Genomic DNA, 54,089 nt, shown 5'->3' with positions numbered 1-54,089 from the left:
CCGGTCACGCGTATCAGGGGAAACCTTGATCGTCGCATCAGCCATACCGCGATCGTACACCGCTGGTACACCAGTGGTGTACCGATCTGCCCGGCCTGGAAAAGCCGGGCTCGCACCGACGGCACGTTGGCGGCGTACCAGGCGGACTGCCGCTGCTCACAGCGGTAGCCGGCAGAGCATGACGGCGTAGCGGGGGCTGTCGGCGAAGGGTTGCCGGTAGCCGATCTGGTGGTAGCCCCAGGATTCGTCCAGGTTCTGCACGCGCGGGTGGCCGGGGTCCACCAGGAGGACGACCAGGTCCTCGCTGCGGTCCTCGAGGAGGGCGTTGTGCGGCTGCTGTGAGATGCCCTTCTTGCGCCGGGTCGGGCGGACCATCGGCTCGGACGGGGCGAAGGTCGCGTCGGCAGCCGGAGCGGAGTCCATGTGCTCGCGCCACCATTCGCGGCCGGCCGACAGCGGGCCCCCGTACGCGAAGCCGACCGGCTCGGCGCCGTCGGACAGGATCCGCCGCGAGTGTGAATCCCGCAGGTTGATCACAATCCGATACGCGCCCTAGGGCGCGTCCGGGGTCCGGATCCGGGTGGAGCCGGACGTTTCCCGTTCGGTCGGGGGGACCGCCTGTTAGCGTGCGCGGATGGAAGACCTGGGATCCGTGGCGTGGCCGCCCGAGCCGATCGGGACCGACAGGCTCGTGCTCCGTGAGCCCGGGGCCCGGGACCGTGCGGCGTTCATCGAGCTGCTGGCGTCGCCGCAGGTGCACGCCTACCTCGGCGGCCCCCGGCCGCGTGAGGAACTCGAGCGCGAGATGCCCGGCGTACCCGAGCGGTGGCCCGGGAGTTTCGTCGTCGATCTCGACGGGTCGATGATCGGCCAGGTCCTGCTCAGGAGGGCGAGCGGGCACCGGCGCCCCGCTGCCGCGGGGAAGGCCGAGCTCGGCTACCTGTTCCTGCCGCGGGCGTGGGGATTCGGGTACGCCGCCGAGGCGTGCGCGGCGGCACTCGGCTGGCTCGCCGGCGCGTTCCCCGGCGAGCCGGTGGTGCTCACCACCCAGAGCGCCAACGCCGGCTCGATGCGTCTCGCGGCGAAGCTGGGGTTCACCGAGGTGGAGCGGTTCGAGGCCTGGGGCGCCGAGCAGTGGCTCGGCACGCACTCCCCGGTCACCCCCTCCGGCTGAGTTCGCGCCGAAGTCGCCGGGGAGTGCCCGCCCCTCCACGCGTGAGCAGGGGGCGCGTGGGGCGTCGCAGTGGCCGACTCCCGGGGCTGCGGGGCGTGACGGCGGTAGAACGGCGCGACGAAGGACCGCAGCACCAGCGCGTAACCCCCGCCGCCGCCCGGGCGTTCGACGTCCACGCGGCGCATCCGCGAGGTCCACCCGCCCTTGAGCGGCGTCACCGCCGTGATCCGCTCACCGGGCCCGAGGACGCCCCCGACCCACCCGAGGGTCGCGGCCCACTCCCGCCCGCCCGTGTCCGTGCCCGTGCCCGTGTTCTCGATCACGGACCGGCAGCCTGCGCCCGCCCCCGGCCCGGCACCGGCGCCGATCCCATGACGCACCGTCAACTCCGTTCGAAACGAGGGGCGACGCCGGGCCACTACGGCGTCAGGTCGGGCGAGGCGGGGAAGTGTCCCGGACCTCCGCGTCGGCGGCGGCCACCACCGCCGACAACAGGCCCGGGAAACGGCGCTCCAGCTCCTCGCTGCGCAGCGCGTTCATCTTGGTCGTGCCCACGTAGTACTGGCGCAGCAGCCCGGCCTCGCGCAGCACGCTGAAGTGGTGGCTGGAGGTCGAACGCCCCACCGGCAAGTCGAAGGAACCGCAACTCAGGTCGGCCATCGAGTGCGCCAGTGTGCGCACCACCGACCTGCGGGCCGGATCAGAGAGCGCCTCCAGCACCTGCTGGACGCTCACGTCCTCCACGCCAGGGTGCTCGATCACCCGCGCCGCCACGCGTGCCCGTCCCACACCCACCACCCCTTCCCAACGCTCGACCCCCGTCCGTCCAATGGTCAAAAACCGCGCCGTGAGCGCGACTTCACGCCCCGACGCTACTACGACCGAACCGGCTGCCACCCCACCGCAACACCTCCGCAACACGCCCGCGGACACCGGCGGACGGAGCCGGGAAGCCGGGCGGCGGGGGAGGGGGAAAGGAGGGAGGGAAGGGAGGACGGGGGAGAGGGAAGGGGGAGGGGGCCACAGGGGTGAGGGCGGGTGGTTGCGGCGCCGGTGCGCCGCGCCGGGCGGCGGGGGAGGGGGAAAGGAGGGAGGGAAGGGAGGACGGGGCAGAAGGGAAGGGGGAGGGGGCCACAGGGGTGAGGGCGGGTGGTTGCGGCGCCGGTGCGCCGCGCCGGGCGGCGGGTCCCCGCGCCCCGGGCCCTCGGCGGGCGGGGGCACGGGACGCGGGGAACCGGCGCGGGGGACAGGGGCGGGACGCGGGCGAAGGGGACGCGCATCCCCCCGGCCGGGGCGCCGTGGGGTGCGCCGCGGACGGGCCGTGCGGGAACCGGCCGTGCGGGGACCGGCCGCGCGGGGCGGCCCCCCGTCAGGCCGCGCGCGCCGGCGACGGCGCCGGACGCGGCAGCCGGGTCAGCGCGAGCGGCTCGAAGATCCCCATCAGCACCGGATCCACCGGACGCACCGCCGCCGGCGCCGGCGGCGCCGGGGACGGAGTACGCAGCAGCGCGAGGTAGAGCTCCTGCGTCTCCGCGGCCGGGTCGATGCCCAACTCCTCCGCCAGCACCTGACGCAACTGCTGGTAACAACGCAGCGCCTCGGCCCGGTTGCCCGAGGAGGCCAGCGCCTCCATCCGGCACCGGTACGCACTCTCACGGAACGGCGCCCGGCGCACCGCCTCGTCCGCCCAGCGCAACGCGTGGTGCTCCTCACCCAGCGCGGACGCCGCCAGGCTCGCGGTCTCCAGCGCGCCGATCCGCAACTCCTCCACGTGTTCACGCACCCCCTGCGCCCACTCGCCCTCGTGGTCGGGCAGGAACGAACCCCGCAGGTTGGCCAGCGCCCCGGCGGCCAACTGCTGGGCGACCGCGTGACCCCCGCAGGCCAGCGCCTCGCCGGCCTCGCCGACCGCCGACGCGGCGGCCTCCAGGTCCACCGCCGCGTCCGCCGGCAGGCGCAGCACGTAACGGCCGCCCTGCGCGATCAGCGGCGTCGCACCCGGACCCTGCCCGGGATCGGTCACGAAGGCCCGCACCCGGCTCACCACGCTGCGCAGCGCCGAGGCCCAGGTGTCGGGCAGCCCGTCGGGCCAGATGGTGTCGGCCAGTTGGTCGCGGCTGGTGCCGCTGGAGCGCTCCAGCACCAGGCGGGCGAACGCCACCTGGGCCTGGGCGCTGGACAGGTGCTGCGGGGCACCGCCCTCGTGCTCGACCGTGACCAGACCGGTGAGGCGGATCAGCATCGCCGCGCCCCCGATCTGCCGGACGGTCTGTCTTCCCTGAAGCCGTTCAACGTTGCTCCAACCCCCTTGAGCCAAAGCGGAAGTGACGGCCCGTGCCGGCCGTCGGCATGGGAAACCCGGAACAGAACCACAATTTCTCACCGCCGATCGGTCGTTCGATTTTCGGCGGATTTCGACCATACATTCGCCGCGAGGCGCGGTGTCAACACTGGTTGCGAAAACATACCCACCGGCCGGTCGATGCGTCGTAGGCGCAAGGTTTCAGCACGTCAGAGCGTCACCGCAGGCCGGGGGAACGGCTATTGCGGACGCCTTGCGCATCCTGCCGTAGAAATGTAGCCATCCTTGAGCACCCCGCGTGAAGGCTTCGAGAAACACCCCCCGGAACCGCCCCGCACCGCCCCGCCGCCATCCTGCACCGGCACCCTACCGGAATACCGCCGGAATCCTGCCGGAGGAAAACCGGAGGAAAACCGGACGGAAACCCGGAACAAGCCGGACGGAAAACCGGCGGAATCCGGACGGAAGCCGGAAACCGGCCGGGCCGCCCCAAGGACCGCCGCCCCGCCAACACCGCACCACCCGCACCACCCGGGAACCCCGCCAACACCGCCCCGCCCCGTGAAGCCCTGGAAACCGTGAAGCCGTGAAGGAGAAACGCCCGTGAACGCCACCGGAGCATGGGACCGCCTGGAGCCGAAGCTCGCCGCAACGAACGCCCGCGTGGCCGCACTGGAGTCCGACCCCTCCCGGCGCAACAGCTTCGTCGCCTACACCATGGAACGCGACAGCGCCTACTGCGACCTCGACGGCGAGCGCCTGCTCATGATGTCCGGCTACAGCTACCTCGGCCTCGCCGGCGACGAACGCGTCGTCGCCGCCGCCAAAGCCGCCGTCGACGTCTACGGCACCGGCAACCACGGCGTCCGCGCCCTGGCCGGCACCATCCCCCTGCACGAGGAACTCGAAGCCGAGGTCGCCGCGTTCGCCCGCCGCGACCGCGCCATGGTCTTCGGCTCCGGCTACGCCGCCAACGTCGGCACCGTCGGCGCCCTCGTCGGCCAGGGCGACACCGTCCTGATCGACAAGTACGACCACGCCTCCATCGTCGACGGCTGCCGCCTGTCCGGAGCCACCGTCACCCGCTTCCGCCACAACGACGTCGACCACCTGGAACGCCGCCTCAAGGCCGCCTCCCCCACCGGCGTGCGCCTGGTCATCGTCGACAGCGTCTACTCCATGGACGGCGACATCGCCCCGCTGCCCGAACTGCGCGAGGTCTGCGACCGCTACGACGCCCTCCTCATGGTCGACGAGGCCCACGCCCTGGGCGTCATCGGCGCCACCGGCGGCGGCATCGAGGAACACTTCGACCACAAGATCCGCGTCGACGTCAAACTCGGCACCCTCTCCAAGGCCATCCCCTCCATGGGCGGCTGGGTCGCCGGCAGCCACGACCTCATCGGCCACCTGCGCTACGCCGCCCGCCCCTTCCTCTTCTCCGCCGCCCTGGGCCCCGCCCAGACCGGCGCCGCCCTGGAGTCCCTGCGCATCCTGCGCCGCGAACCCGAACGCGTCACCCACACCCAGACCCAGGCCCAGCGCCTGCGCGAGCGCCTGAACGACGCCGGCATCTCCACCATGGACTCCACCACCGCCGTCCTGCCCGTCATCGCCGGCAGCGACGACGCCGCCTACGACTACGCCACCGCCTGCCGCAAGGCCGGCGTCATCGGCCTGCCCGTCGTCACCCCCGCCGTGCCCAACGACCTGGCCCGCCTGCGCATCGCGGTCACCGCCCGCCACACCGCCGCCGACATCGACTTCGCCGCCGACGCGTTCCTGACCGCCGCCGCCCAGACCGGCCTGATCTGAGACCGGCCCACCCCCGGCCCGGAGAGGAGAGGAAGCCATGGCCCCGCACACCCGCCCGCCCATCGCCGTCACCGGCCTCGGCGTGGTCAGCCCCGCCGGCCACACCGTCCAGGAGTTCTGGCACACCGTCGCCTCCGGGCACTCCACCGCCACCACCCTGACCGACCCCGCCCTCGCCCGCCACCGGGTCCGCCTGGGCTGCCCCGTGGCACCCCTGCCCGCCGACGGCCCCGTCCCCGCCAAGGACGCCCGCCGCCTCGACCCGTTCGCCCACTACGGCACCCTCGCCGCCCTCGCCGCCCACCGCGACGCCGGCAGCCCCGACCCCGAGGCCGGACGCAGCGCCATCGTCGTCGGCAACGCGGTCGGCGGCCGCACCACCAGCGACCGCGAATCGGCCCTGTACACCGAACACGGCCCGCTGCGCGTCTCCCCGCTGATGCCCCTGGTCACCATGCCCAACGCCGCCGCCTCCCAGATCGCGATGCGCCTGCGGTGGAGCGGACCCGCCCTCACCATCGCCACCACCTGCGCCTCCAGCGCCGACGCCATCGGCCACGCCGCCCTGCTGCTGGAGACCGGACGCGCCGACGTCGTCATCGCCGGCGGCTGCGAGGCCACCCTCACCCCCGTCACCCTCGCCGCGTTCGGCAACCTCGGCGCGCACTCCCTGCGCAACGACGACCCCGCCCACGCCTCACGCCCCTTCGACACCGACCGCGACGGCTTCGTCATGGGCGAAGGCGCAGGCTTCCTCGTCCTCGAACGCCTGGACGACGCCCGCGCCCGCCACGCCACCCCCTACGCGCTGCTCGCCGGATACGGCTCCAGCTCGGACGCCTACCACCTGTCCAACCCGCGCCCCGACGGCGCCGGCGCCGTCGCCGCGATGCGCGCCGCCCTCACCGACGCCGGCCTCACCCCCGCCGACATCGCCCACGTCAACGCCCACGGCACCTCCACCGTGCACAACGACCGCGCCGAAGCCGCCGCCCTGGCCGCCGTCTTCGGCCCCCACGGCGTCCCGGTCACCTCCACCAAGGGCGCCATCGGCCACCTGATCGGCGCCGCCGGAGCCGTCGAGCTGATCGCCGCCATCGAGGCCATGAACACCCGCACCGTCCCTCCCACCGCCAACCACGAGAAGACCGAAGAGGGCCTGGACCTCGACGTCGTCCACACCACCGCCCGCCCCATCGCGAGCGGCGCGGCACTGTCCAACTCGTTCGGCTTCGGCGGCCACAACTCGACCCTGGTGGTGACCCCGCTATGACCACGACCTCCCCCTCCCTCCAGCGCACCCGGCTGACCGTCACCGAGGCCGACCTCGCCGCCTACCGCGCCGCCGCCCGCACCGGCCTCGCCCCCGCCACCGGGCACGCCGCCGGCCCCGCACACCCCTTCGTCGCCGCCCACGCCCTCGCCCAGCACACCGTCACCGCCCTGACCACCGGCGACGACGGCTTCACCGGCGTGGTCCACCTCGCCCAGGAGATCCACACCCACACCCCCCTGCGCCCCGGCGACCTCGACCTCACCGTCGAGGTCACCGCCGCCCGCCGCGAGGCCCGCGGCACCCGCCTGGCCCTCACCACCCGCCTCACCACCACCACCGCCACCCCCGTCGCCGACCTGCACACCTCCGCCCTCCTGGTCGGCGCCACCCGCACCGAACCGCACGGCACCCTCACCCCCGCCGCCCACCCCGGCACCACCCCCGACACCGACCCGCTCACCCTCACCCACACCCTCACCGCCGCCGACACCACCGCCTACGCCCACGCCTCCGGCGACCTCAACCCGATCCACCTCGACGACGACGCCGCCCGCGCGGCCGGCTTCCCCGGCACCATCGCCCACGGCATGCACCTGCTCGCCCTGGCCGCCGAGGAGATCACCGACCGCTTCGCCGACGGCGACCCCACCCGCGTCCACGCCCTCGGCGCCCGCTTCGCCGCCCCCACCCGCCCCGGCACCGAGCTGCGCCTGACCCTGCACAGCCACGACGCGGGCACGGTGGTGCGCTTCACCGTCGCCACCGACGCGGGCACCGCCGTCAAGGCCGGCTGGGCGCGGATCACCCCGGCGGGGGAGTGAAAGCGATGACCGCCACCCCCGCCACCCCCGCGCACGCCGCAGCCGCCCCGGCCGCCCGGGCCGAGGACGCCGCCACCCCCGCCGCCCCGGCGCCGCTGCCGCTGCCCGACGCGTTCACCGCCCACGCCCGCACCCGCCCGCACGCCCCCGCCCTGCTGTGGCACGAACGCACCGTCAGCTACGGCGAACTCGCCGCCCTCGCCGAGACCGAACGCGAGCGCCTGGCCGCCCTGGACCTGGCACCGGGGGAGCCGGTGGGCCTGCTCGCCGTCAAGTCGCCCGAGGCCATCGCCCTGGTCCTGGCCTGCCTGATGGAGCGCCGCCCCTTCCTGCTGCCCTCCCCGCAGCTCGCCCCGGCCCTGCTGGCCGCCCTGTTCGCCCAGGCCGGAGCCCGCCGCGTGCTCGCCCCCCGCGGCCAGGACACCCCCGCGCTGCCCGCCCTCGCCGAGCCCGCCCCCCTCCCGACGCTGGCGGCCGGCACCTCCTTCATGCTCACCACCTCCGGCTCCACCGACCTGCCCAAGATCGTCCCGCTCGCGCAGAGCGCCGTCGACCGCTTCACCGCCTGGGCCCACGACACCTTCGACCTCGGCCCCGGACGCACCGTCGCCAACTACGCGCCGCTGAACTTCGACCTCGCCCTGCTCGACGTGTGGTCCACCCTCGCCGCCGGCGGCACCTGCCTGCTCATCGACCCCGCCCACGCGCTCAACGCCCGCCACCTGCTCGCCCAGCTCACCCGCCACCGCCCGCACGTCCTGCAGGCCGTCCCGCTCGCCTACGCCCTGCTCGTCCAGGCCGCCGGCACCACCGTGCTGGACAGCGTCGAACACGCCGCGTTCACCGGCGACGCCATCGACGCCCGCACCCTGGCCGCGCTGCCCGCCCTGCTGCCCGCCGCCGCCCTCTACAACATCTACGGCTGCACCGAGACCAACGACAGCTTCCTGCACCGCCTGGACCGCCTGGACGCCGCCGCCGCGCTGCCCGTGCCCATCGGCCGGCCCCTGCCCGGCGTGCGCACCCTCATCGCCACCCCCGAGGGCGCCCCCGTCCACGGCCCGGGCAGCGGCGAACTCTACGTCTCCACCCCCTTCCAGGCCGCCGGCTACCTCGACCGCTCCCGCGACACGGGCCGCTTCACCACCCAGCCCGACGGCGCCGGCCCCGGACGGCGCTGGTTCCGCACCGGCGACCTCGTCACCCGCGACGAACACGGCCGCGTCCACCTCACCGGCCGCTCCGACTTCCAGGTCAAGGTCCGCGGCGTCGCCGTCAACACCGCCGAGATCGAACGCGTCCTGCTCGCCCACCCCGAGGTCCGCGAAGCCGCCGTCGCCGCCGCGAGCGACCCGCTGACCGGCAAACGCCTGCACGCCGCCGTCCAGCGCGCCCCCGGCTCCGCCCTCAACACCCTCACCCTGCGCGAACACCTGGCCCGCAACCTGCCCCGCGCCGCCGTCCCCGAGAAACTCGCCATCCACGACGAGCCCCTCGCCAAGACCGCCACCGGCAAGGTCGACCGCAAAGCCGTCCTGCCCGCCCCCTGACCCCCCGGGCCACCCCCGCCGAACCCCCCCCGCCGAACCCTCCCCGAACCTTCTATCCCGTACCGATCGCCCACTCACGCAAGGGAGTTGCCGCCATGAGCAACATCACCCAGATCAAGCGCTTCCTCATCGAGGAGTTCCTGCCCGACGTCACCCCCGAGCAGCTCGCCGACGACCACGACCTGCTCTCCGACGGCGTCATCGACAGCCTCGGCGTCCTCAAGCTCATCGCCTGGGTCGAGGACCACTTCTCCCTGCCCGTCGACGACACCGACCTGGACCCCAACAACTTCCGCTCCGTCGCCGCCATCGACGCCTTCATCACCGAGCGCCGCGCCGCGGCCGCCGCCACGGTCGGCGGCTGACCCATGCACCCGGCCCTCACCGCACTCCTCGCCGGCCGCCCGGTCCCCCTGGACGCCTGGCGCTCGTGGTGGGACCAGCTGGAACACCGCACCCTGGGCCCGGCCCGCGACAGCGACCGGGCCCAGGCGGCGGCCCTGCTGGCCAGCCTCACCACCCGCCTGCCCGAACCGGCCACCCTCGCCGCCCTCACCACCTCCCTCACCGAACGCGCCCCCGACCCCGGCCCCGCGCACCCCCACAGCGTCAACATCGTCGGCACCGGCGGCGGACCCGCCACCTTCAACCTCTCCACCGCCGCCGCCCTGACCGCCGCCGCCATCGGCATCCCCGTCGTCAAGACCGGCTCCCGCGCCTACACCAGCACCGCCGGCTCCGTCGACCTCCTCGAACGCCTCGGCATCACCCTCACCTCCGGCCACGGCGCCACCGCCGACCACCTCGCCCGCCACGGCATCGCCTTCGCCGGCCCCCACGTCTACCCCCCGGCCCTCACCCGCCTGGCCCGCGTCCTCTACCCGCTCACCCTCAAACCCTTCGGCGCCTTCCTCAACACCCTCGGCCCGCTGCTGGCCACCGTCCCCGTCACCGCCCAGCTCACCGGCACCTCCGCCACCGCCCCCCTGGACACCCTGCGCCACCTCGCCGCCCGGGTGGACGGACGCACCGTGTGGCTGGCCCACAACGACGCCGGCGCCGACGAACTCCTGCCCTTCGCCGACAACACCCTCCACACCCCCGACGGCGCGATCCACCTGCCCGCCGGCGCGATCGCCCCCGCCACCGGAAGCCTCGCCGACCTCGCCCCCCACCCCGACGACCTCACCGGCCACTTCCTGCGCACCCTCGCCGGCCAGGGCGGGCCCACCGCCACCCACACCATCGCGCTCAACGCCGCCGCCCTCGCCCTCGCCAGCGGCCGCCACACCCGCTGGGCCACCGCCTACACCACCGCCCTGGACGCCCTCGCCGACGGCGCCCCCCGCTCCCTCGCCGAACGCCTCGGCGCCCGCCCCCGGGAGGCAGCCGGTGTCTGACCCCCTCTTCCCCGCGGCCGGAGCCGGACTCGCGCTCTTCCTCAACGCCGGCGACCCCGCCGGGCGCCTGAGCGACCTCGCCCACCTCCTCGACACCCAGGGCGTGGACGTCCTCGAACTCGCCGTCCCCTTCCCCAACTCACCCACCGACGGCCCCCTCATCCGCCGCTCCGCCGCCCGCGCCCTCGACGCCGGCACCACCCTGGACACCGTCCTGGCCGAACTCGCCGACCTCACCCCGCGCCTGCACCACCTCAAGGTCGTCCTGCTCGCCGACTGGAGCCACAGCCTGCGCCACCGCGACCCCGCCACCACCGCGCGGGCCATCGCCGACGCCGGAGCCCGCGCCCTGCTCGTCCACGCCCTGCCCCCCCGCGTACGCCCCGCCTGGCAGCAGGCCCTGCGCGACGAAGGCCTCCCGCAGGTCACCACCTGCTACCCCACCTCCACCCCCGAGGTCCTCACCGCCGCCGCCCACGGCGCCACCGGTGCCTACGTCTACCTCGTCGCCCACTACGGCCGCTCCGGCACCACCCCCACCGCCGGCCACCGCGCCCTCGCCGACACCGTCACCGCCCTGCGCACGGCCGCCCCCGCGACCCCCGTCGCCGTCGGCTTCGGCGTGAAGACCGCCGCCGACCTGGCCGCCGTCGCCGACAGCGGCGCCGACGCCGCGATCGTCGGCTCCGCCGCCGTCGCCCGCCTCGACCACGCCCGCACCGAAGGCCTCGACCCCGTCGAGGAGTTGCGCGCCTTCCTCACCGACCTCCGCCCCACCCGTCCCCCGCACCCGGACGCACCCGGCGGACGCACCACCACCAGCACCACCGGCACCACCGGCACCACCGGCACCACCGGCACCACCACCCTCACCCCCACCAGCACCACCACCCGAGAGGAACACCCCGCATGCTGATCCGCGACATCGCCGACGTGAAGACCGTCGAGTGGGGCAACGGCCTGTCCCGCCGCTTCCTGGTGGCCGACGACGGCCTCGGCTACAGCCTCACCGACACCATCGTCAACGCCGGCACCAAGTCCCGCCTGGAGTACCGCAACCACCTCGAGGCCTGCTACTGCATCGCCGGCTCCGGCGAGGTCATCGACATGGACGGCACCTCCCACCCCATCACCCCCGGCCGCCTCTACGCCCTCGACCAGCACGACGCCCACTACCTGGTCGCCAGCCCCGACGAGGACCTGCGCCTGGTCTGCGTCTTCTCCCCGGCCCTGCGCGGCGACGAGGTCCACCAGCTCGACGCGCACTCCTCCTCCGCCTACTAGGAGCCCCCCGCGGGCGGCCCCTGCGGCTCCCGGGAACCCCCACGGCTCCCGCGGCTCCCAGGCGAGACCTTCTGTACAGACGAGCGCCGGCGCCACGACGACGCCGGCCTGCCACCCCGGGCCCCCTCGACCGGCGGGCCCGGGAGGAAGGCGGCAACACCGTGATCCGCTGGAACGCCGACCAGACCGCCCTGCGCGAAGGACTGGCCCGCTACGGCGACGACCTGAGCGCCGGCCACATCGAAGGCGACGAACAGGCCGCCTTCTCCCACGACAAGTGGCGCCTGATCCAGAAGACCGGCATCCTCTCCCTGCCCTTCGAAGAACGCTACGGCGGCCTCGGCCAGTCCCTGCTCACCACCATGTACGTCCTCGAAGGCCTCGGACAGCACTGCCGCGACGGCGGCCTCAGCTTCTCCGTCACCACCTCCCTCGCCTCCACCGGCGTCCCCCTGCAGGCCTTCGGCTCACCCGCCCTCAAAGAGGCCTACCTGCCCCGCATCGCCTCCGGCGACGCCATCGGCGCCCACGCCATCACCGAGTCCGAGAGCGGCTCCGACGCCATGCAGATGCGCACCCGCGCCGTGCGCGACGGCGACGACTTCATCCTCACCGGCGCCAAGACCTTCGTCTCCAACGGCCCCGTCGCCGACGTCATCGTCGTCTACGCCCGCACCCACCCCCAAGGCGGCGCCCTCGGCGTCACCGCCTTCCTCGTCGACGCCGACACACCCGGCCTGACCTGCGGAAACCCCATCAAGAAGATGGGCCTGCGCACCTCCCCGCTGTCCGAACTCTTCCTCGACGGCGTCCGCGTGCCCAAGGAACGCGTCCTGGGCCGCGTCGGCGGCGGCTTCATGGTCCTCGACCACGTCATGAAACGCGAGATCCTCTACTCCTTCATCGTCAACACCGGCGAGATGCAGCACCGCCTGGACCGCTGCCTGGACTACGCCCGCACCCGCATGTCCTTCGGCAAACCCATCGGCTCCTACCAGTCCGTCGCCAACAAGATCGTCGACACCAAGATCCGCCTCGAGACCGCCCGCAAGTGGCTCTACGACACCGCCCAGCGCCTCGAAGCCGGCGACAACGTCACCATCGACATGGCCATCGCCAAACTCCTCACCAGCGAATCCAACCTCGCCACCTCCCTGGCCGCCGTCCAGGTCTTCGGCGGCAACGGCTACATGTCCGAATACGGACTGGAGAAGGACGTGCGCAACGCCGTCGCCGGCACCATCTACTCCGGCAGCAACGAGATCCAGTACAACCGCATCGCCGCCATGCTCGGACTGGGCAAATGACCGCCCCCGCCCTCGCCCCCGCCCGCGTCCTGCGCCCCGGCCACCTCAAGGTCTGCGGCGCCCGCACCCGCGCCGACCTCACCCTGCTCGCCGACACCGGCCCCACCCTGGTCGGCCTGTGGCACGGCGTCCCCGACGGCCCCGCCGAACTCGAAGCCGACCACCTCGCCGACCTCGCCGCCACCGCCATCCGCCTGGGCCTGGAACCCGTCCTCGTCACCTTCCTCGACGACGCCGACCAACTCGCCCGCCTCGCCCGCGCCACCGGCATCCGCTGGATCCAGCTCCACGCCTACCAGAGCCCCGCCCTCGTCGCCGACCTGCGCACCCGCCTGCCCTACGCCGTCCTCGTCAAAGTCCTCCACATCTCCCGCGGACGCTGCCTCGAACGCGCCTTCACCGGCGCCTTCGAACGCGCCGGCTGCGACCTGTTCCTCCTGGACACCGTCACCGACGACGGCCGCGTCGGCTCCACCGGCCAGGCCCTGGACCCCGACCACGTCCACGCCCTGCTCCCGCGCCTGACCATCCCCTTCCTCCTCGCCGGCGGCCTCAACACCGCCAACCGCGCCGCCTACCGCACCGTCACCGACCACCCCCTCTACGCCGGCGCCGACATCGACACCGCCGCCCGCGACCGCACCGGCCGCTTCACCCACGACGCCGTCACCGCCCTCACCCGCGCCTGGCACCCCCGCCCGCAGGAGGCCGCCCTGTGAGCGCCCCCACCCCACCCACCGCCTTCACCGACGCCCTGCTGCGCGCCGACCGCCCCCTGGTCATGGAAGTCAAACTCCGCGACCCCCACGGCGCCGACCTCCTCGGCGAACGCACCGTCACCGACCTCGTCACCCGCTACGAACAGGCCGGCGCCCCCTGCCTGTCCGTCGTCACCGGCCGCTGGTTCGGCGGCACCACCCGCCTGCTGCGCGAGGTCACCGCCGCCACCACCCTGCCCGTCCTGCAGAAGGACTTCCTCACCCGCCCCGCCCAGCTCGAAGCCGCCCACGCCATGGGCGCCTCCGCCGTCCTGCTCACCGCCGCCCTCCTGCCCGCCACCTCCCTGCACCGCCTCGTCACCCACGCCCTCGGCCTCGGCCTCACCCCCTTCGTCGAGATCACCGACGAACGCGAACTCGACACCCTGCCCCACCCCGAGAGCTGCGTCATCGCCGTCAACAACAAGGACATCCGCACCCGCGAACGCGACCCCGGCGACCTGCAGCGCAGCCTGCGCCTGCTGCCCGCCGTCCGCGCCACCGGCTGCCCCGCCCCCGTCTCCGCCTCCGCCATCACCGACCCCGCCGCCGCCGCCCGCCTCCTGGACGCCGGCTACGCCGGACTCCTCGTCGGCACCGCCCTCATGCGCACCGGCGACATCGACACCTGGCTCACCACCCTGGACACCGCCCGCACGGGAGTCGCCGCATGAAAGCCGCCCCGCCGCGCACCCGCACCCGCTCCCTGGTCCTGGACGCCGACGGCGTGCCGATGTCCGCCCTGGTCGCCGAACCCGAACACGGCGAACCCAAGGCCGTCATCCTCGCCATCCACGGCCGCGGCATGCGCGCCGCCTACTTCGCCGGCCCCGCCCACCCCGACACCAGCCTGCTCACCCTCGCCGCCGACCTCGGCTACACCGTCCTGGCCATCGACCGCCCCGGCCACGGCGCCTCCACCCACCGCCTGCCCCAGGGCCGCCTCATCGCCGACCAGGCCGCCACCCTGCACGCCGCCCTCACCGACTACGCCCGCGCCCACCCCGTCGGCGCCGGCGTCCAGCTCCTCGCCCACTCCTTCGGCGGCAAGATCGCCCTCCACCTCGCCGCCCACTGGCCCGACGACGCCCGCCTGCCCCTGCTCGGCGCCGACATCAACGGCCTCGCCCAGCACTACGCCCCCGACGCCTGGGACCGCCCCGACGACCTCGCCGGCGGCGGCCGCCTCAACTGGGGCCCCCTCACCCTCTACCCGCCCGGCACCTTCCACGCCGCCCGGGCCCTGCTCACCCCCGTCCCCGCCCTCGAAGCCCGCGAACTCGCCACCTGGCCCGCCCGCTACGCGGCCCTGGCGGCCCGCGTGCGCGTGCCGGTGCGCCTGACCATCGCCGAACACGAGCACTGGTGGCGCCTGGACCCGGCCTCACGCGCCGCGCTGACCGCCGCGTTCCCCGACGGCCTGGCCCACCTGGTCACCGCCCACGGCGCCGGCCACAACCTCTCCCTCGGCCACGCCGCCCGCCCCTACCACCTGCGCGCCCTCGCCTTCGCCGACGACTGCCGCACCAGAGCCGCCCAGGCACCCGCAGCCCCGGCAGCCCCGGCCCTGGCCACCGTCTGACCCACCGGCCGGCCCCGGCCCCGCGGGCCGGCCCCGCGCAGGGCCCGCCGGATCCGCCGGACCCGCTGCCGTCCGGCCCCGCCCGGGCCCCACGGCCCCGCCGCCCCGCGCCCCGGGGCGGCGGGGCCGTTCCACCGCCGGGGACCGGTCAGCGGGAGTGGCCGAACCCGCCCGACGGGGCCCGTTGCGCTCACCGCTGCCGCACCGCACGGTCCTCTGCCGCGCGACGTTGGCGGTTCGCCCGTTCCTTCGCGGCTTCCTTGCGGTCGGCCGACGCATGCGGGGGCTCCACGACGTAGTTGCAGTTTCCGCAGACGTACCCACCCTCAGGGCCGTAGTGGATCTCCGTGCCGCATTCGGCGCAGTGCATGCCGGACACGCCTGCGTCCCTGGTCGTGACGACCCGTGATTCGGACGTCTGCGGCGGGGGGACCACGTACCAGCACGAGCCGCAGACATAGCCCCCTTCGGGGCCCAGATCGACATGCTGCCTGCACTTGCCGCAACGTGGAGAGTTCACTTCTGCCTCACGATGGCCGGGACGAAGGGGACGGGCAGCGGGCCCGACGGCACCGCCTTGCCGATGACGGCGCCGCACTGTCCGCAGGCGAGCTGCCCGCCCTGATCCTGCATCAGCGATCCACAGTTCGGGCAATTCATGGTGATCTCCTCCTGCTCGCCGTCCTCGGCTCTCACGGTGCCGCCCGCCGCCTTTCCCGAGCAGTGCAACCGGAGTGCCCTCCCGTGGCGGAGCGAAGCCGGAACCGCGCCGCACGATCAAGGTGTACGCCTTTGCGTCATTCTCCGCTACGCCGACCGGTTGCCACCCGGCCCTCGTCAGGTCCGGGCACAGCTCCTCGTCCCTGCCCGCCGTCCCCCAGAGGCCAGTTGGCCGACTCCTTCCGGCGGTGAGAGCCGGCCGAGCACGGCAACAGGGCCTGCTCGCTCCCACGCCTGTCCGCCATCGCCGCCGTCGGCCTCACCCCCGCCGACCGCCACCTGGAACGCCTCAACCTGCTCTTCGACGGCGGCACCGTCCGCGACGGCACCCGCCTTGCCGTCCCACCCCGGCAGCGCGGCGGCCTGCTCCGGTCCCGCCCGAACCCCTGCGCTGCGCCGGTCACGGACGCAACCCGTCTGGACCGTGCACGGGTTGCGTCAATGCCGGCCGGATGGACGCGGACTCCCGGTTGGCCTCTCGCCGACACAGTGATCAGAACACGGGGGTGTTCCATGGCCGGCTTCACGGTCAGCCCGGAGTTCCTCGCCAAGCTCTGCCAGGACCTCAAGGGCTGCGGCGACGAACTCGACCAGGGATTGCGGGCGTTGAAGGGGGCGAGCCGCGCCGGGCTGGGCTACGACTTCCGGGAGGACGCCGGCAGGCACTTGCGGGACACGTGGGACTACGGGCTCGGCACGGTCCGCGAATCCGTCACGGTGCTCGTCGAAGGACTGGAGAGGATCCAGCGGGAGCTACGACGGCACCGAGCAGAGCATCATCAAGGCCATGACCCCGCAGGCCGCCTGATGGCCGACCGGCAGTCCGCCGCCTGGCACGACCTGATCCTGCGTTCGGGCGAGAACGTGAGCGCCGTGGTGCTGTTCGAGAAGGTGGAGAATACCGGCCGCGGCTCCAAGACGTGGTCGTACACCCTTGTCCCGAGGAGCCCGGCCGTGGACCCGCCAGGCGGGGACCTCGAACAGGACTCCCACCGCTTCAAGCCCGGGGACGTCATCACCGTGCGGGTGGACCCGGCCGGGCGGGCCGCGCCCAAGCTCCCCGGCGAGGCTGATTCCCCCGCCGCGTTCCTGGGCTTCCTCGGCCTCAACGCGGCGATCGACGCCGTCGTGCTGTGGGCGACCCGCAAGCCCCGACCACCGCGCCGCCCGGCCCGGCCCGCCGGCGCCTCGCCGAGCGGGGCAAGCGCGCCCGGGAGCGGTTCGGCCGCCTGACCGGGTGGCCGTTCGCCGTGGCCGCGGCGGCGCTCTCGGCAGCCTGGCTGGGTCTGTTCCAGCTCACCCGGTCCGACCTCATGCTGACGATCATGGCCGGGGTCGCCTACTTCTTCGTGATGTCGGGCTTCTTCGGCATGTTCGACGACGACAAGGCCAGGAACGCGTTCCGCACCCGGGCCCTCCCGCTGACCGTCCTCGCCACCGTCGCCCTCGGCGCCCTCCTCCTGACGGCCGCCTGACGGGCACCTGACACCCGCTCCCGCCCGCACGCCCCCGCCCGCACGCCGCGCGCCCTCGACGGATAGCTCTCACTGAGAGCTAAAATGAGGGCATGACCGCGACGCAGCCCGAGGCGCTCGATGCCGCGCCGGCCGACGAGTTCTCCACCCTCCTCGCCGGGATCCAGCGCCTGGTCCGCCGCCGTCTTCGGCAGACGGCGCACGAGCCGCGGCTGCGCGGCGCGCAGGTCGAACTGCTGCGCCTGGTGACGGACAGCCCCGGCCTGCGGGTCTCGGCGGCCGCCGAGGAGCTGTGCCTGGCCGGGAACTCGGTGTCCACCCTGGTCAACCAGCTCGTCGCGCTGGGGCTGCTGCGCCGGGAGACGGACCCCGCCGACCGCAGGGCCGCGCTGCTGTACGTCACGGACGCGGCTGTGGAGCGGATCGAGGCCTGGCGACGGCGCCGGCGCGCGCTGATGGAGGAGGTCGTCGCGGGCCTGCCCGCCGACCAGCGCGAGGCCCTCGCGCACGCGCTGCCCGCACTGCGGCTGGTCGCCGAGGGCCTGCGCACCCTGCCCGAGGAGGGACGATGAGCGAAGCCGAAGCCGCGGCCGAGGCCGAAGCCCCAGCCGAGGCCGTCGTCCCGGCCGGGGCCGGGGCCGCAGCCGCGCCCGAGGCCGTGGTGTGCCGGGGCCTGGAGTACACCTTCCGCCACGGGCGGCGCGGCAAGGCCCACGAGACGCGGGCCGTGGACGGCATCGACCTGACCGTGCGCACCGGCGAGGTGTTCGGCCTGCTGGGCCCCAACGGCGCGGGCAAGACCACCACGATCCGCGCGATCACCACCCTGCTGCCGGTGGGCGCCGGCATGGTGCGCGTCTTCGGCCACGACGCGGCCCGCCGCCCCATGGAGGTGCGGCGCCTGCTGGGCTACGTGCCGCAGCAGCTGTCCGCCGACGCCGGGCTGACCGGACGCGAGAACGTGGCCCTGTTCGCCCGGGTCTTCGACGTCTGCCGCGCCGAGCGGGCCGAGCGCGTCGCCCAGGCGCTGGCGGCCGTCGGCCTCACCGACGCCGCCGACCGGATGGCCGCCACCTACTCCGGCGGCATGGTGCGCCGCCTCGAACTCGCCCAGGCCCTGGTCAGCGCCCCGCGCCTGCTGGTCCTGGACGAGCCGACCATCGGCCTGGACCCGATCGCCCGCACCGGCGTGTGGGAACGGGTGGACGCGGTACGCAGGGCCACCGGCATGACGGTGCTGGTCACCACCCACTACATGGACGAGGCCGACCAGCACTGCGACCGCGTCGCCCTGATGGACCGCGGCCGCATCCGCGCGCTGGGCACCCCCGGCGAGCTCAAGGACCGGGTGGGCCGCGACGGCCCGCCCGGCACCCGGCCCACCCTGGACGACGTGTTCCGCCACTTCGCCGGCCGTGACCTGGCCGACGCCACGGAAGGAGACTTCGGTGATGTCCGCCGTACCCGCCGCACCGCAGGCCGCGTCGGCTGAACCCCCACCGAACGGCCCCGGAAGCGGCCCCGCGACCGGCCCCGGAGACGGCCCCGCCACCGGCCCCGGCCCCGACCTGGGCCTGTTGCTGGTGCCCCCGCGCGCCCGCACCGGCTGGCGCGTGGTGCCGGCCCGGGTGACGGCGATGTGCGCCGTCGAACTGCAGAAACTGCGCCACGACCGCACCGAGCTGTACACCCGCGCGGTCCAGCCGGCCCTGTGGCTGCTGATCTTCGGGCAGACCTTCACCCGCCTCAAGGCGATCCCCACCGGCGGCATCCCCTACCTGGACTACCTCGCGCCCGGCATCATCGCGCAGTCCGCTATGTTCATCGCGATCTTCTACGGCATCATGATCATCTGGGAGCGGGACTCCGGCGTCCTCACCAAACTGCTGGTCACCCCCACCCCACGCGCCGCACTGGTCACCGGCAAGGCCTTCGCCGCCGGCGTCAAGGCCGTCCTGCAGGCCGTCGTCGTGGTGCTGATCGCCGCCGTCCTCGGGGTCGCCATGACCTGGAACCCGCTGCGCCTGCTGGGGGTGGCGGCGGCGGTGGTGCTCGGCTCGGCGTTCTTCTCCTGCCTGTCGATGGCGATCGCCGGGATCGTGCTGACCCGCGACCGCCTGATGGGCATCGGCCAGGCGATCACGATGCCGCTGTTCTTCGCCTCCAACGCGCTCTACCCGGTGGCCCTGATGCCGGGCTGGCTGCAGGCCGTCAGCAAGGCCAACCCGCTCAGCTACCAGGTCGACGCGCTGCGCGGCCTGCTCATCGGCACCCCCGCCCACCTGCCCCTGGACTTCGCCGTCCTCGCCTTCGCCGCCCTGCTCGGCATCGGCGCCGCCTCCGCCCTGCTGGGCCGCCTGGCCCGGTAGGGCGCGCCGCGGTGTACTCCGCCTCGGCGACTTCGGCGTCGGAGACCAGTTCCCCGGTGTCCGGGTCCGGGTAAGGGCTCATCGATCGTTCCGGCTGACGAGAGACCGCTTCCAGGCGCGGAACAGGCCCCGCCTACCACATGTGTGCATCCGGCAAGCGGGGCATCGGTCGTGGACTGCCGTTCTCAGCTCTTGCGGTGTCGCCCGCTACCTTTCCGTAGCAGCGCGACGGGAGTGTCTTCCTGTGGCGGAGCGAAGCCGGATCCGCGCCGCACGATCAAGCTGTACGCCTCCGAGTAGTTCTCGGCCACACCGATCGGTTGCCACTCGGCCCCGTCCCATTCGACCACCAGGCGGAGCGCGTCCTGGAAGAGAAGGCCGCTCCGGGCCTCCGGGTCGATGATCAAGGCATCCCGTGTGCCCGCCGGCCGGTACCGGTTGCTCCGAGTGGTGTACCAGTCGGACAGGGATTCATCGTCGGGTTCGAGCACAGCCCCTCACCTCTCGCTCACGGCCCCTGAAAGGTTAGTGGCCAACGCCGTCCGGAGGTAATGGCCAGCCGAGCAAGGCGAACGGGGCCCGTGCCCGGAGGGCCCTCGCGTACTCGTCCCCGTCGAACTCGGTGAACTCCGTGATCGGGTCGTCCGCCGCGTGCAGCATCGCGAGCGCGCAGGACAGGCAGAAGTCCTGTTCCGTCTCATGGTCACGCAGGTTTGCGTAGCTCCGACACTCGACTCGCTGACACATCCTCCGGTGCCTGCCGCTGCCAGCCCGATCAGCGCTCATGCCGAGAGTGCTCCCGTTTCCCTACGTCGGCTCCCCGTGGAAGATGGACATCCGCTGTGCGGATCGGAGCCGCATCACAAGTTGCTCCAACGGTTGCTCAGTTGCCCACCGAAGCAGCGTCGAACGTAGGTGTTCGGCGAGGTCTTCGAAGTTCCGGCCAGCGAGGTCCGGAGGCAACGCGGCACGGAGTTCAGCTGACTCCCCGCCGGCTTCCAGCAGCTTTCCCAGGGCCCAGTGCTCGGTGAGGAGCTGCACGCCGAATGTGATGTGGAGGCTGTGGTGCTCCGGGCCGGTCTGGCCGGCGTGGACCCAGCCCCGGGGGATGAAGAGCACCTGTCCTGCCGTGAGGTTGAACTCGTAGTCAGGAACGGATGTTGCGAGGTGTTCCTTGTCCTCCGAGCTGAATCCGATCTTGGACCAGTGGTGACTTTCCAGCGGGTCTGTGAATGTGGGCCGGAAGATCCTCCACAGCTTCACGCCCTCGGTTTGGGCGATGAAGACGTGGTGGCAGTCCCAGTGCCAGCCGAACCCCTGAGCCCCGGCCGGCGTGAGGTAGAGGTTCCCGGTGATCGGGTGGCCGAGGATGTCTGCCAGTTCCTTGCAGAGGGTCACGACCGGAGGGTAACTGCGGTGCAATCCATTGCAGACGAGGGTGTCCGTGGGGTGGTCGGCGCAGGCCCGTTCGGCAGTCAGGGCCCCGTTCCGGACCATCCCGAAGCTGAAGGGCCGGATGTCCGGGTCGGTCAGCAGTTCGCGGGCCGCCTGCCTGGTGGCAAGCTGTTGCAGGTCCGCTGCGTCACGCTCGTACACCGTGGGCACCGCGGGCCACGAGGCCCGGAAGGTGTCCGGGTCGGTGACCAGCCTTGAGAGTGCGGTCTGCATGGTGGTGCTCCTTTCTCGTAGGGTGGAGAAGAGGCGACCGCCCCACCTGAATTGGGGCGGTCGCCTCTCTCTCGCTGGGTGGTGTGTCAGGCGCCGATCAGGTGGTCGTACTGTCCGGCGGCGAATGCGGCCTTGAGCTTCCGCAGCTCACCGGGGGTCCCGGTGATCACGGCGTTCTCGTTGCTGATGTTGGCGATGGCCACCAGGCCGCCGCCGGCGTCCGCGATGGCGAAGCACTGGACCTGGTCGTCCAGCTGGCTCTGCATCGCCACCGACCAGGCCAGGCCGGGGTGCGACGCCGGGTCGAACTCCACGGGCGTGCTCATGTGATCCTCCTTGTTCTCGGGTGCGGCGTGGTGCCACATCCTGTGATGGTGTTGCGACCCGTCCCGGCCGTCCTTCCCGAGGCCGGCCGGGACGGGGGTCTGTGGTGGCCGTCAGAACGCACGTCGGGTGTGGAGCCTCGAATCTTGACTTCCGTAGCTGGCCCCGGCCGCCACCAGGGCCCACCGCTCACAGCAGAAGCACCGACCGAGCTTCCACGCCTTCCTGGGTGGCAGCGGGTACGTCTGACGTACGGTCACGCATTGCCCCTGTGCTTCGGCTTCCTGCTCCGGCCGCACACCTGAACGCGAGCGTCCTCCGGGTGCGCCTGCCGACATTCGAGCGGCAAGAGAAACCCGAACCTCCCGCATTCGCAGGTCCATCCGACCGTTCCGGCCGGATCCGGCGGGTCGGGCGTGATCGGCGCGCCGCACTCACAGTGGTTGGTTTCGAGGTACTCCCGATCGGGAGGCAGCCTCTCGATAGCGCCATGCGGAGTCGTCCACTCGCACCCACCTCCGACCGGCCGCAGGTACGCTCGGCCGGCCTCCGTGCCCATGTACTCGCCGACTGCGCCGTTGTGAGACAAGTCCCTTACTGTCTCGCCGAGTTGAGGCTGATATTGCTTCGGGGAGCCCGTGGCCCTGTCCCCGTGCGGCATGGCCGTTCCTTTCCGTAGTCGCCCCGCTACCGGAACGGCTTCACTGTGGACTACGGTGGGAGTCCGTTCAACCTGTCTCCAGCCAAAGTGCAAGTAGAGGAGGGGACTTGAATCGCAGGAAGCTGGACCCGGCACAGTCCGCAGGTGCCGCGTTCGGGGCACAACTGCGCAGCTCACGCGACGCGGCCAACATGACTCAGGATGAACTTGGCGTCGTGATGGGGTACTCCGGCACGTACATCTCGGCCATTGAAGTCGGGCGCAAGTCTCCCTCTCTCAAGTTCGCCAAGGCGGCCGACAGGGCCCTGGGAACCGGCCAAACACTGGAACTCATGTGGTGGGGCGTGAAGCGCTCGGCTCTGCCGGGGTTCCCGGAACACGCAGCACAGGAGGCGCGCTCGGCCGAGATCCGCGTCTTCGAACCGAGCATCATCCCCGGACTCCTGCAAACCCCCGCCTATGCCGCTGCGCACGCGTCGGCAAGCGTTCGGCGCGGATCGATCACCCAGGCCCAAGCAGACGAGCGACTGATCTTCCTCGCTTCGCGCCAGAAGCTCCACAAGCGAACCAGACCACCGCTCGTGCACGCCGTGATCGACGAAAGCGGAATCCGGCGGCACACAGGTGGCGTCGAGGTCATGCGGGAACAACTCGATCACCTGGTGGCAATGGCTACACGGCCGCACATAGTGCTTCAGGTAGCACCGTTCTCACTTGTCGATCCCTTGCCGTTCAGTGGCTTCATCACTCTCCTCACCTTTGCTGACCGTACAGTCGTCGGCTACACCGAGTCCGCCGACCGGGGATTCGTGGTTCACGACTCAGGCACCGTGACCAGCTGGGAGAGGGCCTACGATCGTCTCCAGGTGGAGGCGCTGTCGACGGCAGCGACTCTGGATCTGATCCGCGAGACGCGAAGGGACCTGACATGACCGACCGTGATCTGTCCAAGGCCGTGTGGTTCAAGTCGAGCCACAGCCAGAACGGCGGTTCGTGTGTTGAAGTAGCACCCAACTATCCCGGCGTCGTTCCTGTGCGGGACAGCAAGGATCCTCAGGGGCCCGCACTGGTCTTTCCCGCTGCGGAGTTCGCGGCGTTCGTCAACGCTGTGCGTGACGGGGAGTTCGGTACCGTCTGATGGCGTGCCTCGAGCGCTCGCCGACAAGGACCCCACCGCATGTTCTGGCGGTGGGGTCCCTCGCTGTCCGTCTCTGGGGCTCTGGCCCGGTGAAGTCACCTGCCGGCGGCTGCCGCGCTGTGGTCGGGGCCGGTGTGGGCAGGCTTGACGCACCTCGCCGCGCCGGGACCCGCGTCGGGCAAGACCGGGGGGCCACTCGGCCACATTGCGGTCGGGCCCGGAAGCCCTGACCGAGTCGCGCCAGCTCACGGCCCCCGGACATGCCCGACCCCAGCCCCGCAAGGACACCGCCCCAAGCCCGCCCCCACCTCGGAGCGCCGGCCCGCCCGGCAGAACGGGCCGAAACAGGTGGTGCAGAGGGCTTGATCCAGGCGATCACGATGCCGCTGTTCTTCGCCTCCAACGCGCTCTACCCGGTGGCCCTGATGCCGGGCTGGCTGCAGGCCGTCAGCAAGGCCAACCCGCTCAGCTACCAGGTCGACGCGCTGCGCGGCCTGCTCATCGGCACCCCCGCCCACCTGCCCCTGGACTTCGCCGTCCTCGCCTTCGCCGCCCTGCTCGGCATCGGCGCCGCCTCCGCCCTGCTGGGCCGCCTGGCCCGGTAGGGCGCGCCGGCAGGAGACCTGCTCGCAGGGGCCCCGCGGAAGAAGCGCCTGCCCGGGTGCCGGTGCAGGGGGCGTGGCCGGAACGCACCGCCGGCCGTCCGTCCGTGCGTGCGTGGGGACGTTCGCAGACGATGAACCGGGCCGTGGCGACGGCCCGTTGCTACGGAGGAGAGGCTCACGCCCGACACCGTCGGGGCCCCGATACCCGGAGGTTTCTTGCATGCCGATCAACCGTAGGACCCTTCTCAGGGGCGCGGCGCTCGCGGCCACCACCGGCGCCCTGGGCATCGCCGGTGCGGGCGCGCCGGCCTCCGCCGCACCGGACCGCCTCGTCCACCGCCCCACCGACAAGTGGATGTCGCTGCTGGGCGACAACGTGAAGCTGTCGCAGCTGACGATCCCCGGAACCCACGAGACCTGCGCGCTCTACGACGGCGGCGCCTTCGGCTTCGCCCAGTGCCAGGAGTGGCGCATCCCCCAGCAGCTCCAGGCCGGGGTGCGCTTCCTCGACATCCGGTGCCGCGTGATGGGCGACGTCTTCACCATCCACCACGACAAGATCTACCAGAACATCAACTTCGGTGACGTGCTGAACCTGTGCACCGACTTCCTGCGGTCGAACCCCCGCGAGACGATCATCATGCGGATCAGGAAGGAGTACACCGAGAACCAGGACTACCGCTTCAGCGAGATCTTCAACTACTACATGGACGGCATGGACGGGAAGGGCAACTACCGGCCGTGGTTCTGGCTCCCCAAGGCCGGTTCGCTGCCCAAGGGACTGCCCACGCTGGGCCAGGTGCGCGGCAAGATCGTGCCCATCATGTCGGACTTCACCTGGGGTGACGGGCGCTACGACCCCCTGCAGTGGGGGGACAGCTCCCGGATCTGGCTGCAGGACGAGTTCAGCGACGGGTCCCACCGCAAGGTCCAGCGGGTCAGGGACGGACTGGACACGGCGTTCTACGGCCAGAACGACGACAAGCTGTACATCCACTTCGCCAGCGCCAACAGCTTCCCGGAGACACCGCACGCGATCGCCCAGGTCGTCAACCCCTCCATCCAGGCCTACCTGACGCCGCGCATCTCCCAGCGCGCGCACTACGGCGTGATCGCGATGGACTTCGTGGACGAGCGCAAGGACCTGCTGCAGATGATCGTCGACTGGAACTTCGGCCTCTGACCCCCGGAAAAGGGGTGCGCGCGCGGAGCCGGGCGCCGGCCGGCTCCGCGCGCGCAGGGGAGGGGTGGGTCAGGCGGCCGACCGCTGGTGGGCGTGGACGCTGGTCACCAGCTGCTCGCGGATCCGGGCCGGCACCTCGGGCGCGAAACGGGCCAGGTAGTGGTTCAGATGGGTCTCGTCCCCGGTGAGGAACGGCAGGTCGAAGACCAGCAGCTTGCGCACCGCCAGCAGCGGCACCGGCGCCCGCAGCGGACGGAACGTCCGGTTCCACAGGCCCGGCTCCTCGCACACCGGATGGAACTGGCCGATCATCAGACCCTGCTCGACGAACTCGTCCTTGGCCTTGCGCTGCGCCTCGTCCAGCGCCGTGGAGTCGGTGTGGTCCAGATCGGGCAGCACCAGCAGCACGGTCAGCAGCTCGCGGTCCGACTCCTCCGCCAGAGCGGCGAGCAACTCGTCGTAGCGGGACCGCAGTTCGCCGACCAGCGCGGGCAGGTCACCGCTGCCGTCGTCACCGTCGGCGACGGCGATGTGGAACAGGCCGCGGCGCAGCGAGGGCTGGGTGTAGGGGCAGACCGGGCCGCTGCGGCCCAGGTCCGGGTGGGCGGTGGTGAGGAACTCGCGGGCCCAGGCGAGGACGGCGACGGCCTCCGGGTGGGCGGCGGCGTGGCCGGCGTCGATGTGCTCGGCGCTGAACACGCGCAGGGCGCCGGTGGCGGACGCGGACGCGGACGCGGACGCGGTCACCGGGGCCCCCGCCAGACCGGGGCCAGGCGGGGGCCGCCGCCGGGCAGGGCGATGACCTCGCCGAAGCGGGTGAAGCCGTGGTTCTCGCACAGCCGGGCGCCGCCGGAGGAACTGGTCTCGGCGTAGGCGGCCTGGCCGGCGGCGTCGACCTCGGCGAGGACGGCGCTCACCAGCGCCTCCGCGGTGCCGGCGGCACGGGCGTCGGGGTGCACGCCGATGAACGCCAGGTAGTAGTGGCGGCGGTGGCGCGGGTGGCGGCGGTGCTGCAGGCGGACGATGGCGGCCAGGCGCTCGGCGGACTCGCCGGACAGGTCGGCGTCGACGGCCTCGGTCAGGGCGCGGACGGCGTCGTCGTCGGCGCCGCCCGGGTCCTCCCAGGTGCCCGGGGGCAGGAACAGCAGCGCGCCCAGCAGCGCGCCGGCGTCGTCGGTGGCGACCGTGACGCCCTGGTGGGCCAGGCACTGGTCGAGCTGGACGCGGAAGAAGGCGGGCATGACCCGGGCACGGTGGTCCGGGTCGGGGAAGGCCCACAGCATCAGCGCGTCGTCGGCGAAGGCCGCGGCGAGCAGCCGGGCCAGGGCGGGCGCCTCGTCGGGACGGGCCCGGCGCAGGGCGGCGCCCGCGGCGGGCCGCGGGGCGGTGCCCGCGTCGGCGGGCAGGGCGGTGGCGGTGGTCAACGGGCACTCTCCTCGGGCGAGCGGACGGACGAGGGGACGTACGGCGGTGCGGACGGTGCCGGCGGTGCGGACGGAGCGGCGTACGGCGGTGCGGGCGGAGCGGAGGGAGCCGGCGGTGCGGCGGGCGAGGGCGCGGCCGGTGCCGGCGGTGCGGCGGGCGAGGGCCCGGGCGTACCGGCGGCGACCGCGTCCGCGGCCAGCGCCGCGACCCGCGCGTGCAGCCGCGGCAGCCACGCCTCGGCCTCCGGCTTGATCAGCACGCTGCGCAGCACCCGCGCCCCGTCCGCGTCGGCCACCACACCCGGGTGACGACGCACGAAGTCCGCGGCGTCCACACGCAGCACGCTCAGGTACACCGGATCCCGCTCGTCCGCCATCCCCGCGCGCAGGACGCGGTCACTGGCGGCGTCGACCGCCGCCAGGGCGCCCGCCCCGCCCGGGGTGGGGAAGTAGGTGACGATGTCGAGCTGCGGCCGCTGGTGCAGCGTCAGCTCCTCACTCGCCTCGATCAGGTCGGCCCACGCCAGCGCGGCCCGCCGGCCCGCCACCAGCCCCGCGCCCAGCCCCTGCACGGTCAGCGGCAGCAACTGCAGGGTCAGCCACAGCGCGGCGGCCGAGGCACCGGCACGCGAGCACTCCAGGCTGATCTCGCCCAGGTGCAGCTCCGCGTCGGTGAAGTAGGTGTACGGGGAGTCGTGGGCGAAATGCCGCCCGATGGCCGGGTCCGCGAACAGCACCGCCCCGCAGCCGTACGGCTGCAGACCGTGCTTGTGCGGATCGACGGTCACCGAGTCGCACCCCGCGATCGCCCGCCACGGCGCCGCGTCGACGCCCAGCTCCGCCGCCGTGGCACCGTCACCCGCCAGCAGCGCGAAGAACCCGCCGTAGGCGGCGTCCACGTGCACCCGCGCCCCGTACCGGCGCGCCAGCGCCAGTACCTCGTGCACCGGGTCCACCGCGCCCAGCCCGGTGGTGCCGCAGGTCACCACGACCGTGCCCACCCGCCCCGCGCGCAGCACCTCCTCCAGCGCGTCCGGATCCATCCGCCCCTGCGCGTCGGCGGCCACCGCGTGGCCCTCGACGCCCAGCACGTGACACATCCGGCTGTGGGTGTAGTGCGCCTGCGCGCTGTACGCCACCCCCTTGCCCGGGTGGCTCTGGCGCGCCACGTACAGCGCCTCCAGGTTGGCGATGGTGCCACTGCTCGTCAGGTGCCCCACGTGCGCGGGCAGACCGAACATCGCAGCCAGCTGCGCCACGCACTCGCGTTCCATGTCGTTGGTGGCCGGACCGCCCTCGTAGGCGTGGTTGTTCGGGTTGAACCGCATCGCCGTCAGGTAGCCCACCAGCGCCGCCGGATGCGGGGGCTTGACCATCTGCCCGGCGTACCGCGGGTGGAAGAACGGGTAGTTGTGCTCCAGGCGCTTGGCGAAACGCTCGAACGCGGCGGCGAAGTCCGCCTCGTCCACCTGGTGCGAGGGGTGCGCGGCGAAGCTCCCGAACCGTTCCCCCCACCGCTCCGCCACCTCGGCCGCCTTCGGCAGCCAGTACCGCAGGTCCACGCTTGGGCCCTTCCCTTCGAGTCCTCCGGGAGCCCACCGGCTCCCGGCTGCCCCGGATCGCGAGCGTTCCTCCAGTGCGTCCCGAGCCACGGTGATGACGCCGCGCAAGGCGCCCGCAACACGCCCAGCTCACCGCCGCCGCACCCCGCACCACCCGCCCGCACGCCCCCGGCACCACCGCCCGCGCCCGCCGCACGCCCCGCTCGCCGGCCCCGCCCGCCCGCCCCAGCCGGACCCCAGCGACACCCAAGGCGGCGCTGCTGCAATCACCCCCGGACAAGGCCGCCCCGCACCCGCTGGGCAGGCGGGGGAGCAGCACGCGGGAGGAACACGCCATGGTGACCAGACGCAGGATGATCGGCGCCGCCCTGGCGACCGGGGGAGGAGTCCTGCTCATGCGCACCACGCTGCGCCCGGCCGCCTCCGTCGCCCCCGCCGCCTCCGTGCAGGACGCCACCGCCGCGCACACCCACCCGACCGGCACCGACGCCCCCGACCCGGGCCCCGACACCGGCCCCGCCCTGGCACCGAAGTTCACCACCGCCCTGCCGGTCCCCCCGGTGCTCAGCCCGGTCTCCACCTCCGGCGGCACCGACACCTACGCCGTCACCATGCTCCGCTCCTTCGCCCGCATCCTGCCCGGGCACCGCACCGAGGTCCTCACCTACAACGGCGCCTTCCCCGGCCCGGTCATCCGCGCCCGCTCCGGACGGCCGGTCATCGTGCGCCAGACCAACCTGCTGGACGACGCCGTCTCGGTCCACCTGCACGGCTCCAGGGTGCCCGCGGACAGCGACGGCGGCCCGATGAACCTGCTGGGCCCCGGCGCCAGCCGCACCTACACCTACCCCAACGACCAGCCCCACGCGAGCCTGTGGTTCCACGACCACGCCCACCACATGGAATCCGAGCACGTCTACCGCGGCATGGCCGGCACCTACCTGCTCACCGACGCCACCGAGGCCGCCCTGCCACTGCCCTCCGGCCGCTACGACCTGCCCATCGCCCTGCGCGACGCCCGCTTCGACGCCTCCGGCAACCTCGTCTACCGCATGGACGACCCCTTCAACCGCACCACCATCCTCGCCAACGGCCGCCCCTGGCCCAAGGCCGAGGTCGCCGCCCGCCGCTACCGGCTGCGCCTGCTCAACTCCTCCAACCTGCGCTTCTTCTCCCTGCGCCTGGCCGACGGCGGCCCGATCACCCAGATCGGCTCCGACGGCGGCCTGCTCGAACGCCCCCACACCACCGACACCATCGACCTGTCACCCGGCGAACGCGCCGACGTCGTCATCGACTTCTCCCGCTACCCGGTCGGCTCCTCCGTGGTCCTCACCAACTCCATGCCGCCGGGCCCCGCCGAACACGTCGGCCAGGTACTGCGCTTCGACATCGTGCGCTCCGCCCACGACCCCAGCAGCGTCCCCGACCGGCTGCGCACCCTGCCCGCCCTCGGCGCGGCGGCGCGCGAGCGCACCGTGGTGCTGAAGGTCGAGCAGGCCCAGGGGGCCGAGCCGCGCGGCCTGATCGACGGCAAGGTGTACGACCCGGCGCGGGTGGACGCGCAGGTGGCCTTCGGCACCTCGGAGATCTGGACGGTCGTCAACGCCAACACCGACGTCCCGCACAACTTCCACCTGCACCTGGTGCAGTTCCGGGTGCTGGAGCGCAACGGCCAGGCGCCCGGCCCCGCGGAGTCGGGGCTCAAGGACACGGTGCGCCTGTTGCCGGGCGAGCGCGTGCGCCTGCAGGCCGTCTTCGACTCCTACCGCGGCCGCTACCCGTACCACTGCCACCTGCTGGACCACTCGGCGATGGGGATGATGGCGCAGATGGAGATCGCCTGACGCCCCCCCGGGGGCCGGTACGAACGGTCCCGGGCAGGACGGCGGAGGCCGGCACGGGGCGGCCCCGGGAAACCGCCCCCCGGGGCCGCCCCGCACCGCCCGCTCAGGACCCGTGGATGCCCTGACCCGGCGCCAGGATCCCCGCCGGATCGAACCGCCGCTTCGCCCGCACCACCCGCTCCCACAGCCCCCCGTAGTGACGCCGCCAGTCCGCCCCCGTCATCCCCGGCACCGCCCCGATCAGGTACCGCTTGCCGCCCAGCTCCACCGCCCGGTCGTACAGCCGCCGGTTGCGCTCCAGCATCGCCGCCGTGTCCGACCCCGGCCCCGGGAACGCCAGCAGGTCGAAGTGCCAGCCCACCTCCCCCTCCGGCAGCACCGCCAGCGGCACCCCCACCCGCCGCCGCGCGTACGGGTAGAACAGCAGCGGCCCCGCCCCCAGGTCCGCGGGCGTCAGCGACGCGGCCGCCTCCGCCATGAACACCCGCGCCGCCGACGCCGGCAGGAACACGCTCAGCCACGGCTTCGGCAGCCCCCACAGCCCCGCCGCCCGCAGGTACCCCGCGAACGCGTCCACCCGGAACGCGTACTCCCGCCAGCTCTGCTCCACCACCGACACCCCGCCCGGCGCCGGATCCAGCCCCGCCAGCAGCGCCGCGCGGTCCACCCCCCGCCCCGCGTCCGCGAACGCCACCAGCTCCGCCTTGTACCGCCACCGCGACCCGTCCGCGCTGCGCTCCACGTCGCCGACCTGCAGGTCGAAGCGCCCCTCGGCCAGCACCTTCTCCTGGTCGGCCAGGTAGGTGTCCAGGTCGTCGTAGTACAGCGAGAACACGTGGGCGCGCTCGCGCACCGGCACCAGCGCCAGGGTGGCCCGCACGATGATCCCGGCCTGCCCGCCGCCGGCCAGCACCGCCTCGAACAGCTCCCGCCCGCGCGCGGGCGAGGCCGTCACCAGCTCACCGGTGCCCGTCACCACCTCCAGCTCCAGCACCCGGTCCGCCTGCAGGCCGAAGCGCTGCACCGCGCCGCCGATCCCGCCCACGCTCAGCGTCCCGCCCACCGACAGGTGCAGGTAGTCCGTCAGGCACGGCGGCACCCAGCCCGCCGCCAGCCCCGCCTCGACCACCTGCGCCCACGTCGCCCCGGCCTCCACCACCGCGCGCCCCGGCCGCACCGACACCACCTTCGACAGGCCGCGCGCGTCGATCGCGATCCCGCCACGCGGGTTGGCCTGGCCGTAGCTGGAGTGCGACTCCAGCCCCGCCTCGCCGACCTGCGCCAGGTCCCCGCTCTGCCCGTTGACCGCCACCGGGATGCGGTGCCGGGCGGCGAAGGCCACCACCCGCTGCACGTCCCGCACCGAAGCGGGCCGCAGCACCGCCCGCGGCGCCGCGGACACCAGGTGCCCGAAATCGGAGGCGAACCGCTCCACCCCCGCCCCCTGCAGCGTCACCACCCCGTCCAGGGGCGGCAGTTGCGCCACCGAGGCGCCCGGCTCGGCGGCCCACGCCCGGGCGGAGGTGTCCCAGCCCACGACGACGGCACCGGCACCCGCCGCGGCACCGGCGAGAAGGGCCCGACGCGACAGTCCTGACCTGCGCATAAAGAATTTCTCCGATCAGTCGTCACACAGGGATTGTTGTACCGCAACCATCCCGCGGCCGCCTACCCGCGCGCACGCCCCACCTGCCACCGCGTCAGCAGTCAGTCCGTCAGCCGCAGCTCCGTCAGCCGCAACTCCGTCACCGAGTACTCCCACATCCGCACCTGACGCACCGGCGCATCGGCCGGGATCCGCGCCGAGGCCGCCCGCGCCTGCGCCAGCAGCGCCGCCCGCGCCCCCGGCAGCCGCGCCACCCGCGGGCCCTCGGCCGCCTCCCGCAGCACCAGCGCCAGCTTGAAGGCGTACACGCGCGGGCTCACCGCGAACAGCGTCCGGTACACCCACAGGCCCTCCTCGCCGTGCAGCACCCGCTCGTTGTGGCTCAGCAGCCGCACCCGCGCCCGCAGCACCAGGTCCCCGTGCACGCCCGTCGTGCCCGTCGTGCCGGTCCGGCTCGTCCCGCTCATCCGGTGTTCCCCCTTCGTTGCGTCCGCTCGTTCCACCCCGCCCCCGGGCACGCCGCCGCCACGCGCCGGCCGCCCGTGACGGGGGCGGCGGCACGTCGGGCCGTGCGAAGGGGGAGGGGATGTCGCACGAGTCTGCGGGCCGTGCCCACCGCCCGGCAAGGCGAAAACCGGGTGTGCTGCGTCCTACCGGACCCTTGCCCGACCTGGCAGGATGGGGGTCGGCACCCTCCCGGCGCCCGGGAATCGGCCCGGGAACGAGCCCGGGGATGGGTCCGGGAACGGCCCCGGGAGCAGCGCCCGGAAGCGGGCCGAAGCCGGCCCGCCGCACCCGCCGTGCCCGTCAACCCCCGTGCGGGAGGCCCGGATCGGCGGGTCTAGCCTGGGCGGCATGTTCGTTCTTGAGCTGACCTACACCGCCCCCGTCGAGCGGATCGACGCCGCCCTGCCGCAGCACATCGCGTGGCTGGAGGCGAACTACGCGCGGGGCACCTTCCTCGCCTCGGGTCGCAAGGTGCCCCGCGACGGCGGGGTGATCCTGGCGGTGGGGGAGGACCGGGCCGCGATCGAGGCGTTGGCGGCCACCGACCCGTTCGCACTGGCCGGACTGTGCGAGTACCGGGTGACGGAGTTCCTCGCGATCCTCACCGCGCCCGCCCTGGACGCCCACCGCCAGCAGCTGCCCGGCTGAACCCCCGGAGAACATGTCGTGCCCTTGTGCCCCGGACCGCCCACCGCGGTTCGGGGCACCGTCGCGTTCTGGCTACGATCGGTGAGCACGGGGCAAGGACGCGTACGGCACACAAGTCGGAAGTGGCGGGAGAAGACGGATGGCACACGCACGGGCCGGGCAGCCGGCGCAGGCCGGTGACCTGGTGGACGTGGCGCGGCTGGTGACGGCCTACTACGCGCTGCACCCGGACCCGCAGGAGCCCGGACAGCGGGTGGCGTTCGGGACCTCGGGACACCGGGGCTCGTCGCTGGACGCGGCGTTCAACGAGGACCACATCGCCGCGACCACGCAGGCGATCTGCGAGTACCGCGCCGAACAGGGCGTCGCCGGGCCGCTGTTCCTGGGCGCGGACACCCACGCCCTGTCCGAACCGGCGAAGACCACCGCCCTGGAGGTGCTGGCCGCCAACGGCGTGCACGTGCTGATCGACGCCGCCGACGGCTACACCCCCACCCCGGCGGTCTCGCACGCCATCCTCGCCCACAACCGGCGCAGCCCCCGCGCGCTGGCCGACGGCATCGTGGTCACCCCCTCGCACAACCCGCCGCGTGACGGCGGCTTCAAGTACAACCCGCCCAGCGGCGGCCCGGCCGGCTCCGAGGCCACCGGATGGATCCAGGACCGCGCCAACGAACTGATCCGCGAGGGCCTGCGCGGGGTCAAGAAGGTCCCCTACGCGCGGGCCCTGGCCGCGGCCACCACCGCCCGCCACGACTACCTCACCGCCTACGTCGAGGACCTGCCCTCCGTCCTGGACCTGGACGCGGTGCGCGCGGCGGGCCTGCGCATCGGCGCGGACCCGCTGGGCGGCGCGTCGGTCGCCTACTGGGCGCGCATCGCCGACACCCACCGCCTGGACCTGACCGTCGTCAACCCGCTCACCGACCCGACGTGGCGGTTCATGACCCTGGACTGGGACGGCCGGATCCGCATGGACTGCTCCTCGCCGTCCGCGATGGCCTCCCTCATCACCCGCCGCGCCGAGTACGCCATCGCCACCGGCAACGACGCCGACGCCGACCGGCACGGCATCGTCACCCCCGACGGCGGGCTGATGAACCCCAACCACTACCTGGCGGTGGCCGTCGACTACCTCTACCGCCACCGCGCCGAGTGGCCCGCCGACGCCGGCGTCGGCAAGACCCTGGTCTCCTCCTCGATGCTCGACCGCGTCGCCGCCGACCTCGGCCGCACTCTGGTCGAAGTCCCGGTCGGCTTCAAGTGGTTCGTCGACGGCCTGCTGGAGGGCTCGCTCGGCTTCGGCGGCGAGGAGAGCGCCGGCGCCTCCTTCCTGCGCCGCGACGGCGGGGTGTGGACCACCGACAAGGACGGCATCCTGCTCGCCCTGCTCGCCTCCGAGATCACCGCCGTCACCGGCGCCACCCCCAGCGCCCGCTACCGCGAACTGACCGAACGCCACGGCGCCCCCGCCTACGCCCGCGTCGACGCCCCCGCCGACCGCGAGCAGAAGGCCCGCCTGGCCCGGCTGTCCCCCGAACGGGTCGGCGCCGGCGAACTCGCCGGGGAGAAGATCACCGCCGTCCTCGCCAACGCCCCCGGCAACGGCGCCGCGATCGGCGGCATCAAGGTCTGCACCGACAACGCCTGGTTCGCCGCCCGGCCCTCCGGCACCGAGGACGTCTACAAGATCTACGCCGAGTCCTTCCACGGCCCCGACCACCTCGCCCGCGTCCAGGACGAGGCCCGCGCCCTGGTCGGCGAGGTCCTCGGGAACTGAACCCGCCTCCGCCCCGGCCGTCCCGCACCGGGGCGGCCGGGCCGGCGTCCGGTCGGCCGTCCCCTGAGATCTCGGGTCCCGCCGCCGGTCAGCGCCGGTCAGCGCCGGTCAGCGCCGGCCGGTGCTCAGGCCGTCCAGAGTGAGGTCGAGGAGGCGTTCGGCCTGCTCCCGCTGCTCCGGCTTCCCCGAGGTGAGGGCGATGCCGGTGAGGGCGGCGAACATGTCGGTGGCGCCGATGTCGGAGCGGATGGTGCCGGCTTCGACGCCGGCGGCCAGGAGCGAGGTCAGGGCGGCCATCATCATCTCGTGGCTCCGGGCGTAGGGGTTGACGCCGGATTCGACGAGGGCGCGCAGGGCGTCGGCCATGCCGAGCTTGGCGGTCGCGTAGTCGATGAAGCGGCCTGTCCAGGCGCGCAGGGCCTCGCGCGGGGCCAGCGCGGCCAGCAGGTCGGGGGCCGCGTCGCACAGCCGGGTCAGCTCGTTGCGGTAGGCGGCCTCGATGAGGGCCTCCCGGGTGGGGAAGTTGCGGTAGAGCGTGCCGGAGCCGACGCCGGCCTCCTTGGCGATGCGCTCCAGGTGCGCTTCCAGTCCCTCCTCGGCGAAGACGCGCACCGCGGCCGAGAGGATCTTGTCCCGGTTGCGCTGCGCGTCGGCGCGTAGCGGGCGCCCCGTCTCTCTGGCCATCCGCGGTCTCCTGTCTTCCCGGGCTTGCTGACCGGCGGCGCCTCCACTTACAGTGAGTGGAAGTGGAGAAGCCTCCACTTCCACTCTAGGGCATGCGGGCCCGCACCGGCCGCCCGCGCGCGCGTGCGTGCCTCCGGCCCGCACCTTTGACGCGGCGCGGCTGCGGCCGCCGGTCCCGCGAGCAGCGGGTGGGCCACCGGCCCCGGCCCCGTCACGCCCTGGGCTCCCACATCCGCACGACTCCCGCTGCGGACGCGGCGCATGGCAATCCGCTCATTCAGAGGAGAAGAAGATGAGTCTCTCGCTCGTGGACAAGGTCGCCGTCGTCACGGGCGGCGCGTCCGGGGTCGGCCTGGGCATCGCCCGGGAGTTCGTCGCCAACGGCGCCCGCGTGGTCATCACCGACCTGCACCAGGAGGCGCTCGACGAGGCGGTCGCGGCGATCGGGCCGAACTGCTCGGGGATCGTGGCCGACGTCACCAGGCTCGCGGACATGGAGGCCGCCTACCGGCAGGTGAAAGAGCGACACGGGCGACTCGACGCGGTCGTGGCCAACGCCGGGATCGGCGCGCACGCCCCGCTCGGCGCCATCACCGAGGAGCAGTTCGACCGGACCTTCGACGTCAACGCCAAGGGCGTCCTCTTCACCGTCCAGCCCGCGCTCGCGCTGCTGCCGCCCGGCGGCACCGTCGTCATCATCGGCTCCACGGCGTCCATCCGCCCGCCGCGCGGGATGAGCCTCTACGGCGGCTCGAAGGCCGCCGTCCGCGCCTTCGTCCGGGCCTGGATCCAGGACACCAAGGGATCGGGCATCCGAATGAACATCCTCAGCCCCGGCGCGGTCGACACCGACTCCCTGCGCAGCGCACTGGCGATGGCCCAGGGCGCCGATCACGTCGACGCCGCCGTCAAGACCATGGGAGAGGGCAACCCGACCGGACGGATCGCCGACCCGCGCGAGATGGGGAAGGCCGCGGTCTTCCTCTCCAGCGACGCCTCCAGCTTCATCACCGGCGTCGAACTCTTCGCGGACGGCGGCATGGCACAGGTGTGAGCCGCCCGGCCTGGCGGCCCGGCCCACCCGGCCGGGCCGCCCCCGCCCGGCTCATCGCAGCGATGCGCCGCCGCCCCCGAGGACGCCCCGGACCACGCCTGCGGCCTCCACCCGCCATGCCCCGGATCCGACCGGCCGCCGGACGCGGCAGCTGCTCCGCGCCGGCGCCGTCCTGGACGGCCCCCTCCTCGGCACCAGCGCCACCGCCGACCAGGACCGCCCCCCTGCTGCTGATGGCCTCCGCCTGGGACAGCCCCGCCCGCGACACCATGTGGGACACACTGTGGCCCCACCTGACCGGCTGGCACCGCCGCCTGACCCTCACCCACTCCGGCCACCTCTCCTACTGCGACCTGCAACTGCTGATCCCCCAGGGCCAGGCCGTCTTCGCCTGGCCCGCCGACCAGCTGCAGCACTTCCTCGGCACCGGCGACCCCCACCGCGCCGTCCAGGCCCAACGCGCCTACCTCACCGCCTACTTCGGTCTCCACCTGCGCGGCACGGCCGCCCCGCTGCTGGACGCCCCCTCCCCGCGCCGGCCCGAGATCGTCTTCGACGCCTGACATCCACAGGGGCATCCGCCCGGGGCCCGCGTAGGATCCGCACCGTTCCGGGCGGCCCGGGACGGTCAGGGAACGGGAAGGACGGATCGTGCCGATCAGGGGCGTGCTCTTCGACGTCGACGACACCTTGTTCGACTACTCGGGCTCGGAGGAGGCCGGCATCCTCGCCCACCTGCGGGACCTCGGCCTGCTGGGCCGCTTCCCCGCGCCCGCCGCCGCGGTGGCGCTGTGGCGCGCCGTCATGGAGGAGCAGTACGCGCGGTTCCTGGCCGGCGAACTGACCTTCGCCGACCAGCAGTACGAACGCGTCCGGCAGTTCCTCGCCCGCCTCGGCGAGGACGGCGCCGCGCACCTGCCGGACGAGCGGGCGGCCGCCTGGTTCGCCGGGTACACGGCCCACCGCGACACCGTCCGCGCCGCGTTCCCGGACGCCGCACCGGTGCTGGCCGCGCTCGCGCCCGCCTACCGGCTCGGCATCGTCTCCAACTCCTCGACCGGCCACCAGCGCCGCAAACTCGACGCCATCGGCCTGCTGCACCACTTCGACGACGCGGTGCTGGTCTGCTCCGACGAACACGGCGAGGCCAAACCCGCCCCGGGCATCTTCCGGGCCGGCTGCGCACGCCTGGGCCTCGCCCCGCACCAGGTCGCCTACGTGGGGGACAAGCACGACCTCGATGCGCTCGGCGCCCGCGACGCGGGCCTGCGCGCCTTCTGGCTCGACCGCTCCGCCTCCGGCACACCGGCGGGCGAGGGCATCGCCGTCCTGCACTCCCTGACGGCCCTGCCCGCCGCCCTGGCGGCCGGGGCCGGGGCCGGCACGAGCGCGCACTGACCGCCCGCCCGCCCGCCCCGCCCGCCCCGCCGCTACCGGGTCGCGATCGCGCCCGCGTAGACGTTCTCCGGCGTGACGATCCGGGTGATCGCGCGGGCCAGCAGCGTGGACGGCTCCTGGCCCTGGACGGTGGAGTCGGTGTTGATCTCGACGACCAGCGTCGCCCGCTGCGCCGGCAGGTAGACCGTCACCGTCTCGTAGCCCGGGATGGAGCCGTTGTGCCCGATCCACCCGCCCGTCTCCAGGATGCCCAGACCGTAGCTCGTGTCGGGGAAACCCGTCGGCAGGGTGGCCAGGCGCTGCGCCTGGGTCGCGGGGCTGAGCAGCCGCCCGGTGGCGACGACCTCCGCCCAGTGCCGCAGGTCCCGCAGGTCGGAGATCATCGCCCCGGCGGCCCAGGCCCAGCTGGGGTTCCAGTCGGTGGCGTCCGCCGTGGCGCCGCTGAGCGTCTGGTCGGTGTAGCCGTGCGGGTGCGGCACGGGGAACTCGGCGCCCCGGGGCAGCAGGGTGCGGCGCAGACCGGCCGGGCGCAGCACGCGCTCGCGCAGCACCTCGGCGAGCGGGCGGCCGGTCACCTTCTCGACCACCAGACCGAGCAGCACGAGGTTGGTGTTGGAGTACTCGAACCGCGTGCCCGGGGCGAAGTCGTTGTCGTGCCGGAAACCGTAGGCGAGCGCCTCCTGCGGGGTGAAGGAGCGCCGCGGGTCGCTGAGCAGGTCGTGGACGAAACCGGGGTCGGAGGTGTACGGGAACAGGCCGCTGCGCATCCCGGCGAGCTGGCGCAGCGTGATGCAGTCGCCGCCCGGCACGCCGTCGAGGTGGGCGGAGATCGGGTCGTCCAGGCCGATGCGGTGTTCGTCGACGAGCTGGAGGAGCGCGGTGACGGTGAAGGTCTTGGTCTCGCTGCCGATGCGGACGAAGTCGTCGGTGCGCATCGGCGCGCCGGTGGTGGTGTCGGCGACGCCGGTGGCGCGGACGTAGCAGCCCCGGCCCGGCATCCACAGGCCGACGACGACGCCGGGGACGGCGGCCTGGCGGCGGACGTCCGCGATGGCGGTGTCCAGGCGGGCGGTCAGCTCGGGGCCGAGGCCGTCGGGCGGGCAGTCGTCCCCGCCGTCGTGGGTGTCGAAGCGGTGGTTTCCGGTGGCGTGGCCGCCGGTGGCGTGGCCGCCGGTGGCGGCCGTGGCGGGGGCGGCGGCGGTGGTGGGGGCCGCCGTGACCGGGGCCAGTGCGCAGGCGGCGATCAGGGCGGCGGCGAGGAGCGCGCGGCGGGGGGTGCGTGGCACGGGGGCGCCCTTTCGGGGGTCGGGGTCGGACGCACGGCAGCATCACCACCGCGGCCCCCGGGAACGCCCGCCTCGGGGGCACCGGGCGCGGAGTCCACCCGTTCGGGGGCCGCCGGCCCTCCTCCCGCCCCTCCGGCCGCCCCTCGCACCGGCGCGCCGGCGGAAGGGCCCGGGTGCGGGGCCGTCAGCGTCCGGCGCGGTCGGCGGGTCCGGCGGGGGTGATCTCGCGGACGGCGTCCGCGACGGCGCGGAAGTCCTTGCGCAGGATCGCGCCGTGGTTGCTCGCGACCTTCGCGCTGATCTCGATCGCCGGGTTGCGGGCGGCCACCGCCGCCAGGCCCGCCCGGATGCGTTCCTGTTCGTCGCCGCGGCTGCCCAGGGACGCCCCGGAGGCGACCACGTACCGGGTCGGGACGGCGATGGCGTCCAGCACGGGGGCCAGTTCGCGTTCGCGGGCGACCCTGCCCAGCTCGATGTTGCACCGCGCCAGCTCGTCGGCGTTCATCCGCGGGGTCAGGCCGGTGGGGCGCAGCAGCGGCAGGAACCAGCCCCACCGGCGGAACTGCTTGCGGATGCGCTGCTCCATGGCCTCGTCGAGCCAGTCGTAGGGCTGGGCGCCGTCGACCAGGACGGCGCCCAGGGCGCGCCCGGGGTTGCGGGAGGCCCAGTGGGCGGCGACGAACGCCCCGTAGGACCAGCCGAGGACCAGGGCCCGTTCCACGCCCCGGGCGGCGAGGACGGCGTCGACGTCGCGGACGGCGGCTTCGAAGGAGTAGTCGGCCGAGCGGTGGGAGGTGCGGCCGCGGGCGCGCTCGTCGTAGGTGATGTGCCGGTAGCCGTGGCCGAGTTCGGTGATGACGCGCCGCCAGTAGCCCTGGGTGGCGAACTGGCCGTTGAGGTAGACCACCGGGATGCCGGGGCCGCCGGTGTCGGTGACGGCGAGGGCGGTGTCGTCGACGGGGACCAGGCCGCTCCAGGCGGCCGGCCGGACGTTCGTGCTCATGGGGTGCCTTTCCTTCGGCCCGTCGGGGCCTGGTCGGGGTCCTGTTTCGGGTGGGTGCGGGCTCGTTCGGGGTGAGTCCGGGGTCGCCGGTGCTCGCCGGTGCTCGTCGGTGCTCGTCGGTCAGAGGCTGTGGGCGGTGATGTCGCCGTGGGAGGTGGTGGCGCGGATGTCGAGGGTGGTGGTGCCGTCGTTGCGCAGGGCGTTGGCGATGCGGCCGTGGGCGGTGGCGGCGTCGAGGGCGGCGCACGCGCCGGGGGCGGCGCCGACGGTGATGTCCCCGGCGCGGGTGGTGAGGGTGACGGTGCCGTGGTGGGCCTCGGTGATGCGGATGTCGCCGCGGGCGGTGGTGATGTCGGCCGGGCCGGTGAGGCGGCCGATCCCGATGTCGCCGTCGGTGGCGGTCAGGCGCACGCTCGCGGCTTCGTCGATCTTGGCCTGCCGGTGGACGCCGTCGAAGGCGAGGTCGCCGAGGCGGCCGACGACGCGCAGTTCGCAGGCGGCGGTGCGGGCCTCGACGTGGGAGCCGGCGGGCAGCCGGAGGGTGACCTCGACGGCGCCGGGGCCGAGGAGGGCGTTCCCGGTCTCGGGGGTGTGGATCCGCAGCACGCCGTCGCGGTAGACGGCGGTGGTCTGCTCGGCGGTGCGGACGTCGCGGTTCCTGGCGGGGTCGGCCGGGCGGACCTCGACGGTGGTGTCGGCGCGGTCGGCGGCGATCAGCTGGACGCGTCCGGCGGGGAGGTCCAGGACGGCGGTGATCGGGGCGGTGGTGGCGAAGGTCTGCATGGTGCTCTCCTGTGCGTTCGCTGTCCGGTCGTCGTTTCTGACGATGGAAACGCTACGTTGCTTTCCATGGACGGACAACGCTGCTGTTGCGTCAAATAGCCATCACTGCAGGTGGAGAGCGCGAAAGTGTTGCAACGGATCTGTCGATAACGCAACGACAGGAGACTTGCTCATTGCAATGGGTGTGGAGTGAACGCTATGGCGGCGATCGGCGATCGGCGATCGGGGAGCGCAGGGACGGCCGCCGGCCGCCGTCGCCGCGGGGGTGACTACCCGCCGGACGAGGCCCGGGTCCATGGGTCCGCGGGCGGGGCGCTCAGGCCGCGGGCGGCAGGTGACGGGCCGCCGCGAGGTCGGCGGCGGTGCGCAGCCGGGTGAAGTAGGCGGCGCAGTACTCCTCGTCGAGCAGCGGCACGACCGCGCGCAGGGCGGCGATGCGTGCCCGCAGGGCCGCGACGCCCTCGCCGTCGAGGCCGCCCTCCAGTTCGCGCTGGACGAGCCCGGCGACGTCGGCGTCCAGGAGGACCAGGTCCGCGCCGTCGATGTCCACCCCGCGGAAGCTCGCCGGGAACGGGGCGTTGCGGTGCTCCTCCCACAGCCGGGCGAGGCGCTCGCGCGGATCCTCCGCGCCGCCCGCGCCTCCTGCGTCGCCCGTGCCGCTGGTGCCGCCCGTCCCGGCCGCCTGCGCCGCCGGGCGCAGCAGCACGGCGACGGTGTCGAAGACCGCGCGCACCAGGTCGACGGCCCGGAGCGGATTGACGACGGCACTGGTCGCGGCGCCCCGCGCGATCCGCTCGCGCAGCCGCAGGCCGCGCTCCAACTCGCCGGCCAGGTAGGCCGAGACGAGCCCCGCGTCGGCGGCCCGCCGGACCAGCTCGCCCGGCGGGGCGTCCTCGTCGGCCAGGCGTTCGGCGAGGACCTGCTCCACGGCGAACAGCGCGTGCGTGACGGCGACGGTGGCGAACTCGTACCGGTAGTAGGAGTGCCGGATCAGCTCACGGGAGGTCTCCAGCGCGCTCATCACGGACATCGACGCGCCCTCGGGCAGCACCAGGTCGGCGACCAGGGGATGCATGCCGGCGTAGTCGGGCACGACGGTGCGGACGCGCAGGTCCGGTACGGGAGTGTCCATTCCCGCAGTCTCCCCGCCCGCGCGCCGCCGCTCCAGCGGTTTCGCCCGGAAGCCCCGGGGCGGGCCGGTGCCTACGGTCGCAGCAGGGGCAGTGGCCGCAGGCGCGGCCACCGCGCGAGCATGCTCCGGCGCAGGTCCGCCGCGAGCCGCCCCAGCCCGCGCAGCTCACCACGGTCACCACCGTCGGCGGCCGCCCCGGCGACGACGTCGAGGCGGTGGACCAGCCGCTGCCGGGCCGTCGCCGTGCCCCAGGTCCAGTCCCGTTCCACGGCCCGGGCCAGGTGGTCGACGCCCCCGCGCTCGGCCCGCTGGACCAGAGCGTCCCCCCGCAGCAGCCAGCCCGCGCACGCGTCGGTGAGATCGGCGGGACCGGCCCCGGCCCCGGTGCCCGTCGCGCCGCGCCAGGCCGCGCGGTAGGCGGCCTCCGCCGCGTCCAGCAGGGCGGCGGGCGGGGCGGTGGAACACCAGCAGGTCGGGAACCCGATCCGCAGGTAGGCGAGTTCGACCAGGCCGCTGCCCAGCGAGGCCTGTTCGAAGTCGATGAACCGCACACCGCCGCCGGTGTGCAGGTCGTTGCCGGGGCAGGGATCGCCGTGCAGCAGGGCGTGCCCCGGCGCGGCGAGCAGACGGCCCAGGAGGGCGTCCAGCTCGGCCCGGACACCGGACGCCACCGGGACGCCGAGGGCGGCGGCGAAGGCGAGGAAGGCATCGACGTCGCCCGCGGTCGGCCCGGACCAGGCGGGCAGCACGCCCGCGTCACCGGGGCCGGTGGCCGCGTGCAGACGGGCCAGGGCGGCGGCGTAGTCGACCAGCCAGTCCTCGGCGGGCCGCCGGTGCTCCAGGTACTCCAGGACCAGCACCCGCCGCGCCGGATCGGTGCCCAGCAGCCGCGGCACCACCGGCGGGTCGACCCGGGCGGCGAGCGTCAGGCCGGCCACCTCGCGGGCGTAACGCTCGTCGGCCTCCGGCGCGTCGACCAGCTGCTTGACCACCACCGGCGCACCGGACAGCTCCGCCCGCCACACCCGCGACCGCGGACTGCTCTCCAGCGCCAGGACCCTTCGGGGTACGCCGAGTTCGGCCCGCAGTCTCTCCTCGAGCGGCAGTGTCGACGCCATGGCGCTCATTCTCGCACGCGGGCGGACCGCGCCGCGGGCGCGAACGGCGAACGCCCGCACGGACGGTGGCGGCCGCAGGCGGTCCCCACCGCTCAGGCGGGCTGCCACAGTTCGACCCGGTTGCCCTCGGGATCGGTCACCCAGCCGAACCGGCCCACACCCGCCATGTCCTGCGTCCGCCCGGCCACGTCCGCGCCCTTGGCGCGCAGCTGCGCGAGCATCGCGTCCAGGTCGCGGACCCGGAAGTTGAGCATGCTCTGCTGCGCCCGCGAGCCGAAGTAGTCCGTCCCGGACTCGAACGCCGCGAACACCGTCGGTCCGCCCTCCTGACGCCACAGCCCGTTGTCGTCCGCGTCCAGGCCCAGGCAGTCGCGGTACCAGGCGCCCAGCGCCGCCGGGTCGGCGGCCCGCAGGAAGTACCCGCCGATTCCAAGCACACGTTCCATGCCGACCCATCCTGCCGGAACGCCTACCGGCACGCCCGCCGGCACGCCGCCCGGACGGGCCTGGCGGAGTATCAGGATACTGATATAACGTAAAGCACGAACAATCCACGACCGGGGGCCGGCCAGGAAGGCGACCACGATGACCGACCACAGCACCGACCACCCGGCCACGACCCCGCCCGACGTCCACGACCGCCTCGGCCACGCCATCAAACGCGCCGAACAAGCCCTCATCGCCGAGAAGACCCGCGTGCTGCGCACCGTCGACCTGACGGTGCCCCAGTACGTGGCCCTGCTCGTCCTCCAGCAGTCCTCCGGCAGCTCCGGCGCCCAGCTGGCCCGCGCGTGCATGGTCACGCCGCAGACCATGACCACGGTCCTGGCCAACCTGGAGGCCAAGGGCCTGATCACCCGCGAGACCTCCAGCGTCCACCAGAAGGTCCTCGTGGCCAGGCTCACCCGGACCGGCCGCGCGCTGACGAAGAAGGCCGACGCCCTGGCCCGCGGCGTCGAACAGCGCCTCGCCGACGCCCTCGACCCGGCCGAACGGGCCCAGCTGCGCGCGCTCCTGGAACGCGCCACGGCCGCCCTGCGCGGCACCGACTGAACGACACCCGCCGAACGGCACCGACCGAACGGCACGGCCCGCCCGGGTCGGCCGACACCCGACGGAGTCCCGATGACCGACACCCCCGCCGCCTTCATCCCCGCCCCCGGCACCGTCCTGGTGCTGGTCGACCTCCAGCACTGGATCGTCAACCGCCCCGCCGCCCCACTGACCGGCGCCGCCGTGGTCCGCTCCGCCGCCCGGCTGAAGACCGCCTTCGAAGCCGCCGCCCGGCCCGTGGTCCTGGTCCGCTACGCCCGCATCGACGGCAGCGACGGCGGCCCCGACTCCGCCCCCAACCGCTTCGCGCCCGAGGTCGACGCCCGCCCCGGCAACGAGGTCGTCACCAAGTACGGCATCGACGCCTTCGAGGGCACCGACCTCGCCGCACGCCTGCGCCGCCTGGGCGCCACCGCCCTCGTCGTCGCGGGCATCAGCACCGAGTACGGCGTCGGCGAGACCGTCCGCACCGCCGTCACCCTCGGCTACCCCACCACCGTCGCCGAGGACGCCGTCACCGCCCACTCCGCTCCCGCCCACACCGCCGCGCTCCAGGCCCTCCGCCGCCTGGGCGTCACCGTCACCGCCACCGACGCCCTCCTCGCCACCCCGGCCTGACCGGGCCCGCCCGGCAGGGGGCAAGGGGCGCCGGCTGCGCTCACGCGGACGGGGAAAGCCGCGCGCGCACCCACTCCACCGGGGGATTGGTGTGCGGCCGGCCCGCCACGAAGACCGTCGGCACGGTCTCGTTGCCGTCGTTCACCGCCCGCACGGCGGCCGCCGCCTCCGGGTCGCGCCAGATGTCGACCCAGTGCAGCCGACGGGCGTCGCGGCCCAACCGGAGCCGCAGCCGCAGGCAGTACACGCAGCCCGGCCGCCAGAAGACCACCGGCCGCCCGTCGACCGCGCCGCGGCGCTGCGCCTGCGCCGCACTGATCGACCGCGGGAAGGCCAGGGGCGAGTTCAGCAAGGCGGCCAGCAGGAACACCGGCAGGAACGCGCCGCCCGCCGCGAGGTTCCCCCGGGCGGCCATCCCGGCCGCGACGGCCGAGCCGCACAGTACGAACAGGACCGGCATGATCCACGGGCGCCTCATGAACGCGCAGGCTACCGGCGATCCGCCCCGGCGACCAGGCCGTTCGGCCACCAGGTCGCGCAGCCGTCAGGCCCGGCGGCCGGGAGCGGGACGTCGGAGCCGCCGACTTCCCACTCCCGGTGCTCACGGTGGCTCAGCGGCCGGTCCGGTCCGGCATCAGCAGGTGCCGACCTTTCCGTACTGGGTCGACCAGACCGGCCTGTAGGCATCCCCGTTGTGCGGGCGGTAGACCACGAGGTTCGCATCGTTCTGCAGGCGGATCCAGTTGGCGCTGGGGTTGCAGTTGAAGTTGGTGCCGGACCACCACTTCGCGTTCTTGAAGGTGTCGTACACGACGAAGTTGCCGTCGTACTGCATGATCGCCTTGCCCGCGCCGCCGCCGTTGGTGGCGCTGGCCCAGATCGCGGTGCCCCAGCGGTCGTACTGCACGAGGTTGCCGTCGCTCTGGTAGATCAGCCGGTAGGCGCCGTTCGCCGAGACGAGCGAGTCGCCGGGCAGCAGGCAGTTCCCCCAGTTCATGTGGTCCCAACCACCGGGGTTGCGCGAGCAGTTCCACTCACTGTTGACGTCGGCGGACGCGCTGGTCGCGGTGGTCACACCGCTGACGGCAGCGAGCGCCAGCGCGGCCCCGAACAGCGACACGATCCGCTTCGTCGTCCTGGTCTTCCTCATCGTTCCCCTTTCCCCCGCGAGCGACTCCAGGCCGCCCGCGACCCGTTGTGACGAGAAAGCACCTCCAGGTGCCTCTGTTCATGCCAACGGCGTTCCCGGGAAGGACGGTTCAGGCCCGAACCGAATTCCCCGTGACCGCGCCCGGTTGGGCCCCGCCGACGCGCCGCCCGGTGGCGCCTCCCCGGACGGTCGCGTGGTCGACGCGTAGCCTGACCGGGCACGGTCACGGTCACGGGCACGGTCGCGAGGCTCGCCGGGAGACCGCGGGCTCGCGCCGCCACCTCGACGAAGCGGTACGACGGCGTGGCCGGCGCGGATTCGAGGAGACACGGCCGTGCCGGTGCCCGTGCGGCACCCGGGCGGCGTCCCGGTCCAGCGCGTCGTCGTTCCCGGAAAGGACCCCGTCATGAACCCCGAGGGCACTCCCGTCGCCGGCCGCCCGTCCCGGCGCGGCGTCCTCGCCTCGTTCGCCGCCGGAACCGGGGCCCTGGCCTCGGCCGGAACCGGGGTACTGGCCTCGGCCGGGGCGCGGCCGGCCGCGGCGTCCGCACCGGCGTCCGCTGCCTCCGTGGCCTCGCCGGCCCCGGGTGCCATGCAGCTGTTCGAGGCCGCCGACCTCAACTTCAACGCCCTCTTCGCCCTGGGAAGCGCGGGCCGGCACGGCGGTGAGGTGGGTGAGGTGCTGACGGCCGTCAACGAGATCAACGCGGCCGGAGCCGGCTACCAGACGTTCACCGACACCTTCCGTGCCCTGGGCGACCGGCTGGCCCGGCAGGCCGACGACGCCGGCACGAACGGCCGCGCGCAGACCCGACGGTGGCTCTCCCTGCGGGCCGCACAGTGCTACGCCCAGACGCTGTACTTCGTCCTGGGCACCAGTGGCCGCGCGGGGGAGCAGGCCGTCTACCGCAGCGGCCGCGGCTGCTGGGACACCTTCGCCTCGCTCTGCGAGCCGGCCGCGGTACGCGCCACCGTGCCCTGGGGCGGCGCGCGGATGCCGGTCTGGTTCTTCCGTCCCGGCTCCTCCGATTCCTCCGACTGCCCGCGCCCCACGGTCATCCTGACCAACGGCAGCGACGGCCAGAACATCGACATGTGGAGCTACGGCGTCCCGGCCGCCCTGGAGCGGGGCTGGAACGCGCTCGTCTACGACGGCCCGGGCCAGGGGCAGTTGCTCTTCGTCGACGAGATCCCCTTCAGCAGCCGCTGGGAGAGCGTCATCGGCCCGCTGATCGACTGGCTGTACCGGCGCCCCGAGGTCGACCGGACCCGCATCGCGCTGACCGGCTTCAGCATGGGCGGCAATCTCGCCCCCCGGGCCGCGGCCTTCGAACACCGCCTGGCCGCACTGGTCGCCATGCCCGGCTGCCTCCGGCCGTGGGACGCCTTCCCCGCCGACCTCCGCGGCATCGTCAGTGCCGACAAGGCGAAGACCAACCGGATCTGGAACGACGACGTCGTCCCCCAGCTGTCCGCCGTCGACCGGTTCACTCTCCAGAAGCGCCTGGAGGGCTTCGCCCCGGACGCGACGCGGGCCGCGCGCGCGGGCGAACTCCTCACCGACTTCTGGACCCCCGCCCAGGCCGTGATCGCCTTGGACATCACCGCTGCGGCACCCCGGATCACCGCCCCGACCCTGGTCCTGGACTACGAGGGCGAGCAGTTCTACGCGGGCCAGCCCGGCGAGATGTACGGCCTGCTGCGGGCCCCGAAGGACTACCTCAGACTGACCGCGGCCGAGGGCGCCCAGCTGCACTGTTCCCCCATGGCACCGCAGCGCCACTGCCAGGTGGTCTTCGACTGGCTGGAGGGGGTCCTCGACCACCCGCAACGGTGAGACGAGGTGCCGAACCGCCCCCGGACCGGGAACGCTGCGACCCCACCCTCGCAACGGACGTCACCTCACGAACCGCCCTCCCCCCGTCCGGCTGTGGGCGTCCGGTCACTCGGCGGCGCACAAGCGTCATCGGCCGGCGTCGGACTCGCCCGCGCGGACGGCGGAAGCGGGCGGCGGAAGCCGGCGCCGCGGTCCCGGGGCGCGCGGTCCCGGCGCGCGCGGGCGGGTGCCCGGTGCCGGGTGTCAGGTGCGGTCGCGGGTGGTGGCGCGGCGTACGGCCCAGGGCAGGACGAACCACAGGGCGCCGAAGATCAGCGCGATGAAGCAGGTGATCGGCACCGCCACCGCCGGGCCGAGGACGAAGTCCAGGACCAGCAGGACGGCACCGGTCAGCGCGGAGGCCAGCAGCAGCAGGCCGGTCTGGGCGATGCGGGCGGAGACGGTGACGATCCGGCCCTTGGCGGGGTGGTGGTACAGGCCGCGGTGCAGGGCGACGGGGGTGGCGAGGACGGCCGCGGCGATGACGGTCAGCAGCAGGGTGGCGATGTAGATGTCCTGCTGGGCGTCGGTGAGTTCGGAGAAGCGCGGGGTGAAGGCGATGCCGAGCAGGAAGGCGAAGACGATCTGCACGCCGGTCTGCAGCACCCGCAGTTCCTGCAGCATCTCCACCAGGCGCCGGTCGGCCCGGACGTCGGGGTTCTCCCAGCCCGGCGGGGGAGGGGCGGAGGGCGACGGCGGGTCCGGAGGCGGCGGTGTGCTGGTCATGGACCACATTGTCGCGGCCGACGGCGGCGAGCGGCGACGGGCGTGCGGGCCCGGAAGACCCGGCACCGGAAAACCCGGCACCGGAAGACCCGGCACCGGAAAACCCTTCGCCCCGCCCGGCCCGCCTTCCCTACACTCGCCACGCAGCCGCGCCCCGACGCGCGGCGGACCGTACCGACGGACGAGGCGAGAGAGAGGAGGCGAGCGGCCGTGCCGAAGCAGAGCGCCGCCGCCCCCTCTCCCGCCTCCCGGTACGAGGTGATCCTGGTGTCCCCGCCCTCCCGGTGCCCGCTGCGCGGCCGGCACCGGAGCCGTGCTGCCACCGTCTGAACCCGCGACGCCCCGCTGTGCCCGTACGGGCCTTCAGCGGGAGCCAAACTGACGTAACGTCAGCGCACTGTCAGCACCGGCCGAATCGCGCGCCCACCCGTAGGAAACCGCCTCGAAAGGCACCCGGGCCATGCGCACCGACACCACCACCAGCGCCACCACCACCGCCACCACGAGCGCCACCGCCGCCATCGCCGCCGTCCGCAACCTCGGCATCCTCGCCCACGTCGACGCCGGCAAGACCACCGTCACCGAACGGATCCTCTACCTCACCGGCACCACCCACAAGCGCGGCGAGGTCCACGACGGCACCACCGTCACCGACTTCGACCCCCAGGAACGCGACCGCGGCATCACCATCTTCGCCGCCGCCGTCACCTGCGCCTGGGCCGGACACCGGATCAACCTCATCGACACCCCCGGCCACGTCGACTTCGCCGACGAGGTCGAACGCTCCCTGCGCGTCCTGGACGGCGCCGTCGCGGTGTTCGACGCCGTCGCCGGCGTCGAACCGCAGAGCGAGTCCGTCTGGCGCCAGGCCGAACGCCACGGCGTGCCCCGCATCGCCTTCGTCAACAAACTCGACCGCGCCGGCGCCGACCTGGACACCGCCGTCTCCTCCATCCGCGAACGCCTCCACCCCCACCCCCTCGCCGTCCAACTTCCCATCGGCACCGAGGAATCGTTCACCGGCGTCGTCGACCTGCTGCGCCTGCGCGCGCTCACCTGGCACGACGACGGCACCCCGGCGGCCGAGGCCCCCGTGCCCGCACACCTCGCCGCCGACGCCGCCGACCGCCGCCGCGCCCTGGAGGAGGCCGTCGCCGAACTGAACCCGCAAGCCCTGGAGGAGTTCTGCACCCACGGCACCGTCAGCGCCGCCACCCTCACCACCGCCCTGCGCGAACTCACCCGCACCGGCGAGGCCGTGGTCGTGCTGTGCGGCTCCGCCTACCGCAACCGCGGCATCGAACCCCTCCTGGACGCCGCCGTCGCCTACCTGCCCTCCCCGCTCGACGTCCCGCCCGTCCGCTCGGCCGACGGCGCGCAGCAGCGCACCGCCGACCCCGAACAGCCCCTGACCGCACTGGCGTTCAAGGTCACCGCGGCCCCCACCGGCCGCCTCAGCTACCTGCGCCTGTACGCCGGCACCCTGCACAAGGGAGCAACCGTGCTCGACACCGCCACCGGCCGCCGCGAACGCGTCGCCCGCATCCTGCGGGTGACGGCCGACCGCCACGCCGAGACCGACCACGCCCGCGCCGGCGACATCGTCGCCGTCATCGGCCCCAAGACCGCCCGCGTCGGCGCCACCCTGTGCGACCCCGACCACCCCATCCTCCTGGAGGCACCCGTGAGCGCCGACCCGGTCGTCACCGTCGCCGTCGAGGCCCGCCGCGCCACCGACACCGACCGGCTCGCCGCCGCCCTGGCCCGCCTCGCCGAGGAGGACCCCTCGCTGCGCCTGGCCACCGACCCCGAGACCGGGCAGCGCACCCTGTCGGGCCTGGGCGAGCTGCACCTGGAGGTCGCGGTGGAGAAGGTGCGGCGCGACAGCGGCGTCGAGGCGGTCACCGGACGGCCGACGGTCGCGCTGCGCGAGGCCCTGGTCGAGGGCGTGCGCGGCTTCGTGCACCGGCACGCCAAACAGGACGGCGGCGCGGGCCAGTTCGCCCACCTCGTGCTCGACGTCCAGCCGCTGCCGGCGGATTCCGACGGCGGGTCCGGGGCCGGGTTCACGTTCGCCTCCACCGTCACCGGCGGGCGAGTACCGCGCGAGTACGTGCAGGCCGTCGAGGCCGGCTGCCGCGACGCCCTCGCCGAGGGCCCGCTCGGCGGCCACCCGGTCACCGGCGTGGCCGTCACCCTCACCGACGGGGCCACCCACCCCAAGGACTCCTCCGAGCTCGCCTTCCGCACCGCCGCCCGCCTCGGGCTGCGCGAGGCGCTGCGGGCCTCGCGGATGCGGCTGCTGGAACCGGTCGCGGAGGTGACGGTCACCGTGCCCGAGGACGCGCTCGGCACGGTCCTCGGCGACCTCGCCGCCCGGCGCGGCCACGTCCGGGCCACCACGGCCGCGCGCGGCGGCGCCACCGCGCAGGTGATCGCGCTGGTGCCGCTGGCCGAACTGTTCGGCTACGCGAGCCGCCTGCGCGGACGCACCCAGGGCCGGGGCACCTTCACCACCCGCCCGGCCGGCTACGCGCCGGCGCCGGTGAGTGCCGGCTGATCGGCGCCGGCCGGTGCCCGCCGGCTGACGCCCGCCGCCCGGCCCTCCCGCTCCCCGGAGGGCCGGGCCCGCCCGCCGCCCGCCGCACGCCGCCGGGCCCGCCCGCCGCCCGCCGCCCGCCGTCCGAGGCCGCCCGAGGCCCCGCTGCGGCGCGCCGGCGGCCGCTGCCCGTAGGCTGTGCGGGCCGTCGGCGGTACAGACCGTCACCGGCGGCGCGGACCACCACACCAGCGGGCAGGCAGGACCAATGCAGTTCGACGACCAGGGCGACCTCGACACCTCGCAGGTGGACGACCGGCGCGGCATCCCCGGCGGGAAGGTCGCCATCGGCGGCGGCGCCGTGGGCCTGATCGCGGTGCTGCTCGCGATCGTCCTCGGCGTCGACCCGAAGCTGCTGGGCCTGTCCTCCGGCAGCGGCTCCGGCTCCGGTTCCTCCAGCGGCGTGCGCACCGCCGGCGAGGCGCAGCAGGCCTGCAAGACCGGCGCGGACGCCAACAAGCGCCAGGACTGCCGGATCGTGGCAGTCACCAACAGCCTGCAGGACTTCTGGCGCACCGAACTGCCGCGCCGCACCAACCTCCCGTACAAGAGCGCCGAGACGGTGCTGTTCACCGGTCAGGTCTCCACCGCCTGCGGGTCGGCGACCTCGGCGGTCGGCCCGTTCTACTGCTCCGGGGACAAGAAGGCCTACTTCGACCTCGGCTTCTTCAACGAGCTCTCCAGCCGCTTCGGCGCCAAGGGCGGCCCGTTCGCCGAGTCCTACGTCGTCGCCCACGAGTACGGCCACCACATCCAGACCCTCACCGGCACCATGCAGAAGGTCGGCAACGACCGCCAGGGCGCGAACAGCGCCTCGGTGCGCCTGGAACTGCAGGCCGACTGCTACGCCGGGGTGTGGGCGCACCACGCCACCACCACCCCGCAGCCCTCCACCGGGCGCCCGCTGATCGCCTCCCTCACCGACCAGGACATCGCCCAGGGCCTGGACGCGGCCGCGGCCGTCGGCGACGACCGCATCCAGCAGCAGGCCACCGGGAAGATCAACCCGGAGGCGTGGACGCACGGCTCCTCCGAGCAGCGCAAGGCCTGGTTCACCACCGGCTACCGCAGCGGCGACCTCGCCCAGTGCGACACCTTCTCGCCGACGAAGCTGTAACGCGGGCGGCACCTTGCCCACACGCGCACGGCTTCGGTTCAGACTCCGCCGAACTCGCCGCTGCGGACGGCGGAAACGAACGACACCCAAGCCTCGGCCCGGAAGAGCAGGGCCGGCCCCTGGGGGTCCTTCGAGTCGCGGACGGGAGTCAGGCCGGGGACGTCGGCAGTGACCTCGACGCAGTCGCCGCCGTTGTTGGAGTACGAGGACTTGATCCAGGAAACGCTGGACAGGTCTAGACGGTCGGTCATGATCGGTCTTCCTTCCGGGCCTTGCGGATCATCTCCTGGGATGCGGCCTTCGGCAGCGCTTCCACCAGGAGCTGATCGTAGTCACTTTCCCATCCCGCAACCGTTGCGCGGGATCGCTCAAGATGGCCCCTCGCTGTTGATTCCGCATACCCCACGACTGTGTGGTCCGGGAGATTCAACAGAACCACCGGCAGCGTGAAGGAGAGGTTCTCTCCCATGGCGAACGGAGCGATCTGCACCGTGATGTTCGGCCGCTCGGCCAAGTCCTCAAGATGCCGCAGCTGCTCGGCCATGACCTGAGGGCCGCCGATGGGGCGCAGCAGCACTCCCTCCTCAAGCACCGCGTGAATCACCGGAGGGCACTTCTGTTCGAGAACCTCCTGACGCAGGGCCAGATAGTCAGTGCGTTCATCGGCCTCGGTCGGCGTGATCGCACCCCGTCTCACAGCTGCCTGTGCAAGCGCCCTCGCATATGCGGGGGTCTGCAAGAGGCCAGGGACGATGATCAGGCCGACCGTTCGGAGCCGTCGGCACCGGGCTTCGGCGTCAGCGAACTCGGCGAATCCCTCCAGGAGTGCCGCCCGGCTGAATCGCCGCCACAACTCGTAGAACCGTTGGCCCGATCCGAACACCTCATCGGCCTTAACAGCCAGCGGTCGTGTTGGGGAGCGCTTCCCGTTCTCGACATATGAGATGTGCGCGCCCGAGTACCCTAGATGCCTGGCTGCCTCGGTCTGTGACCACCGTCTTGCCCGTCGTGACCTGCGGAGTTCCTGGCCAAAGCGGACTTGTGGCGATGCCTGGGCGTCAACATCGGCTTCAGCCATGATCCTTCAGCTCCTTCACATGACATTGCTGTCATAGGTAAGACGCTGGCAATCGTAGGGTCCATCACGCCACTATGGCTACGCCCGGTGATTCTCCGGAAGCAAATAGCAACCTTCGGAGGTCCTCATGTCCGGCGCGTGGAACCCTGAGAGGCGGCTACCGCCGGTGCCGGAGGGCGTCAGCTGCGCACGGAAGAGGACCGTCCGAAGAGCAGATCCACCCTTCAATCGACGCCCAAGTCGCGCCGCCGGGACACTGGATGACATCGAACCAGGCGTACCCGGGCGCACAGCGCATTCGAATCTCACGCAATCCTCCCTTGAGGTCCTTCGCCATGCTCAAAACCCACCGCCCCCGCACGTTCGCGGCCCGGCTCGACTCGCGGACCGAATTCACGCCCCTGGCCCGGTACTTGCTCCGGGCCTACCTCGCCGGCCTCCCCTTCGGCGACCGCTACGCCGATGTCGCCGAGCTGCTGCTCGGTGAACTCTTCGCCAACGCGGTCCAGCACTCCGACGCGCCCGCCGACCGGCTGATCGAGGTCCGGTTCGCCGTCATCGGGGACCGGCTGCGGATCGAGGTGCACGACGCCGGCACCGGACGCCCCTCCGTGCGGTCCGCCGTCCC

General features: G+C 73.6%; 58 protein-coding genes and 1 pseudogene (1 of these 59 running past the window's edge). 34 read left to right on the top strand and 25 right to left on the bottom strand.

What is annotated here, in order from left to right; all coding sequences use genetic code 11:
• Positions 1–45, bottom strand: partial view of a hypothetical protein gene (locus AB0Q99_RS29235; protein ID WP_363576574.1) — the start only. The gene continues 246 nt to the left of window position 1, outside the view; the window shows 45 of its 291 coding nt (coding positions 1–45); its start codon is at positions 43–45; its stop codon lies beyond the left edge, outside the window.
• Between the two features lie 111 nt (positions 46–156).
• Complete coding sequence (locus AB0Q99_RS29230; RefSeq protein ID WP_363576573.1) at positions 157–537, bottom strand: GNAT family N-acetyltransferase; 381 nt, start codon at positions 535–537, stop codon at positions 157–159.
• Between the two features lie 97 nt (positions 538–634).
• Between AB0Q99_RS29230 and AB0Q99_RS29225 the strand changes: the two genes are divergently transcribed.
• Complete coding sequence (locus tag AB0Q99_RS29225; RefSeq protein ID WP_363576572.1) at positions 635–1,174, top strand: GNAT family N-acetyltransferase; 540 nt, start codon at positions 635–637, stop codon at positions 1,172–1,174.
• Between the two features lie 426 nt (positions 1,175–1,600).
• Here the strand turns inward: AB0Q99_RS29225 and AB0Q99_RS29220 are convergent, their stop codons facing one another.
• Together AB0Q99_RS29220 and AB0Q99_RS29215 are read right to left on the bottom strand one after the other, a co-directional pair.
• Positions 1,601–1,963 (bottom strand): ArsR family transcriptional regulator, encoded by a 363-nt coding sequence (locus AB0Q99_RS29220; RefSeq protein WP_363576571.1) that lies wholly within the window; start codon positions 1,961–1,963, stop codon positions 1,601–1,603.
• 580 nt (positions 1,964–2,543) lie between these two features.
• A complete protein-coding gene (locus AB0Q99_RS29215) occupies positions 2,544–3,416 on the bottom strand; it encodes a bacterial transcriptional activator domain-containing protein (protein WP_363576570.1) in 873 nt (290 codons plus the stop codon).
• A 663-nt stretch (positions 3,417–4,079) separates the two neighbouring features.
• Between AB0Q99_RS29215 and AB0Q99_RS29210 the strand changes: the two genes are divergently transcribed.
• The 12 genes from AB0Q99_RS29210 to AB0Q99_RS29155 all read left to right on the top strand — a co-directional run bounded on the left by AB0Q99_RS29210 (position 4,080) and on the right by AB0Q99_RS29155 (position 15,269).
• Complete coding sequence (locus AB0Q99_RS29210) at positions 4,080–5,291, top strand: aminotransferase class I/II-fold pyridoxal phosphate-dependent enzyme (RefSeq protein ID WP_363576569.1); 1,212 nt, start codon at positions 4,080–4,082, stop codon at positions 5,289–5,291.
• Positions 5,292–5,328: 37 nt separating this feature from the next.
• Positions 5,329–6,564, top strand: coding sequence for a beta-ketoacyl-[acyl-carrier-protein] synthase family protein (locus AB0Q99_RS29205; RefSeq protein WP_363576568.1), 1,236 nt, complete (start codon positions 5,329–5,331; stop codon positions 6,562–6,564).
• Positions 6,561–7,388, top strand: coding sequence for a MaoC family dehydratase (locus AB0Q99_RS29200; protein ID WP_363576567.1), 828 nt, complete (start codon positions 6,561–6,563; stop codon positions 7,386–7,388). Before AB0Q99_RS29205 ends, AB0Q99_RS29200 begins: the two co-directional genes overlap by 4 nt.
• Before the next feature lie 5 nt (positions 7,389–7,393).
• Positions 7,394–8,938 (top strand): AMP-binding protein, encoded by a 1,545-nt coding sequence (locus AB0Q99_RS29195; RefSeq protein WP_363576566.1) that lies wholly within the window; start codon positions 7,394–7,396, stop codon positions 8,936–8,938.
• Positions 8,939–9,033: 95 nt separating this feature from the next.
• On the top strand, positions 9,034–9,303 hold the full coding sequence (locus tag AB0Q99_RS29190) for a phosphopantetheine-binding protein (RefSeq protein ID WP_363576565.1): 270 nt from the start codon (positions 9,034–9,036) through the stop codon (positions 9,301–9,303).
• A 3-nt stretch (positions 9,304–9,306) separates the two neighbouring features.
• Entirely contained in the window at positions 9,307–10,338 is a 1,032-nt protein-coding gene (locus AB0Q99_RS29185; protein ID WP_363576564.1) for a hypothetical protein, read from the top strand.
• On the top strand, positions 10,331–11,254 hold the full coding sequence (gene trpA, locus AB0Q99_RS29180; protein WP_363576563.1) for a tryptophan synthase subunit alpha: 924 nt from the start codon (positions 10,331–10,333) through the stop codon (positions 11,252–11,254). Before AB0Q99_RS29185 ends, trpA begins: the two co-directional genes overlap by 8 nt.
• Complete coding sequence (locus tag AB0Q99_RS29175; RefSeq protein ID WP_363576562.1) at positions 11,248–11,622, top strand: ectoine synthase; 375 nt, start codon at positions 11,248–11,250, stop codon at positions 11,620–11,622. The genes trpA and AB0Q99_RS29175 overlap by 7 nt, the downstream gene beginning before the upstream one ends.
• 161 nt (positions 11,623–11,783) lie before the next feature.
• Complete coding sequence (locus AB0Q99_RS29170) at positions 11,784–12,929, top strand: acyl-CoA dehydrogenase family protein (RefSeq protein ID WP_363576561.1); 1,146 nt, start codon at positions 11,784–11,786, stop codon at positions 12,927–12,929.
• The gene (locus AB0Q99_RS29165) at positions 12,926–13,648 is read left to right on the top strand and encodes an N-(5'-phosphoribosyl)anthranilate isomerase (protein WP_363576560.1); all 723 of its coding nucleotides are present in this window, start codon (positions 12,926–12,928) and stop codon (positions 13,646–13,648) included. The genes AB0Q99_RS29170 and AB0Q99_RS29165 overlap by 4 nt, the downstream gene beginning before the upstream one ends.
• Entirely contained in the window at positions 13,645–14,361 is a 717-nt protein-coding gene (locus tag AB0Q99_RS29160; RefSeq protein ID WP_363576559.1) for an indole-3-glycerol-phosphate synthase, read from the top strand. The genes AB0Q99_RS29165 and AB0Q99_RS29160 overlap by 4 nt, the downstream gene beginning before the upstream one ends.
• The gene (locus AB0Q99_RS29155; RefSeq protein WP_363576558.1) at positions 14,358–15,269 is read left to right on the top strand and encodes an alpha/beta fold hydrolase; all 912 of its coding nucleotides are present in this window, start codon (positions 14,358–14,360) and stop codon (positions 15,267–15,269) included. Before AB0Q99_RS29160 ends, AB0Q99_RS29155 begins: the two co-directional genes overlap by 4 nt.
• A 516-nt stretch (positions 15,270–15,785) precedes the next feature.
• Here AB0Q99_RS29155 and AB0Q99_RS29150 read toward each other — a convergent pair.
• Positions 15,786–15,965, bottom strand: a complete 180-nt coding sequence (locus AB0Q99_RS29150; RefSeq protein WP_363576584.1) for a hypothetical protein — start codon at positions 15,963–15,965, stop codon at positions 15,786–15,788.
• A gap of 537 nt (positions 15,966–16,502) precedes the next feature.
• On the opposite strand from AB0Q99_RS29150, the gene AB0Q99_RS29145 reads away from it, so the two are divergent.
• The 5 genes from AB0Q99_RS29145 (at position 16,503) to AB0Q99_RS29125 (ending at position 19,833) form a co-directional block, all read left to right on the top strand.
• Entirely contained in the window at positions 16,503–17,222 is a 720-nt protein-coding gene (locus AB0Q99_RS29145) for a hypothetical protein (RefSeq protein ID WP_363576557.1), read from the top strand.
• On the top strand, positions 17,123–17,464 hold the full coding sequence (locus AB0Q99_RS29140; RefSeq protein ID WP_363576556.1) for a hypothetical protein: 342 nt from the start codon (positions 17,123–17,125) through the stop codon (positions 17,462–17,464). The genes AB0Q99_RS29145 and AB0Q99_RS29140 overlap by 100 nt, the downstream gene beginning before the upstream one ends.
• A gap of 92 nt (positions 17,465–17,556) precedes the next feature.
• Positions 17,557–18,036 carry a MarR family transcriptional regulator gene (locus AB0Q99_RS29135; protein WP_363576555.1) on the top strand — a complete coding sequence of 160 codons (480 nt, stop codon included), beginning with the start codon at positions 17,557–17,559 and terminating at the stop codon, positions 18,034–18,036.
• On the top strand, positions 18,033–18,956 hold the full coding sequence (locus AB0Q99_RS29130; protein ID WP_363576554.1) for an ATP-binding cassette domain-containing protein: 924 nt from the start codon (positions 18,033–18,035) through the stop codon (positions 18,954–18,956). The genes AB0Q99_RS29135 and AB0Q99_RS29130 overlap by 4 nt, the downstream gene beginning before the upstream one ends.
• The gene (locus AB0Q99_RS29125; RefSeq protein WP_363576553.1) at positions 18,916–19,833 is read left to right on the top strand and encodes an ABC transporter permease; all 918 of its coding nucleotides are present in this window, start codon (positions 18,916–18,918) and stop codon (positions 19,831–19,833) included. Before AB0Q99_RS29130 ends, AB0Q99_RS29125 begins: the two co-directional genes overlap by 41 nt.
• A gap of 185 nt (positions 19,834–20,018) precedes the next feature.
• On the opposite strand, the gene AB0Q99_RS29120 is transcribed toward AB0Q99_RS29125, so the two are convergent.
• The 3 genes from AB0Q99_RS29120 to AB0Q99_RS29110 form a co-directional block, all read right to left on the bottom strand.
• Complete coding sequence (locus AB0Q99_RS29120; protein WP_363576552.1) at positions 20,019–20,324, bottom strand: DUF6087 family protein; 306 nt, start codon at positions 20,322–20,324, stop codon at positions 20,019–20,021.
• A gap of 316 nt (positions 20,325–20,640) precedes the next feature.
• On the bottom strand, positions 20,641–21,501 hold the full coding sequence (locus AB0Q99_RS29115; protein ID WP_363576551.1) for a cupin domain-containing protein: 861 nt from the start codon (positions 21,499–21,501) through the stop codon (positions 20,641–20,643).
• Between the two features lie 86 nt (positions 21,502–21,587).
• A complete protein-coding gene (locus AB0Q99_RS29110) occupies positions 21,588–21,827 on the bottom strand; it encodes a hypothetical protein (protein ID WP_363576550.1) in 240 nt (79 codons plus the stop codon).
• Between the two features lie 766 nt (positions 21,828–22,593).
• Here AB0Q99_RS29110 and AB0Q99_RS29105 point away from each other — a divergent pair.
• The 4 genes and pseudogenes from AB0Q99_RS29105 to AB0Q99_RS29090 all read left to right on the top strand — a co-directional run bounded on the left by AB0Q99_RS29105 (position 22,594) and on the right by AB0Q99_RS29090 (position 25,412).
• Positions 22,594–23,418 carry a helix-turn-helix transcriptional regulator gene (locus AB0Q99_RS29105; RefSeq protein ID WP_363576549.1) on the top strand — a complete coding sequence of 275 codons (825 nt, stop codon included), beginning with the start codon at positions 22,594–22,596 and terminating at the stop codon, positions 23,416–23,418.
• Positions 23,415–23,624, top strand: a complete 210-nt coding sequence (locus tag AB0Q99_RS29100) for a DUF397 domain-containing protein (RefSeq protein ID WP_363576548.1) — start codon at positions 23,415–23,417, stop codon at positions 23,622–23,624. Before AB0Q99_RS29105 ends, AB0Q99_RS29100 begins: the two co-directional genes overlap by 4 nt.
• Before the next feature lie 359 nt (positions 23,625–23,983).
• Positions 23,984–24,229 (top strand): annotated as a pseudogene (locus AB0Q99_RS29095) (ABC transporter permease); the annotation flags it as partial.
• Positions 24,230–24,449: 220 nt separating this feature from the next.
• The gene (locus AB0Q99_RS29090; RefSeq protein WP_363576547.1) at positions 24,450–25,412 is read left to right on the top strand and encodes a phosphatidylinositol-specific phospholipase C; all 963 of its coding nucleotides are present in this window, start codon (positions 24,450–24,452) and stop codon (positions 25,410–25,412) included.
• Between the two features lie 69 nt (positions 25,413–25,481).
• Here AB0Q99_RS29090 and AB0Q99_RS29085 read toward each other — a convergent pair whose 3' ends face one another.
• From AB0Q99_RS29085 to AB0Q99_RS29075, 3 genes are read right to left on the bottom strand one after another with little or no spacing between them, the layout of a single operon-like run.
• Positions 25,482–26,159 carry a DUF6875 domain-containing protein gene (locus AB0Q99_RS29085; RefSeq protein WP_363576546.1) on the bottom strand — a complete coding sequence of 226 codons (678 nt, stop codon included), beginning with the start codon at positions 26,157–26,159 and terminating at the stop codon, positions 25,482–25,484.
• Positions 26,156–26,836 carry a hypothetical protein gene (locus AB0Q99_RS29080; protein ID WP_363576545.1) on the bottom strand — a complete coding sequence of 227 codons (681 nt, stop codon included), beginning with the start codon at positions 26,834–26,836 and terminating at the stop codon, positions 26,156–26,158. Before AB0Q99_RS29080 ends, AB0Q99_RS29085 begins: the two co-directional genes overlap by 4 nt.
• Positions 26,833–28,398, bottom strand: coding sequence for an aminotransferase class V-fold PLP-dependent enzyme (locus AB0Q99_RS29075; RefSeq protein ID WP_363576544.1), 1,566 nt, complete (start codon positions 28,396–28,398; stop codon positions 26,833–26,835). Before AB0Q99_RS29075 ends, AB0Q99_RS29080 begins: the two co-directional genes overlap by 4 nt.
• Before the next feature lie 335 nt (positions 28,399–28,733).
• On the opposite strand from AB0Q99_RS29075, the gene AB0Q99_RS29070 reads away from it, so the two are divergent.
• Positions 28,734–30,245 (top strand): multicopper oxidase domain-containing protein, encoded by a 1,512-nt coding sequence (locus AB0Q99_RS29070; protein ID WP_363576543.1) that lies wholly within the window; start codon positions 28,734–28,736, stop codon positions 30,243–30,245.
• 103 nt (positions 30,246–30,348) lie between these two features.
• Here the strand turns inward: AB0Q99_RS29070 and AB0Q99_RS29065 are convergent, their stop codons facing one another.
• A complete protein-coding gene (locus AB0Q99_RS29065; RefSeq protein ID WP_363576542.1) occupies positions 30,349–31,851 on the bottom strand; it encodes an FAD-binding protein in 1,503 nt (500 codons plus the stop codon).
• Between the two features lie 101 nt (positions 31,852–31,952).
• Positions 31,953–32,318, bottom strand: a complete 366-nt coding sequence (locus tag AB0Q99_RS29060) for a hypothetical protein (protein WP_363576541.1) — start codon at positions 32,316–32,318, stop codon at positions 31,953–31,955.
• 388 nt (positions 32,319–32,706) lie between these two features.
• On the opposite strand from AB0Q99_RS29060, the gene AB0Q99_RS29055 reads away from it, so the two are divergent.
• Positions 32,707–33,006: a YciI family protein gene (locus tag AB0Q99_RS29055; RefSeq protein WP_363576540.1), complete on the top strand. Its 300-nt coding sequence runs from the start codon at positions 32,707–32,709 to the stop codon at positions 33,004–33,006.
• A gap of 139 nt (positions 33,007–33,145) precedes the next feature.
• Positions 33,146–34,786: a phosphoglucomutase (alpha-D-glucose-1,6-bisphosphate-dependent) gene (pgm, locus tag AB0Q99_RS29050; RefSeq protein WP_363576539.1), complete on the top strand. Its 1,641-nt coding sequence runs from the start codon at positions 33,146–33,148 to the stop codon at positions 34,784–34,786.
• 108 nt (positions 34,787–34,894) lie between these two features.
• On the opposite strand, the gene AB0Q99_RS29045 is transcribed toward pgm, so the two are convergent.
• Entirely contained in the window at positions 34,895–35,470 is a 576-nt protein-coding gene (locus AB0Q99_RS29045; protein ID WP_363576538.1) for a helix-turn-helix domain-containing protein, read from the bottom strand.
• A 292-nt stretch (positions 35,471–35,762) separates the two neighbouring features.
• Here AB0Q99_RS29045 and AB0Q99_RS29040 point away from each other — a divergent pair, with 292 nt between their 5' ends.
• The 3 genes from AB0Q99_RS29040 (at position 35,763) to AB0Q99_RS29030 (ending at position 37,922) form a co-directional block, all read left to right on the top strand.
• On the top strand, positions 35,763–36,524 hold the full coding sequence (locus AB0Q99_RS29040; RefSeq protein ID WP_363576537.1) for an SDR family oxidoreductase: 762 nt from the start codon (positions 35,763–35,765) through the stop codon (positions 36,522–36,524).
• Between the two features lie 116 nt (positions 36,525–36,640).
• Positions 36,641–37,087 carry a GAG-pre-integrase domain-containing protein gene (locus tag AB0Q99_RS29035; protein ID WP_363576536.1) on the top strand — a complete coding sequence of 149 codons (447 nt, stop codon included), beginning with the start codon at positions 36,641–36,643 and terminating at the stop codon, positions 37,085–37,087.
• Between the two features lie 88 nt (positions 37,088–37,175).
• Entirely contained in the window at positions 37,176–37,922 is a 747-nt protein-coding gene (locus AB0Q99_RS29030) for an HAD family hydrolase (RefSeq protein ID WP_363576535.1), read from the top strand.
• A 32-nt stretch (positions 37,923–37,954) separates the two neighbouring features.
• Here the strand turns inward: AB0Q99_RS29030 and AB0Q99_RS29025 are convergent, their stop codons facing one another.
• The 6 genes from AB0Q99_RS29025 to AB0Q99_RS29000 form a co-directional block, all read right to left on the bottom strand.
• Entirely contained in the window at positions 37,955–39,208 is a 1,254-nt protein-coding gene (locus AB0Q99_RS29025; protein ID WP_363576534.1) for a serine hydrolase domain-containing protein, read from the bottom strand.
• 184 nt (positions 39,209–39,392) lie between these two features.
• On the bottom strand, positions 39,393–40,211 hold the full coding sequence (locus AB0Q99_RS29020; RefSeq protein WP_363576533.1) for an alpha/beta fold hydrolase: 819 nt from the start codon (positions 40,209–40,211) through the stop codon (positions 39,393–39,395).
• Between the two features lie 120 nt (positions 40,212–40,331).
• Positions 40,332–40,994 carry a DUF4097 family beta strand repeat-containing protein gene (locus tag AB0Q99_RS29015; RefSeq protein WP_363576532.1) on the bottom strand — a complete coding sequence of 221 codons (663 nt, stop codon included), beginning with the start codon at positions 40,992–40,994 and terminating at the stop codon, positions 40,332–40,334.
• Positions 40,995–41,310: 316 nt separating this feature from the next.
• Complete coding sequence (locus tag AB0Q99_RS29010) at positions 41,311–42,126, bottom strand: hypothetical protein (protein WP_363576531.1); 816 nt, start codon at positions 42,124–42,126, stop codon at positions 41,311–41,313.
• Between the two features lie 71 nt (positions 42,127–42,197).
• Positions 42,198–43,244, bottom strand: a complete 1,047-nt coding sequence (locus AB0Q99_RS29005; protein ID WP_363576530.1) for an aminoglycoside phosphotransferase family protein — start codon at positions 43,242–43,244, stop codon at positions 42,198–42,200.
• Positions 43,245–43,336: 92 nt separating this feature from the next.
• Positions 43,337–43,690 carry a VOC family protein gene (locus AB0Q99_RS29000; RefSeq protein WP_363576529.1) on the bottom strand — a complete coding sequence of 118 codons (354 nt, stop codon included), beginning with the start codon at positions 43,688–43,690 and terminating at the stop codon, positions 43,337–43,339.
• 139 nt (positions 43,691–43,829) lie between these two features.
• Between AB0Q99_RS29000 and AB0Q99_RS28995 the strand changes: the two genes are divergently transcribed.
• Together AB0Q99_RS28995 and AB0Q99_RS28990 are read left to right on the top strand one after the other, a co-directional pair.
• Positions 43,830–44,297, top strand: coding sequence for a MarR family transcriptional regulator (locus tag AB0Q99_RS28995; RefSeq protein WP_363576528.1), 468 nt, complete (start codon positions 43,830–43,832; stop codon positions 44,295–44,297).
• A gap of 72 nt (positions 44,298–44,369) precedes the next feature.
• Positions 44,370–44,915, top strand: a complete 546-nt coding sequence (locus AB0Q99_RS28990) for an isochorismatase family cysteine hydrolase (RefSeq protein ID WP_363576527.1) — start codon at positions 44,370–44,372, stop codon at positions 44,913–44,915.
• A 40-nt stretch (positions 44,916–44,955) separates the two neighbouring features.
• Here the strand turns inward: AB0Q99_RS28990 and AB0Q99_RS28985 are convergent, their stop codons facing one another.
• On the bottom strand, positions 44,956–45,393 hold the full coding sequence (locus AB0Q99_RS28985) for a glutaredoxin domain-containing protein (RefSeq protein ID WP_363576526.1): 438 nt from the start codon (positions 45,391–45,393) through the stop codon (positions 44,956–44,958).
• A gap of 156 nt (positions 45,394–45,549) precedes the next feature.
• Positions 45,550–46,065: a hypothetical protein gene (locus tag AB0Q99_RS28980; RefSeq protein WP_363576525.1), complete on the bottom strand. Its 516-nt coding sequence runs from the start codon at positions 46,063–46,065 to the stop codon at positions 45,550–45,552.
• 406 nt (positions 46,066–46,471) lie between these two features.
• Here AB0Q99_RS28980 and AB0Q99_RS28975 point away from each other — a divergent pair, with 406 nt between their 5' ends.
• Complete coding sequence (locus AB0Q99_RS28975) at positions 46,472–47,902, top strand: alpha/beta hydrolase (protein WP_363576524.1); 1,431 nt, start codon at positions 46,472–46,474, stop codon at positions 47,900–47,902.
• Positions 47,903–48,145: 243 nt separating this feature from the next.
• On the opposite strand, the gene AB0Q99_RS28970 is transcribed toward AB0Q99_RS28975, so the two are convergent.
• Positions 48,146–48,667 (bottom strand): DUF6328 family protein, encoded by a 522-nt coding sequence (locus AB0Q99_RS28970; RefSeq protein WP_363576523.1) that lies wholly within the window; start codon positions 48,665–48,667, stop codon positions 48,146–48,148.
• A gap of 460 nt (positions 48,668–49,127) precedes the next feature.
• Here AB0Q99_RS28970 and fusA point away from each other — a divergent pair, with 460 nt between their 5' ends.
• Positions 49,128–51,227, top strand: coding sequence for an elongation factor G (gene fusA / locus AB0Q99_RS28965; RefSeq protein ID WP_363576522.1), 2,100 nt, complete (start codon positions 49,128–49,130; stop codon positions 51,225–51,227).
• A gap of 247 nt (positions 51,228–51,474) precedes the next feature.
• On the top strand, positions 51,475–52,383 hold the full coding sequence (locus AB0Q99_RS28960) for a neutral zinc metallopeptidase (RefSeq protein ID WP_363576521.1): 909 nt from the start codon (positions 51,475–51,477) through the stop codon (positions 52,381–52,383).
• A 38-nt stretch (positions 52,384–52,421) separates the two neighbouring features.
• On the opposite strand, the gene AB0Q99_RS28955 is transcribed toward AB0Q99_RS28960, so the two are convergent.
• On the bottom strand, positions 52,422–52,634 hold the full coding sequence (locus AB0Q99_RS28955; RefSeq protein WP_363576520.1) for a DUF397 domain-containing protein: 213 nt from the start codon (positions 52,632–52,634) through the stop codon (positions 52,422–52,424).
• Entirely contained in the window at positions 52,631–53,461 is an 831-nt protein-coding gene (locus tag AB0Q99_RS28950; RefSeq protein WP_363576519.1) for a helix-turn-helix transcriptional regulator, read from the bottom strand. The genes AB0Q99_RS28955 and AB0Q99_RS28950 overlap by 4 nt, the downstream gene beginning before the upstream one ends.
• Before the next feature lie 335 nt (positions 53,462–53,796).
• Here AB0Q99_RS28950 and AB0Q99_RS28945 point away from each other — a divergent pair.
• Positions 53,797–54,089: ATP-binding protein (locus AB0Q99_RS28945; RefSeq protein ID WP_363576518.1), on the top strand; the 293-nt coding region annotated here is incomplete at its 3' end.

It is taken from the genome of Kitasatospora sp. NPDC086791, assembly GCF_040685975.1.
Lineage (GTDB): Bacteria > Actinomycetota > Actinomycetes > Streptomycetales > Streptomycetaceae > Kitasatospora.
Note: the sequence above shows the minus strand (reverse complement) of the source record. Positions and strands in the feature narration are given on the sequence as shown.

Excerpts from the sequence above, each read along its gene's own strand:
- AB0Q99_RS29225 (WP_363576572.1), top strand. The coding sequence starts at position 635 with ATGGAAGACCTGGGATCCGTGGCGTGGCCGCCCGAGCCGATCGGGACC.
- AB0Q99_RS29215 (WP_363576570.1), bottom strand. The coding sequence starts at position 3,416 with ATGCTGATCCGCCTCACCGGTCTGGTCACGGTCGAGCACGAGGGCGGT.
- AB0Q99_RS29205 (WP_363576568.1), top strand. The coding sequence starts at position 5,329 with ATGGCCCCGCACACCCGCCCGCCCATCGCCGTCACCGGCCTCGGCGTG.
- AB0Q99_RS29200 (WP_363576567.1), top strand. The coding sequence starts at position 6,561 with ATGACCACGACCTCCCCCTCCCTCCAGCGCACCCGGCTGACCGTCACC.
- AB0Q99_RS29195 (WP_363576566.1), top strand. The coding sequence starts at position 7,394 with ATGACCGCCACCCCCGCCACCCCCGCGCACGCCGCAGCCGCCCCGGCC.
- AB0Q99_RS29190 (WP_363576565.1), top strand. The coding sequence starts at position 9,034 with ATGAGCAACATCACCCAGATCAAGCGCTTCCTCATCGAGGAGTTCCTG.
- AB0Q99_RS29185 (WP_363576564.1), top strand. The coding sequence starts at position 9,307 with ATGCACCCGGCCCTCACCGCACTCCTCGCCGGCCGCCCGGTCCCCCTG.
- AB0Q99_RS29175 (WP_363576562.1), top strand. The coding sequence starts at position 11,248 with ATGCTGATCCGCGACATCGCCGACGTGAAGACCGTCGAGTGGGGCAAC.
- AB0Q99_RS29165 (WP_363576560.1), top strand. The coding sequence starts at position 12,926 with ATGACCGCCCCCGCCCTCGCCCCCGCCCGCGTCCTGCGCCCCGGCCAC.
- AB0Q99_RS29155 (WP_363576558.1), top strand. The coding sequence starts at position 14,358 with ATGAAAGCCGCCCCGCCGCGCACCCGCACCCGCTCCCTGGTCCTGGAC.
- AB0Q99_RS29145 (WP_363576557.1), top strand. The coding sequence starts at position 16,503 with ATGGCCGGCTTCACGGTCAGCCCGGAGTTCCTCGCCAAGCTCTGCCAG.
- AB0Q99_RS29135 (WP_363576555.1), top strand. The coding sequence starts at position 17,557 with ATGACCGCGACGCAGCCCGAGGCGCTCGATGCCGCGCCGGCCGACGAG.
- AB0Q99_RS29130 (WP_363576554.1), top strand. The coding sequence starts at position 18,033 with ATGAGCGAAGCCGAAGCCGCGGCCGAGGCCGAAGCCCCAGCCGAGGCC.
- AB0Q99_RS29125 (WP_363576553.1), top strand. The coding sequence starts at position 18,916 with ATGTCCGCCGTACCCGCCGCACCGCAGGCCGCGTCGGCTGAACCCCCA.
- AB0Q99_RS29115 (WP_363576551.1), bottom strand. The coding sequence starts at position 21,501 with ATGCAGACCGCACTCTCAAGGCTGGTCACCGACCCGGACACCTTCCGG.
- AB0Q99_RS29110 (WP_363576550.1), bottom strand. The coding sequence starts at position 21,827 with ATGAGCACGCCCGTGGAGTTCGACCCGGCGTCGCACCCCGGCCTGGCC.
- AB0Q99_RS29100 (WP_363576548.1), top strand. The coding sequence starts at position 23,415 with ATGACCGACCGTGATCTGTCCAAGGCCGTGTGGTTCAAGTCGAGCCAC.
- AB0Q99_RS29090 (WP_363576547.1), top strand. The coding sequence starts at position 24,450 with ATGCCGATCAACCGTAGGACCCTTCTCAGGGGCGCGGCGCTCGCGGCC.
- AB0Q99_RS29070 (WP_363576543.1), top strand. The coding sequence starts at position 28,734 with ATGGTGACCAGACGCAGGATGATCGGCGCCGCCCTGGCGACCGGGGGA.
- AB0Q99_RS29065 (WP_363576542.1), bottom strand. The coding sequence starts at position 31,851 with ATGCGCAGGTCAGGACTGTCGCGTCGGGCCCTTCTCGCCGGTGCCGCG.
- AB0Q99_RS29060 (WP_363576541.1), bottom strand. The coding sequence starts at position 32,318 with ATGAGCGGGACGAGCCGGACCGGCACGACGGGCACGACGGGCGTGCAC.
- AB0Q99_RS29055 (WP_363576540.1), top strand. The coding sequence starts at position 32,707 with ATGTTCGTTCTTGAGCTGACCTACACCGCCCCCGTCGAGCGGATCGAC.
- pgm (WP_363576539.1), top strand. The coding sequence starts at position 33,146 with ATGGCACACGCACGGGCCGGGCAGCCGGCGCAGGCCGGTGACCTGGTG.
- AB0Q99_RS29045 (WP_363576538.1), bottom strand. The coding sequence starts at position 35,470 with ATGGCCAGAGAGACGGGGCGCCCGCTACGCGCCGACGCGCAGCGCAAC.
- AB0Q99_RS29040 (WP_363576537.1), top strand. The coding sequence starts at position 35,763 with ATGAGTCTCTCGCTCGTGGACAAGGTCGCCGTCGTCACGGGCGGCGCG.
- AB0Q99_RS29035 (WP_363576536.1), top strand. The coding sequence starts at position 36,641 with ATGCCCCGGATCCGACCGGCCGCCGGACGCGGCAGCTGCTCCGCGCCG.
- AB0Q99_RS29020 (WP_363576533.1), bottom strand. The coding sequence starts at position 40,211 with ATGAGCACGAACGTCCGGCCGGCCGCCTGGAGCGGCCTGGTCCCCGTC.
- AB0Q99_RS29015 (WP_363576532.1), bottom strand. The coding sequence starts at position 40,994 with ATGCAGACCTTCGCCACCACCGCCCCGATCACCGCCGTCCTGGACCTC.
- AB0Q99_RS29010 (WP_363576531.1), bottom strand. The coding sequence starts at position 42,126 with ATGGACACTCCCGTACCGGACCTGCGCGTCCGCACCGTCGTGCCCGAC.
- AB0Q99_RS29005 (WP_363576530.1), bottom strand. The coding sequence starts at position 43,244 with ATGGCGTCGACACTGCCGCTCGAGGAGAGACTGCGGGCCGAACTCGGC.
- AB0Q99_RS29000 (WP_363576529.1), bottom strand. The coding sequence starts at position 43,690 with ATGGAACGTGTGCTTGGAATCGGCGGGTACTTCCTGCGGGCCGCCGAC.
- AB0Q99_RS28995 (WP_363576528.1), top strand. The coding sequence starts at position 43,830 with ATGACCGACCACAGCACCGACCACCCGGCCACGACCCCGCCCGACGTC.
- AB0Q99_RS28990 (WP_363576527.1), top strand. The coding sequence starts at position 44,370 with ATGACCGACACCCCCGCCGCCTTCATCCCCGCCCCCGGCACCGTCCTG.
- AB0Q99_RS28985 (WP_363576526.1), bottom strand. The coding sequence starts at position 45,393 with ATGAGGCGCCCGTGGATCATGCCGGTCCTGTTCGTACTGTGCGGCTCG.
- AB0Q99_RS28980 (WP_363576525.1), bottom strand. The coding sequence starts at position 46,065 with ATGAGGAAGACCAGGACGACGAAGCGGATCGTGTCGCTGTTCGGGGCC.
- AB0Q99_RS28975 (WP_363576524.1), top strand. The coding sequence starts at position 46,472 with ATGAACCCCGAGGGCACTCCCGTCGCCGGCCGCCCGTCCCGGCGCGGC.
- AB0Q99_RS28970 (WP_363576523.1), bottom strand. The coding sequence starts at position 48,667 with ATGACCAGCACACCGCCGCCTCCGGACCCGCCGTCGCCCTCCGCCCCT.
- fusA (WP_363576522.1), top strand. The coding sequence starts at position 49,128 with ATGCGCACCGACACCACCACCAGCGCCACCACCACCGCCACCACGAGC.
- AB0Q99_RS28960 (WP_363576521.1), top strand. The coding sequence starts at position 51,475 with ATGCAGTTCGACGACCAGGGCGACCTCGACACCTCGCAGGTGGACGAC.
- AB0Q99_RS28955 (WP_363576520.1), bottom strand. The coding sequence starts at position 52,634 with ATGACCGACCGTCTAGACCTGTCCAGCGTTTCCTGGATCAAGTCCTCG.
- AB0Q99_RS28950 (WP_363576519.1), bottom strand. The coding sequence starts at position 53,461 with ATGGCTGAAGCCGATGTTGACGCCCAGGCATCGCCACAAGTCCGCTTT.